The following is a 55,540-nucleotide window of genomic DNA, read 5'->3' as shown; positions in this document are numbered from 1 at the left end:
GGTCGTACCAGGCCAGCAGCAGGCCCTGCATCCCGCCGGGCTGGTCAGCGGCGGTGCGATCTGCTTTGATGGCGGCATCCCTGGAGACGCTCATGAACAACCCCGGTGGTTTCGGCCCGCAACGGCTTGGACGGACATTGAACAGCATTGCCGGCAAGGCCCTGGGCAAGGACGGCATGGCGTTCGGCGCGCTGTTGACCGACTGGGCCGCCATTGTCGGCGGGCGCCTGTCGGAACAGACGGCACCGCTGAAACTGGCCTTCCCCGCCGGGCGCCGGGAGAATGCCGTGCTGCATGTCCGGGTGTCCAGTGCGGCGGCGTTGCTGATCCAGCATGAGGAACCGCAGATCCTGGAACGGATCAATTCCTTCATGGGCTGGCGGGCCGTGGCGCGGCTGAAGCTGGTGCATGCCGGGCCGGTATTGCCGCAGAAAAGCTATGCCCTGAAACCGGTGAAGCGCCTGGACCCGGTCAAGGAAAAGGAACTGGCCGAAACGGTGGGCACCATCGAAAACGAGGAATTGCGCGCCGTGCTGGAGCGGCTGGGGCGAGCGGTTGTGGGGTGAAAACAAAACGCCCCGGCACCTTTACGGCACCGGGGCGTCTTTGCGCCTATCGTAGGTCAGGTCGAGCCGAAGGCGAGCCCTGACCTACGGAACAATGCCTTACGCGGCCAGCGCGTCCTCGGCGTCCAGGACGGTGGCGACGGCGTGGATGACGGCGGCGATGCGCACGACATCCTGCACGTTCTCCTTGGTCGCCCCCTTCTGGATCACTTCATGCTCGTGGGCGTCGATACACATGCCGCAGCCATTGACGGCGCTGGCGGCCAGCGACCACAGCTCGAAATCGACCTTGGAAGCGCCGGGATTGGCGATGATGTTCATGCGCAGACGCGCCGGCATCTTGGAATATTCCTTGTTATCGGCCAGATGCACGAAGCGGTAATAGATGTTGTTCATGCCCATGATGGCGCCGGCAGCCTTGGCGGCCGTCAGGTTCTGGGCATCCAGGTGGGCGCTGGCATCGGCGACGATGGCCTTGGTCACCTCGGCATTGCGGCTGGCGTAAGCCGCGGCGATGGCCGTGCCCCAGGCCTGCAGGGCTGAGAGCGATGAGGTGGTCAGCACCGAACCCAGGTTCAGCTTCAGATCCTTGGCATAGTCGGGCAGGCGCGACTTCAGCGCGTCGATGGACATGGTTTCATCTCCGGTCAGGGAAAAGGTCATGACGTCGGGCGCGGCGCGAAAGGCCGGTGCGCGGGACGGTCAGGTTTTCAAAAATGACGGCGCCTGCGCGAATGCGGCAGCCTATCGGGACGGCGCTGGGGGAAACGCCGGAATTGAGACCCTTCGCACGCCACGGCGAAGGGGGGTGATGGGCGCCCCAGGTGATCGGGGGGATCGGGGCGCCCATCGTCAAAGGTCAGCGATCGCGGGTGGATCAGCCGACCTTCAGCACGTCCTCGCCCTTCTGCCAATTGCAGGGGCAGAGTTCGTCGGTCTGCAGGGCGTCCAGGGTGCGCAGCACTTCCTGGACATTGCGGCCGACCGACAGGTCATGGACGGAGGCGAAGCGGATGATGCCCTCCGGATCGACGATGAAGGTGGCGCGCAGGGCAACGCCCTCGTTCTTGTCCAGAACGCCCAGCCCGGCGGACAGCTCACGCTTCACGTCGGCCAGCATCGGGAACGGCAGATCCTTCAGGTCGGCATGGTTCTGGCGCCAGGCCAGGTGCACGAACTCCGTGTCGATCGAGGCACCCAGCACCTGGGCGTCGCGGTCGGCGAAGTCGCCGTTCAGCTTGCCGAAGGCGGCGATCTCGGTCGGGCACACGAAGGTGAAGTCCTTCGGCCAGAAGAACACGACCAGCCACTTGCCCTTGTAGGTGTCGTTGTTGATCGTCGTGAAGGCCGACTTGATGTCGGTGGAAACGGTGGCCTTCAGGTCGAAAGCGGGGAACTTATCGCCAACGGTCAGCATAAGTGCAACTCCAGTTTATTTGGGTTGGTTAATGATGCGGTGCCAGAAACAGGCCCCGGCCGATACAGCTATCGGCCTGAGGCGTCGCAGATATGTGGCTATCGCACCGCAAAATCCAATCGCATCTTCCGACTGCCGTCATAGGATGAACCAATGAACCCGGCGAACATCACCCTTCGGCAGTTGCGTTATCTGGTGGCCCTGGCCGACACGCTCCATTTCGGACGCGCGGCGTCAGCCTGCCATGTTTCCCAGCCTTCCTTGTCCGCGCAGATACAGCAGCTGGAGGAAATGCTGGGCTCCACCCTGGTGGAACGCACCAAGCACCGGGTGCTGCTGACGCCGGCCGGGGAGGATGCGGTGGAGCGTGCCCGCGCCATCCTGGGCCAGGTGGACGATCTGTCGCAGGCCGTCCGCGCGTCGGGCCGGCCCCTGTCGGGCGCCCTGCGCATGGGTGTCATCCCCACCAGCGGGCCCTATCTGCTGCCGCGTGTACTGCCGGCCCTGCGCGCGGCATATCCCGAGCTGAAGCTCTATCTGCGCGAGGACCTGACCGAACGCCTGCTGGACCGGCTGCGGGCCGGCGACCTGGACGTCGGCCTGCTGGCCCTGCCGGTGACGGAGCCGGGGGTGGAGATGCTGCCGGTCTATACGGAGCCCTTCCTGGTCGCCTTGCCGCGTGGCCACCGGCTGGACAATGCCGATGCGGTGGAGGAAGGCGAGCTGGCGGACGAGAAGCTGCTGCTGCTGGAGGATGGGCACTGCTTTCGCGACCAGGCGCTGGATGTCTGTGCGCTGTCGGGGGCCCAGGCCGGCGACGGATTCGCCGGCACCTCGCTGGCCACCCTGGTCGAGATGGTGGCGGGCGGGCTGGGCCTGACCCTGTTGCCGGCATTGGCCGCCCCGTCGCTGGCCGCCAACGATCAGATCGGCTTGCGGCGATTCGCCGAACCGGCGCCGACACGCACCATGGCGCTGGTCTGGCGGCGTGGCAGCCCGCGCAGCGGCGACATCCGCCGCCTGGCCGATGTCATTATCAAGCACCTGCCCGAAGGCGCACAGGCGGTTCGTTAACCGACACTTGCCGTTCGGCACGCCAACGCCCATTCTAGGAAGAAGTGCCCCGATCGTCGGGGCAGCCGCCACGGAAGCGACGCGTGACCATCGACCGGTTGCTTGTCCTGTTGCTGAGCCTGTCATTCCTGCTGCTGGCACCGCCCGCAGCCGCGCATGATATTGGCCAGCCGGCGGCCCCGGCCATCCTGTCCGAACAGAAAGGGGAGAAACCCTCCCCCGGCCCGGTCCCTTCCCCCGACGATACCGCCCTTTTCCTGCTGACCGCCGTACCGGAGGCACCATCCCCGGCCGGCACCGACGATAGCGGCGGCCATGACGGCTTGGCCCTGCCGGCCGCCACCGCCCTGCCCTGCACGCTGCACGCCGATCATGAGGCGTCGTCCACGGGGCTGGCCGACACGCATTCGCACCGTGCCCGCCCCTGGGCCACCGGTCCGCCGCGCGCCTGACGGCACCTCGCCGCTCCGGCTGGGGCGGCTCAACCTGCTTAATTCTCCATACGCCCTCGCTTTCATTCATGACTTTGAATGAAAACGCTCCTCTATTGTCATTTATTAAGTAAAGAAAATCGCGATTATTTGTATTTCTTAAAATAATGTTTGACGAGACGCTCGAAATCACTCAATCTTCTTCCGTCCTGTCATCATTCATGCAGGATCCAACTGCCAAGACTTTAAAACCCGCCCTTGTTCATGCAAGGGCGGGCTTTTTTCGTTCCCCATCGCCAGCGACCCGGCCCCCGTGATAAGACACGGCGGAAATCGGGGCGAAGGGGTATTCGCAAATGGAAATGTTTTTCGAGGTCTCGTTCTGGAACGCCCTCTGGCAGGTGATCCTGATCGACATCGTGCTGGCCGGCGACAATGCCATCGTCGTGGGCCTGGCGGCCGCCGGCGTGGCCGCATCGCATCGCGCCAAGGTGATCTTCTGGGGCATCGCCGCGGCCGTCGTGCTGCGCATCATCTTCGCGCTGCTGACCACGCAGCTGTTGCAGATCGTCGGCTTGACGCTGGCCGGCGGCATCCTGCTGCTCTGGGTCTGCTGGAAGATGTGGCGTGAGATTCGCCAGCACAAACAGGAAGACCTGGGCGCCGAGGTCGCGGACGAGGCGGTGAACCCCGACGGGACCAATCCCGGCGCCGAAGCCCTGCCGTCCGGTGGCACCAAGACGGTGCGTCAGGCGATCATCCAGATCGTCATCGCCGACGTGTCCATGTCGCTGGATAATGTGCTGGCCGTCGCCGGTGCCGCGCATGAGCATCCGGAAGTGCTGATCCTGGGCCTGGCTTTGTCGGTGGCCTTCATGGGTGCGGCCGCCACGGCCATCGCCAAGCTGCTGGCCCGCTTCCACTGGATCGCCTATCTGGGCCTGGCCGTGATCTTCTATGTGGCCGTCAAGATGATCATCGATGGCTGGCACCAGGTGGAACCGCTTGTGGCCGCCCATCTCGGGTAAGGGTTGTCGGCATCCACGTCCCCGGCCTTTGCCGGGGACGTGGATGAATTCACTCCGCCGCCAGCACGCGCGGCAGCTTGAACACCACGTTCTCCGTGGCCGTCACCACTTCCTCCACCGTCACGGTGAAGCGCTCCCGCAGGGCGGCCAGCACCTCATCCACCAGCACTTCCGGGGCCGAGGCACCGGCGGTGATGCCCAGGATGCGGATTTTCTCCAACCGGCTCCAGTCGATCTGCGCCGCCCGCTGCACCAGCATGGCGCGGGTGCAGCCATGGGCACGCGCCACCTCCACCAGCCGCACGGAATTGGACGAATTGGGTGCGCCCAGCACCAGCAGCGCATCGGCCTTGGGGGCGATGGCCTTCACCGCCCCCTGGCGATTGGTGGTGGCGTAACAGATATCCTCCCGCTTCGGGCCGGAAATGGCCGGGAACCGCTCGCGCAGGGCATCGACGATGGCGCCGGTATCATCCACGGACAGGGTCGTCTGGGTGGCAAAGGCCAGATTGTCGGGATCGGCGACCTGCAGCGTCGCCACATCCTCCACCGTTTCCACCAGCTTCACCGTCCCTTCCGGCAACTGGCCGATGGTGCCCACCACCTCCGGGTGGCCGGCATGGCCGATCAGCAGGACGGTGCGCCCGGCCTCGTGATGATGTTCGGCCTCGCGATGCACCTTGGAGACCAGGGGGCAGGTGGCGTCGACATAGATCATGTTGCGGCGCTGCGCTTCGGCCGGGATGGCCTTGGGCACACCATGGGCGGAGAAGACGACGGGCCGGTCGTCCGGTACCTCGTCCAGTTCCTTGACGAACACCGCGCCCTTGGCCTCCAGGCTTTCCACCACGAAGCGGTTATGCACGATCTCATGCCGGACATAGACCGGGGCGCCGAACTTTTTCAGGGCCACTTCCACGATCTGGATGGCACGGTCCACCCCGGCGCAGAAGCCGCGCGGGGCCGCCAGCAGGACGTTCAGCGGCGGCAGGGGGGTGGAGACGGCGTTATTCTCGGACATGATGCTGGAAGTGTCCCTGTCGATACGTGTCAGGCTCGGGGGCCACGCTTGCGCGGCCGGATGCCCACCTATATTGTCGCAACCCGGCGTGTGGGAAGGTGCTGCCATTCTTAAGACATGGTCACCGCCCATTCAGTCCCGGTAATGGAAGTGAACGGACCTTTGATGACCAGCCCCTTGATGAGCACCCGGCCCGACCATAGCCCGGTTTCCCCGGCCAGGAAAGCCGCCCGCCGTTGGACCCTGGCCGCTGCTGCCGGCATGGGCATGCTGGCGCTGGCCGGATGCGCCGAGAATGACGCGATGGTCGCGGGCTGCCCCAATGTCGGCGTCCTGCGCGATGCCGGTACGCTGCGCAGCGACCAGGGTGTGGCCATCCTGTCGGGCATCCTGGCCAATTGCGGCTATGATGACAGCTCCGTCACCATCGCCGCCAACCTGATGATCACCGGCCGTGCGGCCGAAGGGGCCAGCGGCGGATCGATCCCCGTCACCTATTTCGTGGCGGTCACCGATCCCAACCGCAACATCATCTCCAAGAAGAGCTTCACCACCAGCGTCCCGGTGGGCAGCGACATCCAGGAGAGCCTGACCCAGGTCATCCCGGTGCCCAAGACCATGGATGCGCGCTGGTTCGAGGTGCTGGTCGGCTTCCAGCTGACGCCGGAGCAGGTGGCGGCCAACCGCACCAATAATGAAGGGCGCTGACCCTCACGACTATCCATTGACACGGGCGCCGCAAAGCGTAGGTTGACGCCCGCAAAGCCGATGACCCCATGCGGGAGAGACCGGTGCCCTGGTGACAGGGTGACCGGCGCCGAAGGAGCAACCGCCCCCGGAAACTCTCAGGCAAAAGGACCGCGAAGGGTAGGCGCATCTGGAAAGCAGGCGGGTCCGGCAACGGGCCGACAGCCCACCGACGGAGTAAGCGGACGCCGAATGGCGACGCGAATCTCTCAGGGGCCAGGACAGAGGGGGGCAGCCGCCGCGGGGAGGGTCCCCGTGACGGGTGAACTCTGTCTTATGGGAGTGCCCCGCCTTGGGTGACACCAGCCTGCTGCGTACCCCGCTTTATGACCTTCACGTCGAACTGGGCGCTCGGATGGTGCCGTTCGCGGGCTATGACATGCCCGTGCAGTATCCGCTAGGCGTGCTGAAGGAACATCTTCACACCCGTGCCAGGGCCGGCCTGTTCGACGTGTCGCATATGGGTCAGGTCCGCCTGCGCGGGCCCGGCATCGACGCGGTCATCCAGGCGCTGGAAGCTCTGGTGCCGGGCGATATCGCCGCACTGGCGCCGGGCCGCATCCGCTACACCATGTTCACCAACGATGCCGGCGGCATCCTGGACGATCTGATGGTGACGCGGTTCGAGGATCACCTCTATGTCGTCATCAATGCCGGCTGCAAGACCGAGGATCTGGCGCATCTGAAGGCGAACCTGCCTGCCGATGTGATCATCGACTATCTGGGCGACGATGCCGGCCTGCTGGCCCTGCAGGGCCCGGAAGCGGCGACCGTCATGGCCCGCCTGCTGCCGGAAGCCGCGACCATGGGCTTCATGAGCGCGCGGGCTGCCGTGATCCAGGGCATTCCGGTGCAGATCAGCCGCTCCGGCTATACCGGTGAGGATGGGTACGAGATCAGCGTCGGTGCCACCGATGCCTCAACGCTGGCCCGCCTGCTGCTGGCGCAGGAGGAGGTGGAGGCCATCGGTCTGGGTGCGCGCGATTCGCTGCGCCTGGAAGCCGGGCTGTGCCTCTATGGCCATGACATCGACACGGGCACCAACCCGGTCGAGGCCGCCTTGACCTGGACCATCTCCAAGCGCCGCAAGGCCGATGGCGGGTTCCCCGGCGCCGCAATCGTACAGGCACAGCTGGCGTCCGGCCCGGCCCGCAAGCGCGTGGGCATCCAGCCCGACGGCAAGGCCCCGGCGCGCGAGCACACCGAAATCCAGGACCTGTCCGGCAACCGCATCGGCGAGATCACCAGCGGCGGCTTCGGCCCCACGGCCGGTGCCCCCGTCGCCATGGGCTATGTCGATGCCGGCTTCGCCGCCGTGGGCACCGATGTCCAGCTGATCGTGCGTGGCAAGGCGCTGCCGGCCAAGGTCGCTTCCATGCCGTTCGCCCCGCATCGTTATTTCAAGGGCTGAAGCCCACCGTCACCCCCCAAAAGAAAGAGCCGACCCATGACCATCCGTTTCACCAAGGACCATGAGTGGATCAGCCTGGATGGCGACGTCGCCACCGTCGGCATCACCGATTACGCCCAGAGCGCCCTGGGCGACGTGGTGTTCGTCGAGGTGCCGGATGCCGGCAAGGCCCTGACCCAGGGCTCCGAGGCCGCCGTCGTGGAATCGGTGAAGGCCGCTTCGGAAATCTACGCCCCGGTCGATGGCACCGTCGTGGAGGGCAATGCCGCCCTGGCCGATGAGCCCGCCCTGGCCAATACCGACCCGCAGGGTGCCGGCTGGTTCTTCAAGATGACGATCGCCAACCAGGCCCAGTTCGACGCCCTGATGGACCAGGACGCCTACAACACCTTCATCCAGGGTCTGTGATGCGCTACCTGCCCCTGACCGATGCCGACCGCAGCGCCATGCTGACCACCATCGGGGTGGACAGCGTGGATGCCCTGTTCCGCGACGTACCCGACCATGCCCGGTTGCCCGGCAAGATCGCCAGCCTGCCCGACCATAAGGGCGAGCTGGAGGTCGAGCGTCATTTGTCCCGTCTGGCCGCCAAGAACGTGTCGGCCGGGTCCGTGCCGTTCTTCGTGGGTGCCGGTGCCTACAAGCACCATGTGCCGGCGTCGGTGGACCAGATCCTGCTGCGTGGCGAGTTCCTGACCAGCTACACGCCGTACCAGCCGGAAGTGACCCAGGGCACGCTCCAGTACCTGTTCGAATTCCAGTCGCAGGTGGCCCTGCTGACCGGCATGGATGTGGCCAACGCGTCGATGTATGACGGCGCCACGGGCACGGCCGAGGCCGTGCTGATGGCGGCGCGCATCAACAAGCGCGACAAGGTCATTCTGTCCGGCGGCCTGCACCCGCATTACCGCGAGGTGGTGGAAACCACCTGCGGCGTCATGGGCATGGATATCCGCGCCCAGGCGCCGGACTGGAAGAACGCCGAGGATCTGGCCGCATTGCTGGACAGTGAGACGGCCTGCGTCGTCGTCCAGACCCCGTCTTTGTTCGGCCATCTGCGCGACTTCACCGCCCTGTGCGAGGCGGCCCACGCCAAGGGCGTGCTGGTCATCGTGGTGGTCACGGAAGTGGTCAGCCTGGGCCTGCTGCCGTCCCCCGGTTCCATGGGGGCCGATATCGTGGTCTGCGAGGGCCAGTCGATCGGCAACGGCCTGAATTTCGGCGGGCCTTACGTGGGCCTGTTCGCCACGCGTGACAAGTTCGTGCGCCAGATGCCGGGCCGCCTCTGCGGCGAGACGGTGGATGCCGATGGCAAGCGCGGCTTCGTGCTGACCCTGTCGACCCGCGAGCAGCATATCCGCCGCGAAAAGGCGACGTCGAACATCTGCACCAATTCCGGCCTGTGCGCGCTGGCCTTCACCATCCACCTGTCGCTGTTGGGCGAACAGGGGCTGACCCAGCTGGCCGCCATCAACCACGCCAACGCCGTGACGCTGGCCGACAAGCTGTCGGCCATCAAGGGCGTGACCGTGGTCAATGACGGGTTCTTCAACGAATTCACGGTCAAGCTGCCCAAGAAGGCAGCGAAGATCGTGTCCAAGCTGGCCAAGGAGAACATCCTGGCTGGCGTGCCGGTCAGCCGCCTGTACCCGGATGTGGAAGGGCTGGAAGACCTGCTGCTGGTCGCCGTGACGGAGACGGGCAGCGTGGAAGACATGGACGCGCTGGTGCGCGGCCTGGAGGAGGTTCTCTGATGGCCATGAACAATCAGGGTCGCGACACTAAGCCTCACGCTGTCGCCGCAAGCGGCGACGGGCCCCACGCCGTGGAAGTCACCAGCGAGTTGGTCACCTTCACCGGCAACAAGGCGCTTCAGCAGGAAGAGGCGCTGATCTTCGAACTGGATAATCCCGGTGCGGTCGGCGTCGATCTGCCGGAACCGGTGACGGCCACCACCCGCCTGGGCGGCCTGACCGCCCGGGGTGCCATCGGCCTGCCGTCCCTGGCGGAGCCGGACGTGGTGCGCCATTACACCCGCCTCAGCCAGAAGAACTTCGCCATCGACACGACCCTCTATCCGCTGGGGTCCTGCACGATGAAGCACAATCCGCGCCTGAACGAGAAGATGGCCCGGCTGCCGGGCTTCAGCGACGTCCACCCGCTCCAGCCGGTGGAAACCGTCCAGGGTGCGCTGGAACTGATCGACCAGTTGGCGCATTGGTTGAAGACCCTGACCGGCATGCCGGCCGTCGCCATGTCGCCGGGTGCCGGCGCGCATGGGGAGCTGTGCGGCCTGATGGCCATCCATGCGGCGCTGGATGCGCGGGGCGAGAGCCATCGCCGCCGCGTGCTGGTGCCCGAGTCCGCCCATGGCACCAACCCGGCCACCGCCGCCTTTTGCGGCTTCACCGTCGATACGATCCCGGCGGAGGAGAATGGCCGCGTCAGCGTGGAGGCCGTGAAGGCCAAGCTGGGCGATGATGTCGCCTGCATCATGCTGACCAATCCCAACACCTGCGGCCTGTTCGAACCGCAGATCAGGGAGATCGCCGACGCCGTGCATGCGGCCGGCGGCTATTTCTACTGCGACGGCGCCAATTACAACGCCATTGTCGGCCGGGTCCGCCCCGCCGACCTGGGCGTCGATGCCATGCATATCAACCTGCACAAGACCTTCTCCACCCCCCATGGCGGCGGCGGTCCCGGTTCCGGCCCGGTGGTCTTGTCCGACGCGCTGGCCCCCTTCGCACCCCTGCCCTTCGTGGTGCACGGCAAGGACGGGTTCACGCTGGTCGAGCATGCCGGTGACGCCGGGGAGGCCAAGCCGTTCGGTCGCCTGAAGGGCTTCCATGGCCAGATGGGCATGTTCGTGCGGGCACTCGCCTACATGCTGTCCCATGGGTCGGACGGGTTGCGGCAGGTGTCGTCGGATGCCGTGCTGAACGCCAACTACATCCTGGCCAGCCTGAAGGACGTGATGTCGGCGTCCTTCGACGGGCCTTGCATGCATGAGGCGCTGTTCGATGATCGCTTCCTGAAGGGCACGGGCGTCACCCCGCTGGACTTCGCCAAGGCGATGATCGACGAGGGCTATCACCCCATGACCATGTATTTCCCGCTGGTCGTGCATGGGGCGCTGTTGATCGAGCCGACGGAGACGGAGAGCAAGCGCACGCTCGACACGTTCATCGGCACCATGCGCCACCTGGCGGAAAAGGCGAAAGCCGGCGATCTGGCGCATTTCCAGGCCGCCCCCCGCCTGACGCCGCGCAAGCGCCTGGACGAAACCCAGGCGGCCCGCAAGCCGGTGCTGCGCTGGGTGAAGCCGGCCGCACCGGTGGCCCAGGCGGCGGAATAATCATACGAATGGCGGCTGGCGAAGGCCATTCCAGGTCTTCACCAGCCGTTTTTGCATTACATTTGTTTCCAGCATACGAAGTCATCGCGTGATTTGTGCGGCGGTGCGGGGTATATTCCGCACCCATGCGCTTTTCCTTGCCGCGCCTGACGCGCTCCCTGCCGGTCCTTGCCGCCTTCCTGGTTTTTTCCGCCGGGTTCAACGGAGTGTGCGCCCGCGAACTCACGCCGGCCGAACGCACCCGCCCCATCGTCATCGCATCCGATCCCTGGTGCCCCTATGCCTGCGATCCCGACGCGGATGGGCGCGAAGGCTATATGGTCGACCTGACCCGCGAGATTTTCGAAGGGCTTGGCTTCAAGGTCGAATATCGCATCGTCAATTTCGCCACGATGAAGCGCATGGCCAAGGATGGCAGCGCCACCGCCCTGCCCGGCATGGGTTCCACCATGGATGGCGCGGTCGTGCTGCCGGCATTGGCCCAGGGCAATTCGGCCAATGCCGTGGCCATGTCACGCGCACAAAGCTTCACCTATGCCAAACCACAGGACCTGGAGCGGTTCCGCCTGGGCGTGATCAAGGATTACGACTATGGCGGCATGTTACAGGAGTATGTTGACCAGAATATCCAGAATCCGGACCGGATTATCGTTTTGAGCGGTTTCGGCTATTCGCATCTGGTGCAGGGGCTGCGGATGCTGACGGCGGGCCGGCTGGACATGCTGATGGACGATCACAACGTCCTGCGCTGGCAGGTCCGCCGCCTGGGGCTGGACCAGCAGGTGGTGGCGGTATCGCTGAAGGATGATGCCGACCTGTTCGTCGGCTTTTCCCAGAACGATCCCCGTTCCGCGGAACTGGCCCGGATCATGGCGGAAGGCACGCGCCGCCTGCGCGACAATGGCAGGCTGGCCGCCATCATGCGCAATTACGGGCTGGAGGAACTGGCCTTTCTGCTCAGCAACTGATTTTCGTCGCCAAAGCGGGCCGGTTTTCTCTACCCTTGCGGCCACACCCGGATGGTCGGGCGGCGGGAAAGGGTTTGGCGATGAGCGACGAATTGCCGGTGGTTCTGCATGTCGGCTGCGGCGTGGCGGACCCCGCCAAACTGCCGGACCAGTTCTTCACCCCCGGCCAGTGGCGCGAACTGCGCTATGACATCGACCCCGACGTGGCGCCCGACATCATCGGCACCATCACCGACATGACCAACATTCCCACGGCATCGGTCGATGCCATCTGGTCCTCGCACAATGTCGAACATCTCTATCCGCACGAAGTGCCGTTGGCGCTGGCGGAATTCCGCCGCGTGCTGAAGCCCGGCGCCTTCGCCCTGATCACTCTGCCGGATTTGCAATCCGTCGCCGAACTGGTGGCGGCGGGCAAGCTGGAGGAACCGGCATATTACTCCTCCGCCGGCCCCATCGCCCCCATCGACATCCTGTATGGCTGGCGCCTGCCGATCGCCAATGGCAACCACTACATGGCCCACAAGACCGGCTTCGTGCAGAGCAGCCTGCAGCGGGCCATGGAGGAGGCGGGCTTCGTGGGCACGCAGGTCATCCGCGACGGGAGCTTCGCCCTGTGGGCCAAGGGTTTCGCACCGCTGCCGTGAACCGGAAATCACCATGAAATCGGGCAATTCCATCCTTTCATCCTACGGCACCACCATTTTCGAGGTGATGTCGCGCCTGGCCGACCAGCACAAGGCCGTGAACCTGGGCCAGGGATTTCCCGACGGCAATGGCCCGCCCGATGTGGTGGAAGCGGCCGCCCGGTATCTGGCCGACGGCTGGAACCAGTATCCGCCCATGCCCGGCCTGCCGTCATTGCGCCAAGCCCTGGCCACCCATAATGCCCGCTTCTATGGGCTGGAGGTGGATTGGGCGACGCAGACGCTGGTGACCAGCGGCGCCACGGAGGCGCTGGCCGCCTGCCTGTTCGGCCTGCTGGAACCGGGCGACGAGGTGGTGCTGTTCCAGCCGCTTTATGACAGCTACGTCCCCATCATCCGCCGCGCCGGCGCCATTCCCCGATTCGTCAGCCTGAAGGCACCGGACTGGTCGTTCACGGCCGCGGACCTGGATGCGGCCTTCAGCGACAGGACCAAGCTGGTCCTGATCAACAACCCGCAGAACCCGGCCGGCAAGGTCTGGGGCCGGGAAGAGCTGGAACTGCTGGCATCGCGCGTCATCGCCCATGACGCCATGGCGCTGTGCGACGAGGTCTATGAGCATCTGGTGTTCGACGGGCGAAAGCACATTGCGCTGATGTCGCTGCCCGGCATGGGGGAGCGGACGCTGCGAATCGGATCGGCGGGCAAGACCTTCTCGCTGACCGGCTGGAAGGTGGGCTATGTCACGGCACCGGCCGCCCTGCTGGGCCCGGTGATCAAGGCCCACCAGTACCTGACCTTCACCACGCCGCCCAACCTGCAGCATGCGGTGGCATTGGGCCTGTCCAAGGACGATGCCTATTTCGCGGGGCTGGCGGGCGATATGCAGGCGCGGCGCGACCGGCTGTCGGCGGGGCTGACGGCCGCCGGTTTGAAGGTCCTGCCCTGTGCCGGTACCTATTTCCTGACCGTCGATCTGGCGGCCAGCGGCATCGACGAGGATGACAAGGATTTCTGCCGCCGCCTGACCGAACAGGTGGGCGTGGCCGCCATCCCGATCAGCGCCTTTTTCGAGGTGGATGCGCCCACACATCTGGCCCGCTTCTGCTTCTGCAAGCGGGACGAGGTGCTGGACGAGGCGATCAGCAGGTTGGGTAAGTTGCGTAGGTCAGGTCGAGGCGGAGCCGAGCCCTGACGGTATAGTTTGCAATCCGTTTCTGTCAGGGCTCGCCTCCGGCTCGACCTGACCTACGCCAATTCCTCCACCCCATCGGCCGACAGCCGGAACACCTTGTCCTGCGGCACGGGCAGGCAGCAGGCGGTTTCCTGGTCCTGGGCCGCATAATAGGCGCGCAGGATGCGCCCGCTCATGCCATGGGAAATGGCGATGGTTGGCCTGTCCACATCCGCCACGAAACCCAGCAGCCGTTCCTGCACCCCCTCGTAACGCTCTCCGTTGGGCGCGTGGAACTGCCAGCCATAGGGGCCGTGCGCCGCCAGCCAGGGATTGGCCGCCTCCACCTCGCGTCGCGTCATGCCTTCCCAGTCGCCGAACGATACCTCGGCCAGGCGCGCGTCAAGACTGACGGGCAGGTCCAGGTGGCGGTTGATGATCCGCGTCGTCTCCTGCGTGCGGCCCAGGGGGCTGGAGACCAGCCGCACCGCATCACGCCAGCCGGGAATGGCATCCACCAGCCGCAGCAGGATGCGGCCCACCTGATCGGCCTGCGCCCGGCCCAGGTCGGTCAGGTCGCTGTCCATCTGGCCCTGGCAGCGGGCCTCCACATTCCAATGGGTCTGACCGTGGCGCACCAGCAGGATGGGGTGGCCAGCGATGATCCGGCGTTCAAGCATCATGTCCATGGGTCAGGACCATTTCACTTCGGGCGGCAGGCTCATCAGGATAGCCTCGATATTCCCGCCGGTCTTCAGGCCGAACAGGGTGCCGCGGTCATGCAGCAGGTTGAATTCGACATAGCGGCCGCGGCGGACCAGTTGATGCTCGCGCTGTGCCTCGTTCCAGAACTGATGCATGCGGCGGGCGACGATCCGGGGATAGACATCCAGGAACGCCTCCCCCACCGCCTGGGTGAAGGCGAAATCGGCCGCCCAGTCGCCGCTGTCCAACTGGTCATAGAAGATGCCGCCCACACCGCGCGGCTCGTTCCGGTGCGGCAGGAAGAAGTAGCGGTCGCACCATTCCTTGAACCGCGCGTAATAGTCGGCGCAATGCGCGTCGCAGGCGGCCTTCAGGGCCGCGTGGAACTCCGCCTTGTCCTGTTCGGTTTCCAGCCCTTCCAGGAACATCGGCGTCAGGTCGGCCCCGCCGCCGAACCAGTTCTGGCTGGTCACCAGCATGCGGGTATTCATATGGACGGCGGGCACCAGGGGGCTGCGCATATGGGCCACCAGGCTGATGCCGCTGGCCCAGAAACGGCCATCGCCGGCGGCCCCGGTGATGGAACCGCGGAATTCCGGGGAGAAGGTGCCATGGACGGTGGAGACACTCACCCCCACCTTCTCGAACACCCGTCCCTTCATGATGCCCATGACGCCGCCACCGCCCTCGGCCCCGTCATGATTGGGCCGGTCCCACGCCTTGCGCTCGAACCGGCCCGGCGGCAGGCCGGCATGCGGGCCGGAAGCCAGATCATCCTCCAGCGTCTCGAACGCCGCACAGATGCGGTCGCGCAGCGATTCGAACCAGGCGCGGGCCTGGGCTTTGCGGTCGGCCAGGGTCTCGGGGGAAGGCAAGGGGGTGGGCATGGGCGAATCCAGCGTGCGACGATACTGGATCAGGGTTTAACCCGTGACGCCCGCACTTGGAATGGCTGTTTCGGCCACACCGGTTCCCACCTGCCGCAGGACCTCGCCCAGCACCATGGCGGCGGCGATGGCGACATTCAGCGAACGGGTACCCGGCCGCATGGGGATCAGCACCCGCAGGTCGGCCGCCCCATGCACCTCGTCCGGCACGCCCGCACTCTCCCGGCCCAGCAGCAGGATGTCGTCGGGGTGATAGGTGATGTCCGTATAGGGCACGGCCCCGCGCGTGGTCAGCAGGACCAGACGGCCGCGGCACTGGGCCTGGAAGGCATTCCAGCTGACATGGCGGGTGACGTCGGCATGGTCGGCATAATCCATGACGGAGCGCTTCATGCGCTTGTCATCCAGGATGAAGCCGCAGGGTTCGATGATGTCCAGTCCGACGCCGGTGCAGGCGCCAAGGCGCATCAAGGTGCCGGCATTCTGCGGAATGTCAGGCTGGTAAAGGGCAAGACGGGGCAAGATGTTACGTCAGCACGTCCAGGAACATGCCACGGCGGTAGCGGGCGGGCAGACGCAGCATGCCATCCACGATCAACGCCGCCAGTTCCTTGGCATTGGGCCAGCGGTTGCCGGGCCGGCCCATCTGGATGGGGCGCCCGCCGGGACCGGTGACGGCCAGGACGCTGCGCCGACCGCCACCTTCGACGGCGGAGCCGCCCAGACCCGTGGGCCCGGCGGAGGTGGGGTTCATGCGCGTATCGACCATGGCGTGCCTGCTGCGTTTGCACTGGAATAACGGGAATCGAGTCTATAGGGAATGGGGCCCGGGGAAAAGTATGCATGCGTATGGGCGCATGGCGGATTTGCCGGTGCTTTCAGGCCCCCACGGGCTTGACTCTGCACCACCCCTCGTTTATCAACGCGGCTTCGTTGGCCGGGGACCGCCCTGGCCGGCAAGGTCAGTTTCGTCTCAAGGCCGGCCCCGGGCCCTTTTCCGTGGCCGCCAGCAGCATAGAGAATAGGTGTTCCATGTCCCGCAAGTGCGCCGTGACCGGCAAGGGTGTGCAGACCGGTAACAACGTGTCCCACGCCAACAACAAGTCCCGTCGGCGCTTCCTGCCGAATCTGCAGGAAACCTCGCTGATGTCCGACGCGCTGGGTCGCATGGTCCGTCTGCGCCTGTCGACCAACGGCATCCGCACGATCGAGCACAAGGGTGGCCTGGATGCAGCATTGCTGGACATCGCCGACGCCAAGCTGGATGTCGATGCCCGCAAGGTGAAGAAGCAGATCCAGAAGGTGCTGGCCGCCAAGACCGCCGCCTGATCGGCGTCTTCTGGTTCCAGTATCGCTGCTGACGGTATCGTCGGCCCCGCGAGACACCCGTACGGGTCGTTTCGCGGGGCCGCTGCCGTTTGCGGCTGTTCTCTTTTCGCTAGAGACCGCCCCAATGTCACTGTCCCCCGCCGATCTGATCGCCTTCCTGAACGGCGTGCCGCCGGAGGCGCTGCTACTGTTCCAGGCCCTGTTCTGTTTCGGCGTGATTCTGCTGATGACCCGGCTGTTCGGGGCGGCAGGCTTATACCTCTACATCGCCACGGCGGTCATCGCGGCCAATGTCGAGGTGCTGAAGGCGGTGCAGTTCGGCTTCTACGACCATCCGGTCGCCATGGGCACGGTGCTGTTCGGATCGACATATCTGGCGACCGACATCCTGACCGAACATTACGGGCGGGAAGCGGCGCGCAAGGCGGTGTTCCTGGGCTTTGCCGCCTATCTGCTGTTCACGATCTTCATGATCCTGACGCTGGGCTTCCGCCCGATGACGGTCGAGCAGGCGGGAACCGACATGGCGTGGGCCCTGCCCATGCAGGACCATATCGCCGCCTTGTTCACCCCCGCCCCGGCGCTGTTTGCAGCCGGCATGACGGCGTACCTGACCAGCCAGCTGTTCGATGTCTGGGTCTATCAGCGCATCCGGGGGGTGACCGGCGACCGGCACCTGTGGCTGCGCAACAATGGCAGCACCATGCTGTCGGCCCTGGTCGACAATGTCATCTTCTCCGTCCTGGCCTGGGTGGTGTTCGCCCCAGACCCGGTGGGTTGGGAAGCACTGCTGCACACCTATATATTGGGCACCTACGGCATGCGCGTCGTGCTGTCGCTGCTGGACACGCCCTTCATGTACCTGTCGCGGCGCATGGTGCGGCGGGTCGGCGGGCTGCCGGTGTGATTGAGCGGGGCGTGGCCCGCTGTTAGGATCGGGTACATGGACAATGCCTTTCCCTCTCCACCGGAGCCGGTAACCGCCGAACGTGTCGCCCGCGTGCAAGCACGCCTAGAGCGGATAAGTCAGTTTCCCATAGTAGATTCCCGCTCTCCATGGGAAATCCTAGATACAATGTACGACGTGGACGGCTTACCAACGTAGGAATCCACGAATCCTTACCTATATCCTCGGAAAGCTTTTAACTCAGGCCAGTGGGAGGAATTAATGCGAGTAATAATCACCGACAGTTCTGGAAAATTGATCGAAGAATGTGAAATAGAAACCAATAGTGAGATTGATATTATAATAGAAGCAAAGCGATCAATTATAGAAGATGGAGTCGCAACCCGTGAGGAAGCAGAAAATTTCTCCTACAAGATATTAAGATAGCATCCCTTATCCGAGCGTCACGCAACCCGATACAAGCTTTGTGAAGCTAGGTTCGCCACCCCTCAGTGGGCGACTGTGCCAGTTACGCGCTGGCTTCCAGCCATTCGCTGCCGCTTCTGTACAAAGGGGCGGATTTCGCCAATACCGATGCGGCAAACGCGCTGCCCGCCTGACCATCAGACCTGAAAGTCCCCGTTCCCCATGTCCAGCACCTACCCCGGCTTCTCCTTCGACATCACCCACCGCGACCCTGCCGGCTCCAAGGCCCGCATCGGCAATCTCTCCACCCCGCACGGGTCGATCCAGACGCCGAATTTCATCTTCTGCGGCACCAAGGCGGCCATCAAGGGTCTGACCACGGAACAGATGCGGGAGGAGAAGACCGATATCATCCTGGCCAACACCTATCATCTGATGATCCAGCCCGGCGCCGATCTGGTGGCCAAGCTGGGCGGCCTGCACAAGATGATGAACTGGCACGGGCCGATGCTGACCGACAGCGGCGGGTATCAGATCTTCGCCATGGGCCATGGGTCGGTGGCGGACGAGGTGAAGGGGCGGCGGACGACGACGCGGGAAAAGACGCTGCTGAAGATCACCGAGGAAGGGGCCACCTTCCGCAGCTATACCAACGGCGAAAAGCTGTTCCTGACGCCGGAAAAGTCGATCGATATCCAGCGCAAGCTGGGCCCCGACTTCGTGGTGCAGTTGGATGAATGCACGCCGTTCCATGTGGACCGGAAATACACCGCCCGGTCGATGAAGATGTCGCATCGCTGGGGCGACCGGTCGCTGGCCGCCTTCCGGGAGTTCGGTGGCATCTCCGCCAACGGCCTGCCGCAGGCCATGTATGGCATCGTGCAGGGCGGCGTCTATCCCGACCTGCGCAAGGACAGTGCGGAGATCGTGGCCAATCAGGATTTCTTCGCCACCGCCGTGGGTGGCTGCCTGGGGGCGACGCGGGAACAGATGCATGAGGTGGTGGGCATGGCCATGGCGCATGTCCATCCCACACGGCCCGTGCACCTGCTGGGCATCGGCGGCATCGTCGACATCTTCGAAGGCGTGGCCCTGGGCATCGACACGTTCGACTGCGTCAGCCCCACCCGCATCGCCCGCCATGGCTGGGCCCTGGCGCCCGGCGTGAAAGGTGAGCGGCTGAACATGCGCAATGCCCGCTTCAAGGATGATGACGGCCCGATCGACGCCGAGTGCGGTTGCTTCGCCTGCCGCACGGCCAGCCGGGGGTACATCCACCATCTGCTTAAGGCGGAAGAGATGTTGGGCATGCAGCTGCTGACCCTGCACAATGTCCACACCATGAACCGCCTGATGCGCGACGTCCGTGCCGCCATCCAGACGGGCACGCTGGCCGAGGCGCGGCGCAAGTGGGTGTGGCAGCCAGGGGATCAAGCCCAGGGGGGGCAGGAATGAGCCAGCCGGCCAGCGGCAGCAATGCGGCATCCGCCATCGTGGCCGGCCTGTCGGTCGTGGTGGACGAGCATCTGCGCTGGCTGACGCAATGGCACAAGGCCGCCCTGTTCCCCCGCGACAATGGCCAAACCGGGCCGGACGCGGCCCCGGAGCCATCCGGGTTCGCCACCTGGGTGACACGGGTGAAGAAGGGCAGCGTGGCGCATCAGCCCGCCTTTGACCGGCTGGTGCAGTTGCATGACCAGTTGCACCGCATGGGCCGCCTGACCCTGATGCGGGCGGCGGATGGCGACCTGCCGGATTACGGCACCTACAACGCCGTGCTGGAGCGGTTCGAGGAATTCATCCAGCAATGCCGGCGCATCGAACGGGCCCTGTCCGTGGCCGGCAGCGGTATCGACCCGCTGACAGGCCTGCGCAACCGTACCGGCCTGGCCGATGAGGTGGCGCGCGAACTGGCGCGTTTCGCCCGCACGGGCCAGCCCTTCTGCGTGGCGCTGTGTGACCTGGACAAGTTCAAGTCCGTCAACGACACGTACGGCCATGAGGCCGGCGACCGCGTGCTGGTGGCGGCATCCGGTTGCCTGACCCGCGGCATCCGTGCCATCGACGAGGCCTTCCGCATGGGCGGGGAGGAAATCCTGATCCTGCTGAAGGAAACGACGCTGGCGGAGTCGCTGCTGGTTCTGGACCGGCTGCGCGCCGATCTGGCGGCCACGCCGGTGCAGCTGGCCGACGGGCAGGTGCTGCGCGTCACAGCCAGCTTCGGTGCGGCGGAAGCGGTGTCGGGCCTGGGCGTGGATGCGCTGGTCGACCGGGCCGACCAGGCGCTCTATGCCGCCAAGCATGGCGGGCGGAACCGGGTGGAGGCGTGGGCGCCCCTACCCCTGCCCTGATTACTTCCCCTGCACCACATTACCCTGGTCGATGAGAATCGCCGGGAACATGTTGGTGCGGATGCTCTTGTCCAGTTCCACATCCATGTCGCCGGCCAGATCGCGGACCAGCTCCAGCATGGTCTTTTCCCGCTGGGCCAGGGTCACATCCTCCGCCACCGTGGTGGCACGGGAGACAGCGGCGGAGACGGCACCGGTGACACCGCGCGAGGTGTCTTCCACCGAGATTTCGACCTGGATCTTGCCTTCATATTTCTGCGACTGGTCCTTGGTGAACCAGCCCTTGATGCCCTTGGTCGTCTTCAGGTCAAGTTCCACGATGGAGGCATCGCGGATGATGACACGGGCCTTGCCCTGCGACCCGCCGGCCTTCAGGCGCGAACTGGCCCACAGGCGGACGGCATCGGACGGGGTCACGGGGATTTCGTGATCGACATTGGGCGGCTGCATCGGCGGGGAATAGCGGCTTTCCACCTCGATGCTGGCGACATCCAGCACGATGGGATCACGGTTGGAGAAATCCACACCAGCCGACTGGGCGGCGGCAGGCAGAACGGCCAGCAGCGGGGCGGCCAGGGCGATCGTCAGCAGCGAACGGCGCAGCATGGTGGTTTCCTGTTATCATTGTGAATGGCACATTAGGGCAGCATCGCCCCGCGCCATGGCGGATTCATGGCGCGCATCCTGCCTGTCGATTGGGCAATCGGCAAGGGTGCGGCGCAAAAAGCACTATGCCTTAGGCCAATGTGTCGATGGCGCTGCGTTCCATTTCATCCTGGGTACGGATGACGGCCAGATTGGCCTGGAAGGCGCGCAGGGAACCGATCTGGTCCACCCGTTCGGCCGCCGGATCGACATTGGGGGCCGCCACCAGCCCGTCGGCGTTCGCATCCGGGCTGTCAGGCTGATATTCGGGGATATAGGCAGGCGTCGTCGGCCGGGCCACGACGCGGGTTCCCTGCCCCTGGCCATTGGCACCGGCCACGGCGGTCTGACCGAAGCTCTGCGCCTGATAGGCCTGGGTCTGTCCGGGCTGCACAGTACCGTCCGCGGCCGGGATCGCACCCGTGCTGCGCTGGTTGGCTACATTATTGGCACTGCCGGCCAGACGCTGCGTCTGAGCCAGGGCGCCGGACAGGGCTGTAGCGGTGCTGCCGATGGACATGCTGTCCCCTTCCAACGAAGGTCCTATCATTGCGCCAACAGGCGGAACGGGCAAGTGCGGGAAAGGATAATGGCCGGCGCCCGGCGCCTGAGGGAACAAGTATAAACCCATAAAAGCAACAGCCGGCCCCTGTTTGGGGGCCGGCTGTGCCTGGACCACTTGGACTTTCCAGAGGAAGGGCGGGATAAGGCCCGCCCGGCCCCTTTATCAGAACGCGTAGGTCAGCGTGGCGACGAAACGGCCATCGCCCAGCGGAGCGGCGCCCTTGACGTCGGTGTCGGTGTACTTCAGGTCGACCGTGAACGGCTCCAGCTTGATGGCAACGCCGGCCTGATAGTCCTGATAGTCGCCGCCGCCGCTCAGCTCGTTGAAGCCGATGGCGCCGTAGACGGAGACATTATCCGTCACAGCCACCGAGGCGCCGCCCGCGAAGTACCAGGCATCGGTGCTGACGCCATAGAATTCCGGCGAGTAGTAAGCCTTACCGGTCAGCGTGACCTTGTCGATGGCATAGGCCAGATCCAGGCCGAACTCGAAATAATCCAGGTCGGCGGAGCCGTCGGCGCCCGGATAGGTGTAGTAGTAGCCACCGACCGTATAGGTCAGGTTATCGACGCTGTTCGTGTAGCCGGCGATCAGGTCGACTTCGATATCGGCGTCGAAGCCGACATCGACGTTCGAGCCCCAGGCGGACACGAAGAAGCCGCTCTCATGGCTGGCGGTCAGGCCGGCCTGGAAGGCGGGGTCGCTGTCGGTCTGGCTGTAGCCGCGGAAGACATAGTCGTTCGTGATCGCAGCGGTGCCGGAGAAGCTGAACGGCGACGACGAGGCAGCGCCGGCGGAGCCAGAAGCTTCCTGGGCCTGCGCGGCGCCAGCGGCGCCCAGCATGGTGAGTGCGATCGCGGTGGAAGCGAGCAACCGGGAGAAACGCATGAACCACTCCTTATGAGGCATTTATGGTTGGGGTCCGCACACCTTTGAGCAATTCTGATGCCACGAAGGTGCCGAACGCGCTTTCCCCCGGATTATGGGGGTTTCCAACCGGATCGCCTATAAGCCGCGCATGCTGCTGTGCAACATTCCCCCGGACTGTTGCAAAAAAAATACGCAGTGGCGCGAATGGTGCACAAAATTCCATCAACTGGCCACAAAAATGCCACAAGCCGCCTTTTTGGGGCGGCTTGTGGGTAACGCTTGCGACGATCTCAAAGTTACCAGCGGTCATTTCCATGACCGCTGGAGGCCGGCAGCCGCCGGCCCGCCGCTCGTGAGCGGTGACCCAAGCCCACGGATGTGGGCGCCCAGCACCTGAGGGAACAAACGAATTAGGCCGGCGACCGCCGGCCCGCCGCACGTGCGGTGTGAGCCAAGCCCGCGGATGCGGGCGCCCGGCGCCTGAGGGAACAAACGAATTAGGCCGGCGACCGCCGGCCCGCCGCACGTGCGGCGTGAGCCAAGCCCGCGGATGCGGGCGCCCGGCGCCTGAGGGAACACTAAATATAATAAGCATGCAGCGGCGAGAAGCCGTTGAAGTTCACCGCCGAATAGGTGGTGGTGTAGGCGCCGGTGGCCATGATCGTCACCTTGTCGCCGATCTTCAGCGAGGTCGGCAGGCGGTAATCCGCCTTTTCATACAGCACATCGGCGCTGTCGCAGGTCGGGCCGGCCAGAATCACCGGTTCGGCCGGCTCACCGTCGCGCTCGGTCTGGATCGGGTACTGGATGGCCTCGTCCATGGTCTCGGCCAGACCGCCGAACTTGCCGATATCCAGATAGACCCAGCGCTTGTCGTCATTGGCCGACTTGCGGGAGATCAGCACGACCTCCGACTGGATGATGCCGGCATTGCCCACCATGCCGCGGCCGGGCTCGATGATCGTTTCCGGCAGGCGGTTGCCGAAATGGCGACGTAAGGACTCGTTGATCGCCTCGCCATAGGCCTGGCTGGTCGGCACGTCCTTCAGGTAACGGGTGGGGAAACCGCCGCCCATATTGACCATGGACAGGACCACGCCCTGCTCCTCGCAACCGCGGAAAATGGCGGCGGCGGTGGACAGCGCGATGTCCCACTGCTTCAGGTCGCGCTGCTGGCTGCCGACATGGAACGACACGCCATAGGGCACGACATTCATCTTCGACGCCTGGATCAGCAGGTCGCGGGCCATGTCCGGCTCGCAGCCGAACTTGCGCGACAGCGGCCAGTCGGCACCTTCACCCGACGTCAGGATGCGGCAGAAGACGCGGGCACCGGGGGCGCACTCGGCGATCTTCTCCAGTTCCTCGATGCTGTCGAAGGCGAACAGGTCGATGCCCAGGCCGTGGGCGGTGCGGATATCTGCGGCCTTCTTGATCGTGTTGCCGAAGGAGATGCGGTCCGGCGTGGCGCCGGCTTCCAGGCAATACTGGATCTCCGGGACGGACGCCGTATCGAAGCAGGAGCCGTTCTCCACCAGCAGGCGCAGGATCGCCGGGGCCGGATTGGCCTTCACCGCGTAGAAGATGCGGCTGTCGGGCATGGCCGTGGCCAGCTTGCCGTAATTGTCGCGAACGACGTCCAGGTCCACGACCAGGCACGGGGTGGCGGGGGTCTGTTCAGCGAAGAATCGGGCGATCTTCTCGGTCATCTTGGACTCCGAGGCGGCATGATGCGGATAATGTGGGGGTGAAAGGCTCTGTGCCGGACCCAAATCGGGGTCCGGTTCCGCCCAAGCGTGCCGTAAACGCGGCCGGCCCAGGCGGGTCAGATACTGGTCATGACGCCAGGAAGGATCGCCGCCCCATGGCAAAGGGCGCGATCGGACGAAAAGGACAGGGAGGATGCAAGCCGCCCCCCGACAACAACAACAACCATCGTAGCCTCCAATTCGCCGCCTTGTTTAAGGGACGGACGAGGATACGCGTTACGTCGTTGCATAACCCCACCGGGTTGACGGCTCCGCCCAGTCTTGAAAACGACCATCGGGCGGGTGTGGGGGCCATAGGCACGTGCGCTGCGATAAGCGGCTATATAGGGCCGACAGCCCTGCGGCGAAAGCGGTTTTTTATGTCGGGATGGTGAAATTGCGCATAGGTCGGCTGCCGTCTGCTCAAATCACATTTTCGCCACTTTCAGGTCCGACTTTGGTCATGCGGGAGTTCCATCTTGCACCTGGGAAACGCCAAGACGTTTGAGACACCCCGTCTCGGCGGACCTTCCAGGCCCCATAATGGAATGTCCGCCCGCACCAGTCGGTCCTGCCCCGGACCGACGCCATTTACGGCCACCGCAAAAGCCCCCCGCGGTGGCCGTTTCTTTATCTGGAATTTATAGCCATTCCGCCGCCGTTTCTGGCATTTTGGCCGCCATCCGCATTCCGCCACGCCAGGAGCCGTCCCCCGTGACCCAGGGCCAGATCAGTCCCGCAGCATCGGGCCTTGCCGCCCATCGCCTGACCTGCCTGCGCGGGGAGCGGGTGGTGTTCAGCGACCTGGATTTCACCCTGTCGCCGGGCGGTGCCCTGGTCCTGCTGGGCCCCAATGGCAGCGGTAAGTCCAGCCTGCTGCGCCTGCTGGCCGGATTGTCGCATCCGTTTTCCGGTGCCCTGACCTGGAACGGTGCCGACATCGCCCAGGACCCGGATGCCCACCGCGCCCGCCTGCGCTATGCCGGGCACCAGGATGCGGTGAAGCCCACCCTGACCGCGCTGGAAAACCTGTCGACCTGGGCCGGGCTGGACGGGTTGCCGGACCCGGAGGACCGGGCGGAAAAGGCGCTGGAAGCGCTGGCCATGGACCATGTCGCCGACATGCCGGGCCGTTACCTGTCGGCCGGGCAGAAGAAGCGCGTCAATCTGGCCCGCCTTGCCCTGGCGCCCGCCAGGCAGGCGCCGCTCTGGCTGCTGGACGAGCCCGCGACCGCGCTGGACCGCGATTCGATCGACCGGCTGGCCGGCCTGATCGCCACCCACCGCAAACAAGGCGGCATGGTCGTGCTGTCCACCCACAGCGACCTGGATATCACGGGCGCCATCACCGTGAACCTGGCCGATTTCGGCGCCACCGCCGATGACGACACCGAGGAAGAGGAAGCGGGAGCCCCGGCATGAGGGGATTCCTGCGGCTGTTGCGCCGCGATCTGCGCCTGGCCCTGCGCCAGGGGGCGGATGCGGCCATGGCGGTACTGTTCTTCGTGCTCTGCGTCATCATGTTCCCCTTCGGTATCGGCCCGGAACCCGGCGTGCTGTCGCGCATCGCGCCGGGCGTCATCCTGGTGGCGGCATTGCTGGCATCGCTCCTGTCGCTGGACCGGCTGTTCCAGGCCGATCACGAGGATGGGTCGCTGGAGCTGCTGTCGCTGGCGTCGCTGCCGCTGGAGGCGGTCGCCGCGGCCAAGATCCTGGCCCATTGGCTGGTCACCGGTCTGCCGCTGATCCTGGCCGCCCCGCTGCTGGCGCTGTTCCTGAACCTGTCCGCCGACGGGTTTCCCATCCTGCTGGGCACGCTGCTGCTGGTCACCCCGCTATTGAGCCTGATCGGCGGCATCGGGGCGGGATTGACGCTGGGGGCACGCAGGGGCGGGGTTCTTCTGCCTTTACTTGTGCTTCCCCTTTACATCCCGGCGCTGATCTTCGCGGCGGCTTCCATCGATTCGGTGTTGACGGGGCAATCGGCGCGTCCGCACCTGCTGTTACTGTCCGGTCTTCTGGCCGCTGCCCTGCCCCTGGCCCCCTGGGCGGCGGCCGCATCGCTGCGCGCGACCCTGGAATAGACCGAACGGAAAGGCAGGCGCCCCCTGCCTTTCCGTTCGGCCGGTTGCACATCCGTTTGGCCTACATCGTTCGCGAATCATGACTTGCCCGAAAGATGGGCATCCCTTAAATTCCCCCCACCGGCGCCCAGTGCCGGCCAGGCGAACGCAAATGTTCGCCCAAGTCAAAACCGATCCCGGTTCCGGCAATGCCGGAGGGGGCCAAGGGATCGGCGGCACGGCATTTGACAGCACGGCATGGTGACGGGGGGCGGCTTGCTGGGTTTCTTCATGCGCAGTGAACGGGTCATCATCGTCGATGATGACAAGATCCGGTCGGTCACCATCGGCCCCGGTCAACGCCTGCGCCCGGCCCTGCTGGCCGCGGCCGCCCTGTCCGGCATGTTGATCGCCAGTGCCGGCTGGATGGCCACCGCCTTTGCGTTGCGTGACAGCCGCGACAATATCTTCCAGGTGGACCAGGGCGCCCAGAATCTGGCCACGCAGCTGGCCGACAGCCGTGAACAGCTTTCCCGCGTGGCCGGCGACCTGGACCGGGCGCGGGACGCGCTCGATGCCGCCCTGGCGGAGGAGGCGCAGTCCCGCGCCCGTATCGACGCCGCCATGGCCGTGCTGACCAATGCCGAAAAGGACGGGTCGAAGACGCCGCGCCAGCTGCTGGCCGCCGTGCGCAATGAACTGGCGCCGCTGCGCATCGGACCGGACGAGGGGAGCAGCCATCTGCGTGCCGCGCAGGAATCGCTCCAGTTGGTCACCGATGTCAGCCAGCAGGCCGCCTCGCGCCGTGCCCAGGCGGCTATCGCGGCCCTGTCGCTGGCGCTGGAGGAGGCGGAATCGCTGCCCGGCCAGGCGCAGCCCACCCTGACGCTGGCCACCGATGGTCTGGCCCGCGCCCTGGCCGAAAGCCAGGCCCAGGCACACCGCGCCCAGGCGGAGGCGGAAACGGCCTGGACCGAACGCAACGAGATGGCGGCCCAGCTGGCCAGCAATGAACAGCGGATGACCGAACTTGCGGCGGGTCAGGTGGCCCTGCTGACCCGGCTCAGCGACCATGCCGACCTGCGCATCGGTGCCATCGAAGGCGAGCTGAAGAATACCGGCCTGAACCTGGACAAGGTGCTGCGCGCCCTGGACCAGCCGCAGCGCGGCATGGGCGGCCCGCTGATCGGCCTGTCGGAACTGCCGGCGGGCGGCCTGCCGCCATCAGCGCAGGCGGCGCTGAACCAGCTCGAGTCGCGGCTGGATCGGCAGGCCCGGCTACGGTCGCTGTCCAATTACCTGCCCTTGACCCCGCCCGTGGATAATTTCTACGTCTCCAGCGGCTTCGGTGGCCGGCGCGATCCCTTCACCAACCAATGGGCCGCCCATGAGGGGCTGGATCTGGTGGCGAAGGAAGGATCGCCTGTCACCCTGCCCGCCGCCGGCCGCGTCGTCGCCATCTCCTATGACGAGGGCTATGGCCACATGGTGGAGGTGGATCACGGCCTGGGCATCCGCACCCGCTATGCCCACATGAAGAAAATCGTGGTTAAGGAAGGCGAAATGCTGGACCCTGGCCGCCAGGTTGGCACGCTGGGCGACAGCGGCCGCAGTTCCGGCCCGCACCTGCATTACGAGGTGCTGCTGGAAGGCAAGCCGGTGGATCCGTTGCGCTTCATGGAGAGGGGGCGGCATGTTTGCGAAGGTTAAGGAACGTATCGACAGCTCCACCGCCCGCCCCGCCGGCGGCGGCGGCAATGGCGGCGGGTCCGACCGTCCCATGCCCTCCATCGTCAGCCGCGACATGCGCGTGACGGGCAATCTGGACACGCCGGGCGAGGTGCATGTGGAAGGCACCGTCGATGGCGATATCAGCTGTTCCAAGCTGATCATCGGTGCCACCGGCACCGTGAACGGCCATATCCTGGCCGGGACGGTGCGCGTGCATGGCCGCGTGCAGGGGGAGATCAACGCCGAGGAGGTGTTCATCCTCAACGGCTCCACCGTGCAGGGCGATGTCGTGCAGCAATTGCTGGAGATCGCGCCCGGCGCCAGCTTCGAAGGCGCCATCCGCCGTCGGGCGACGGTCGTGGCGCCCGCCATGCTGGCCCCGCCCGTGCCGGAACCGACCGATACGGCGGCGGAGGCCGAGCCCCTGCTGCTGGCCACGGAATCCGTGGAGACGGATGAGGCGGAGGAACTGTCCGCTGCCGCATCGGCCGAACCGCTCCAAGCCGCCAATAGCGGTGATGATCTGGCGGAAAAGAAGGCCGGCTGAGGCGCGGCCAGGCACGCTCCCCTCCCCTTCCCATCGCTCTGACACGATTGGGCCTACCCCCTCCCGCTTTACGGGGGAGGGGGTAGGCCTGTCCTTACCTGCCGCCCTCCCCCGGCGGAGGCGGCGGTGGGGCCGCCATCGGCGCGCGGTCGGCATCAAGCGGGATGCCACCCGGCGGCGGGGGCATCCGCCGTTCCATCATGCGCGGGGCACGGATATCGGCCAGCCGGCGGCGGCCTTCCGGCGACAGCTTGCCCAGCACCTCGACAATGGCATCCGTCTGGGCCTTTTCCATCCCTTCACGCTCTTCGGCGGCACTGTCCAGTTCCGTCCGCAGGGCGGCGGCATCGAACGGATCGGCGCGCATCAGGTCGCGCAGGCGATCAATACGATCACGGAATGATCGTGCCTTGTCCTGGAACTTCTCCATGTCGGAACCGAAATGATCCTTCAAAATCTTGGCATCGGATTCCGGCAGATCGTCCAGCATCCGGCGCATGGCGAAGAACGGGGCACCGGGCCCGATGGGCCCACCAGGCCCTTCCGGCCCGGCCATGATGATCTTGTCGGCATGGGGCGGCTTCGGCCCCAGCCAGCGTGGAACCATGGTGCCCAGCAGGAACAGGTTCAGGCCGACCGACGCCAGCAGCGCGGTCCGGATCAGGCGGTCGCGGTTCATTGGAACAGGCTTTCCAGGGCGGAAGGGGTCAGAAGGGCGGTGGGCAGGTCATTGGCGGTTGCCGCCGCGACCGTACCTTCCGCACCAGTGCCGCCGGCCGCCGTGGAAGTGACGGGCGTAAAGGCGCCGACCAGGATGCCAGCCGCCGTACAAGCCGCCAGACCCGCCGCGCGCGGCCATGCCAGGGCCAGGGGCGCCAGCAAATCCGCGACGCGCCGCGGAAAAGGGACACGGGCGCGCACCATTCCCGGCACGGCCAAGTCGGCCAGCGCGCCGGCCACGACACGGGCCACGCGGGCATCGCTGACGGCAGGCGCCTCCAGCCGGTCCAGCAGCGCATCCAACGTCGCCGCCCGGTGCTGTTCGGCCCGCGCTTCCACGGACAGGGCCAGCAAGGACTCTGCCGATGCGCGCAGATCGTCGGGCCAGCGCCGCGGCTCCGCCCCATATTGTTCCAGCAGTGCCTGGAAGGCGGCCATCCCCATGGCCTCCTTCCCGCCTGCGATCAGTTTCGGTTCCCTCATTCTTCATCCTCCCCCACGCCCGTGATCCCCAGGGCGGTCAGCCGGCCACGCAACGCGCGCCGGGCACGGGCCAGCAGCGATTCTACCGCCGGCACCGAAAGGTCCAACATCCGCCCGGCCTCGGCGGCGCTCATTTCCTCGTAATAGCAAAGGGAGACGGCCACCCTTTGCCGTTCGGGCAGTTCGGCCAGAACCACCGCTATGGTCTCCGACATCTGCCGGCGCGCGATCAGCGTGCCGGCTGCCGGTGCCGGATCGGGCATATCGGGCGCATCGTCCAGCGCCTCGAACCCTTTCCGGCGGCGACGGTCGATGCAGAGATTGACCACGACCCGGTGCAGCCAAGTGGGAAAACGGGCGCTGCCGCCCGCCTCCCACTGGCCGGCCTTGGTCCAGACCTTGACCCAGGCCTCCTGCACCACCTCGTCCGCTTCCGCCGCGTTGTTGAGAACGCGTTGGGCCACGGACAGGGCACGGGCGCTGTGACGGGTGGCCAGAAGCGTGAACGCACCCCTGTCCCCGTCGGCGATCCGCGCCAGCAGGCTGTCATCATCATCCCTGGAATCCGCAAGAGCCATACCGGTCACGGTCACCTGCGCATCCTTGTATCGATCCCGCCCGGCCGCACCGGACTGCCGGGCGTCACGCCCCGGCAGGTCCAGCGGTGACGGAAGCCGCTTCGTCGCCAGCATGCCCCTTCCACGGGCCGGGGCGCAAACCCCTGTCGGCTGCGGGAACCGGCTGTCGTCGGTGATGGTGAAATTTTTTCGGGGCTTGGCGACAGGAACCATTTGCCTGTGGCGTAAAAGCAATATCGCAGCCGATGTCTCAATCCCACCCGAGACATCGGTCCGTGCCGCGGAAACCTGGACGCCCCATCCACCGCCGGCCCGCGATGCTGGGAAGCCCGTCCCCCGGTCTTCCGGTCCCGCCAGCCCGCCCCTTCAACGGCGGCCCCGGGGCCGGGGGCGGCACCCGAAACTTGAGTAGTTTAGTTCCTCTCTCCAGAGTAACTACCCCCGTCGCCCCTGCCTGGGCGGCGGGGGTATTTTTGTTCTGCACCCTCAGATGCCGGATGGCGGTCAGGAAAGACTGCTGCCGTCACGCCCGCGCCGGCACCACATGGCTGGCCAGGAACAGGATGGCCGCCGCCGCCACGATCGCCGGCCCGGTGGGCACATCGGCCTGAAGCGACGCGGCAAGGCCCGCCGCCACCGACCCCGCCCCGATCAGGGCCGCCAGCAGCGCCATCCCTTCCGGCCCCCGCGCGAAACGGCGGGCGGCGGCGGCGGGGATGATCAGCAGGGCGGTGACCAGCAGGATGCCCACCACCTTCATCGCCAGGGCAATGGTGACGGCGATCAGCAGGGTGAAGCCCAGGCGCACGCGGCGCACGGGCACGCCTTCCACCCTTGCCAGATCCTCATCCACGATCAGCGCCAGCAGCGGGCGCCAGATCCAGGCCAGCAAGGCCAGCACCAGCGCTCCGCCGCCCCAGATGGCATAAAGATCGTCCACGCCCACGGCCAATATATCGCCGAACAGATAGGAGAGCAGGTCCACCCGCACGCTGCCCAGCACGGCCAGCGCGATCATGCCCAGGCTGAGCGTGGAATGGGAGATGATGCCCAGCAGCGTGTCGCTGCCCAGCCGGCGCTGTTCCTGCAAAAAGGTCAGGGCCACGGCGATGGACAGGCAGACCAGGACGATGCCGGCCTGGCTGCCGATCCCGGCCAGGAAGCCCAGCGCCACGCCCAGCAGGGCCGAATGCGACAGGGTGTCGCCGAAATAGGCCATGCGCCGCCAGACGACGACGCAGCCCAGGGGACCTGTCACCAGCGCCAGCCCGATCCCGGCCGCCAGACCACGCAGCAGGAAATCATCCATGGCGATGCCCCTCGTGATGCCCATGGCCATGGTGGTGATGGTCGTGGCCGCAACCATGATGATCGCTATGGGCCGTGTGTTCCTGTCCCACCGGCACGACGCAGCCATCATCGGCATGGGAATGGTCATGACTGTGATGATAGATGGCAAGCGCTTCAGCATGTCGACCGAACAGCGCGACATATTCGGGATGGCGCGACACATCCTCCGGCTTGCCCTGGCAGCAGACATGCCGGTTCAGACAGATCACTGTGTCGGTGCGGGCCATCACCAGATGCAGATCGTGGCTGACCAGCAGCACGCCGCAGCCGCGCCGGTTGCGGATGGACCCGATCAGTTCGAACAGCTCGATCTGCCCGTGCACATCCACGGCCTGTACCGGTTCATCCAGCACCAGCAGGTCGGGCTGGCGCAACAGGGCGCGGGCCAGCAGCACACGCTGCAATTCCCCGCCCGACAGGGTCTGTACCGCCCGGTCGATGGCATGGGCCGCCCCGACCTCCGTCAGCACCTCCAGCATCTGGGCGCGCGTCGGTCGCGACCAGAGCGACAGGAAGCGGGAGACGGGCATAGGCAGCGTGGCATCCACGGTCAGGCGCTGCGGCATGTACCCGATGGACAGGCCCGGCCGGCGGGTGACACGGCCGGCATCCGGCTGCACCAGGCCCAGGCACAGTTTCACCAGACTGGTCTTGCCCGCGCCATTGGGGCCGATCAGAGTGACGATCTCCCCCTCCCCCACCCGCAGGGAGACATTGTCCAGCACGGCGCGGTCGCCGCGCGACAGGCTGAGACCCTCTGCGCTCAAAAGCGGGGTGGACAAGGGACGGCGACTCCTCCAGCGGCGGTGGGCTGAGCTGCCCTGCGCCTGTCGCAGGGTTTACGCCATGGCCGGCGCCTTGACAAACGTTACAATATAACAAATCTGCAGGTCTGTCCTTCCGTACCCCTTACAGTCCGAGTCTGCGATGTTCCGTGCCCTGTCCCTGACCCTGCTGCTGGCCACGCTCGCGATGCCGGTTCACGCCGCACCGGCGCCTGATGTCGTGGTGTCGGTGAAGCCGCTGCATTCGCTGGTGGCGGGCGTGATGAAGGGGGTGGGCGATCCTTACCTGCTGGTGCGCGGGGCCGCCAATCCCCATGCCTTCGCCCTGCGCCCATCGGATGCCAAGGCCCTGGCCGGGGCCGAACTGGTGGTCTGGGCCGGGCATCCGGTGGAAACCTTCCTGGAAAAGCCGCTGACCACCCTGGCCAAGGATGCCCAGGTACTGACCCTGGTGCGGGAGCCGTCGGTGCGGCTGCTGCCGGTGCGCACGGGCGGGGCGTGGGAAGCGCACGATCATGACCATGCGCATGAGGACCGGCCCGGCGGCGACCTGGACAGCGACGGCCATGTCTGGCTGGACCCGCTGAACGCCAAGGCCATCACCGACCTGATCGCCACCCGTCTGGCGATGCTGGACCCGGAGCGGGCGGCCACATACCGGGCCAATGCCGACAGCCAGAAGCGGGCCCTGAATGCGCTGGATGCGGAGATGAAGGCCGCCCTGGCCCCGGTGAAGGACAAGCCCTTCATCGTGTTCCATGACGCCTATCATTATCTGGAGGACCGGTATGGCTTGGCGGCGGCCGGCGCCATCACCGTGTCGCCGGATCAGCCGCCGGGGGCGGCCCGCCTGTCGGCGCTGCGCGACCGGATCAACAAGGCCGGTGCCGTCTGCGTCTTCGCCGAACCGCAGTTCGAACCGGCCCTGGTCCGCACCCTGGCGCAAGGAACCAAGGCCCGTACCGGCGTGCTGGACCCGGAAGGGGCGGACATTCCCGACGGGCCGGACCTGTATGGCAAGCTGATGCGCTTCAACATGCGCTCACTGGTGGATTGCCTTTCCGGGGGCTGATCCCGGACGCCCGGCATGCTATCCGTCCTTCCGACGAAAGCTTGGAGGCAAGGTCATGCGTATCGGGATCGTGGGCGGTGGCGGCCGCATGGGGCAGATGCTGATCCGCGAGGTGCTGGGCACGAAAGGCGCCACCTTGTCGGGTGCGACGGAACGGGCCGGGTCGGCCAGCATCGGCCGCGACCTGGGCACGCTGGTCGGGGCCGACCCGGTGGGCGTCGTCATCACCGATGATGCGGCGGCGCTGTTCGCGGCATCCGATGCCGTGATCGACTTCACCGCCCCTGCCGCCACGGTGGCGCATGCGGCATTGGCTGCCGAACATGGCACCGCCCTGATCGTGGGCACCACCGGCCTGACGGCGGACGATCATGCCAGGCTGACCGAAGCGGGTGCCAAGGCGCCCCTGGTCGTTTCCGCCAATTTCAGCCTGGGCGTCACCCTGTTGGCCGGCCTGGTGCGCAAGGTCGCCGCCACCCTGGGGCCCGACTGGGATATCGAGGTGGTGGAAATGCACCATCGCCACAAGGTCGATGCGCCCAGCGGCACCGCGCTGGCATTGGGCCGCGCCGCCGCCGCCGGACGCGGGGTCGACCTGATGGAGGTCAAGGACGCCGTGCGCGACGGGCACACGGGTGCGCGCAAGGTCGGCGATATCGGCTTTGCCACCCTGCGCGGTGGCGATGTGGTGGGCGAGCATACGGTGATGTTCGCGACCGAGGCGGAGCGGCTGGAACTGACTCACAAGGCCGGCAGCCGCACCATCTTCGCCCGCGGTGCCGTCCGCGCCGCCCTGTGGGCCGCCGGCAAGGCGCCGGGGGTCTATTCGATGGATGACGTGCTGGGGCTTTAAGGCATCCGGGGGCGCCGATCGGCGCCCCCAAAACCCCTTACTTCGTTACTTCCAGATACTGCGACAGGTTGAAATCCAGCGGGTTGGGCACCCAGCCCTTGACCCGCGGATCGACCAGCCGGCGCCGCGTATTGTGGGTCAGGGCCACGATGCTGTTGGCTGCCAGCGCCAGCGCCTCGGCCCGCTTCATCAGTTCGATGCGTCTGGCCGGATCGGTGCTGGCATTGGCCTCGTCCAGCAGCTTGTCATAGGAAGGGTCCTTGTACCCGGGCAGGTTCTGCTGTTCCACATCGCTGCGGAACAGTTGCAGGAAGGAATTGGCGTCCGGGTAATCGCCGATCCAGGCGTAATACATGATGTCCGGATAGCTCTTCTGGTTGCCGATGCTGGCCACCACCCGGAATTCCTGATTGTTCAGCCGCGTCTTCACGCCCAGTTTCTGCCGCCACATGGCGGCCACGGCGACCACGACCTTGCGGGCATTGTCGTTGGTGTAATGCAGGATCTCGATCTCCGGCAGCTCCTTGCCGCCCGGCCCGTAGCCCGCCTCCGCGAACAGCTTCTTGGCCATCTCGTCGCGCTGTGCCTGCGGCCAGGCGGCCCATTCCGGCTTGGGCGGTTCATAGCCGCCGACATTGCCCGGCGGGGTAAAGGTGAAAGCCGGCTTCTCGCCCCCGCCCACCACCTTGTCGGCGATGGTCTCCCGGTCCACGGCCAGCACCAGGGCGGCGCGCAGCTTGGCGTTGGATTTCCAGGGCTCGTTCTTCAGATTGAAGGACATGTAATAGGTGGAATAGGTCTGTCCGGCCGTATAGGCCGATGCCAGATTTTCCTTGGCGAAGTTGATCTGCGGGTTGGGCAGGTTTTCCGTGGACAGCAGCTCGCCCGCCCGGAATTTCTTAAATTCCGTGTCCTGATTGTCGATCGGGTAGGAGAGGACGGTGTCGATCTTCACATTCGCGGCATCGTGATAGAACGGGTTCTTCACCGTCTTGATGTGCGACTGCGGCACATATTCCACCAGCTTGTAGGCGCCGTTGGAGACCATGTTGCCGGGGCTGGTGAAATTCTCCCCGAACTTCTCGACATTCGCCTTATTCACCGGGGCCATGGCCAGATGCTGGAGCGAGGCCAGGAAATAGCCGGTGGGCCGTTCCAGGGTGACCTTCAAGGTGCGGGCATCCAAAGCCTCCACCCCCAGCTTGTCCGTGGGCATCCTGCCCGCCGTCACCGCCGTGCCATTGACGATGGGCCAGACGAAATAGGCGTAGGGCGAGGCATGCTTAGGATCGGCCAGCCGGCGCCAGGAGAAGACGAAATCCGCCGCCGTCACCGCCGTACCGTCCGACCATTTGGCATCGGCGCGGAGCGTGAAGGTATAGACGCGGCCATCGGCACTGACGCTATGGCCCTCCGCCACGCCCTTGCGGGCCTGGCCCCTGGCGTCCAGGGAATAAAGCCCCTCGAACAGATCGTAGATGATGCGCGCGGCCGGCTGCAATTCCGACTTGGTGGGGTCCAGCGTGTCGGGCGAGGCGCCGGAACCGCGGGTATAGACCATTTCGGCCTGGGCAGGGATTGACAGGGGCGCCAGGGCGAAGGCGGCCAGCAAGGGCAGAAGGCGGGTGGTTTTCATCTGTCTTCCAAATGCGTAGGTCAGGTCGAGCCAAAGGCGAGCCCTGACAAGCGACGGTGCCAAAGGATGTCAGGGCTCGGGCTTGCGCCCTCGACCTGACCTACGGGAGGGTCAGCCCTTCACATCCAGGAACCGGGACGGATTCTGGTCCAGCGGCGTCCTGTTCCAGCCCACGACACGCGGGTTGACCAGGCGGCGGCGGGTATTGTGGAAGATCGGGATCAGCGGGAAGTCGGCCAGATACAGGTTCTCCGCCTGGCCCAGCAGGGACAGCCGTTCGGCCGGGTCCAGGCTGGCATTGGCGCGGTCCAGCAGCGCGTCATAAGCCTTGTTCTCATAGGCCGGATAGTTCTGCTGGGCCACATCGCTGCGCAGCAGCTTCAGGAAATTGATCGGATCGGGGAAATCGCCGATCCAGCCATAGAACAGCAGGTCCTTGTAGGTCTTCTGGTTGCCGATGGAGGAGACGACACGGAATTCCTGGTTGTTCAGGACCGTCTCCACGCCCAGCTTCTGCTTCCACATGGCGCTGACGGCGATCAGGGTGCGCTTGTTGTTCTCGTTCTGGGTCATCAGCACTTCCACGGGCGGCAGGGGCTTGCCCCCCGGCCCGTAGCCGGCTTCCACCAGCAGCTTCTTGGCCTGGGCGTCGCGCTCGGCGGCCGGCAGGTCGGCCCAGGCGGGGCGCGGCGGCTCGTACCCCGCCACCCGGCCCGGCGGGGTGAAGGTGTAGGCGGGGCGCAGATCGCCCTGCAGAACCTTGTTGACGATGACGTCGCGGTCGATGGCCATGGACAGGGCGGCGCGCAGCTTGGGGTTCGACTTCCAGGGCTCATGCGTCAGATTGGCGGCCAGGAAGAAGGTGGAATAGGTGGGGGTGGGCGTGTAATCCGCCCCCGCCTCCTTGCGGGCCCAGTCCACGGCAGTGATGGGCAAGGTGTAGGTGACGTCCAGTTCCCCGGCGCGATAACGCTTCAGTTCGGTATCCACATTCTCCGTCACGTAATGCATGACGGTGTCGATCTTCACGTTCGCCGCGTCGCGGAAGTTCGGGTTCTTGACCAGCTTCAGATGCGTCTGCGGGATCGATTCAGCCAGCTTGTAGGCGCCGTTGCCCACCACCTGACCGGCCGGCACGCCTTCCTTCACCGGCGACATCGACTGGTGCGCGATCTGGCCCAGGAAATAGGCGGCGGGTTCCACCAGCTTGACCCGGAAGATCAGGTCGCCCACGGCCTCCACCCCCAGCTCTGTGGGCGGCTTGGTGCCGGCCGTCACCTCCTTGCCGTTGACGATGGGCCAGACATAGTAGGCATAGGGAGAGGCCTGCACCGGGCTAGCCAGACGGCGCCAGGCATAGACGAAGTCCTTGGCCGTCACCTTCGTCCCGTCCGACCAACGGCCCTCGGGGCGCAGGTGGAACGTGTAGGTGCGGCCATCGGGACTGACCTCCCAGCTGCCGGCGGCACCGGCGATGGGCTTGCCTTCCGGCCCGGGGGTCAGCAGCCCTTCATAGAGATCGTAGATGACGATGGATTCGGGGTGCAGGTCGGCCTTGCCGGGATCGATGGTGCCGGGGGCCGACCCGATGCCGCGCCGGAGCACCGTCTCCGCCCCCGCCTCCATCGGTGCCATCAGCGGCAGCAGGGCCAGGGAGGAGAGGAGCAGCGTACGGGCCAGACGGCGCATGGGCATGGTTCCTTTTGTGTCCGATTTGCCGGTCACGCTATGCCCGATGGGCCGGCCCCGCAAGAGCCACCGAAGGCGGCTTGTGCGGCGGCAAATGGTCCCAATATGGTGCTATTCTTAATGAACCATTTCCATTGGCAGGTGGAATACATGTTTGAATGGCTATCCGACCCTCATGCCTGGGCCAGTCTGGCGACCTTGACGGCGCTAGAGATCGTGCTGGGCATCGACAACATCATCTTCATATCGATCATGGCCAACCGGTTGCCCGAGGCGCAGCGCGCCAAGGCGCGGCAGCTTGGCCTGGCGCTGGCGCTGATCATGCGTCTGGGCCTTCTGGCGTCCATCGCCTGGATCGTGTCGCTGACGACGCCCCTGTTCAGTGCCTTCGGCCTGGACATCTCGGCCCGCGACCTGATCCTGCTGGGCGGTGGCCTGTTCCTGTTATGGAAGGGCACACAGGAGATCCACCACACGATGGAAGGCCAGCACGAGGAGGAGGGCAAGTCCCGCGTGGTGGCCACCTTCGGCGGTGTCATCGCCCAGATCCTGGTGCTCGACATCGTCTTCTCGCTGGACAGCGTCATCACGGCCGTGGGCATGGCCAATGACCTGCCGGTGATGATCACGGCCGTCATCATCGCCGTCCTGGTCATGCTGTTCGCGGCCGGCCCGACGTCGCGCTTCGTGCAGGACCATCCGACGGTGAAGATGCTGGCGCTGGCCTTCCTGATCCTGGTGGGCGTGGCGTTGATCGCCGACGGGCTGCATTTCCATATCCCCAAGGCCTATCTCTACTTCGCCATCGCCTTCTCGGTGGGGGTGGAGAGCCTGAACCTGCTGGCCGCCAAGAAGCGGCGGGCCAAGGCGGGTGCCGGCGGCCATTGACGCCGGGGGCTTTTAGCACCCAATTGTTGGGGCGGCCGGCAACGGCCGCCCCTTTTCATTCCCCCGGATGGACCCATGACCCGCCTGACCCTGCGCCTGGATTTCGCCAATGGCAGCCAGATCGGCCCCGGCAAGATCAAACTGCTGCAAGCGATCGAGGCTACGGGTTCCATCGCCGCGGCGGGCCGGTCCATGGGCATGTCCTATCGCCGGGCCTGGCTGCTGGTCGACCAGATCAACCGTGCCTTCACCCAACCGGCCGTAACCGGCCAGACCGGCGGCAGCGGCGGCGGCGGCACGGCCCTGACCGACTGGGGCCGGGAACTGGTTTCGCTCTACCGGCAGGTGGAGGCCGACAGCCTGCGCGCCAATGCCGAAGCGCTGACGCGGATGGAGGGGATGCTGGGGACGAAGGTGGAACCGGCGGAAGATGGGAAGCAGGAAGATGGCGCGGAAGCCTGAACGACGCTCATTGTCCGGTCCGCGTCCCGCAACCGCCTTGCCGCCGCCATGATCATCCCCCTATAGTCGTGCCAATATTTCCCCTGGTGGAGTTCCTACCCGTGAGCGGTTCCGACTTTTCCCGTCGTCAGCTTCTGGCCGCCGGTGCCGCCCTGTCGCTGGCCCCATCCTTGCCGGCCCTGGGCCAGGCCGCCCCTGTCATCGATGTGAAGGCCGCCACGGCCGACATCGTCTATGGCAACCCGAACGCCAAGGTGACGGTGGTCGAATACGCTTCGCTGGCCTGCTCGCACTGCGCGCATTTCGAGAAGGAGATGCTGCCGACCTTCAAGAAGGAATTCATCGACACGGGTGAAGTGAAGCTGATCTTCCGCGACTATCCGCTGAACGGCCCGGGCCTGCGTGCCCATATGCTGATGCGCTGCGCCGGCGGGGCTAAGACCCAGGCACTGAAGACCGCGATCTTCGGCAGCCAGGCCACGTGGCTGAACCAGAACTTCCTGGTCAACCTAGCCAATATCGGCAAGCTGGCCGGCGTGTCCCAGGCACAGTTCGATGCCTGCATGGCCACCAAGCCGCTGGAGGATTTCATCATCAAGAGCCAGTACACGGCGGCCCAGGAACATCAGGTCAATTCCACGCCGACCTTCATCGTGAATGGCGAATATGTCATCGCCGGCGCCTATCTGGACCAGCTGACCGACGCCGTGGTCAAGGCCGGCGCCAAGCGCAAGGCATCCTGACCGCAAGCGGGGCGGCGGCAGCCGGCTTGAGCCTTCATCGTTCCGCTTTCCCGGACCCGTCGCCCCGTGCAGTTCACCAAGCTCCGCCTTTCCGGTTTCAAATCCTTCGTCGATCAGACCGAGCTGCTGATCGAGCCGGGGCTGACGGGTGTCGTCGGCCCCAATGGCTGCGGCAAGTCCAACCTGCTGGAAGCGCTGCGCTGGGCCATGGGCGAAACCTCCGCCAAGCGCATGCGCGGCGAGGATATGGACGATGTCATCTTCGGCGGCACCGCGACCCGTCCGGCCCGCAATATCTGTGAAGTGACCATGGTGCTGGGCAACAATGCCCGGACAGCACCCCCGCCCTTCACCGACGCCGACGAGTTGGAGATCACTCGCCGGCTGGAGCGCGGGTCGGGATCGGATTACCGCATCAATGGCAAGCTGGTGCGCGCCCGCGACGTGCAGATCCTGTTCGCCGACCATTCATCGGGTGCCAACAGCCCGTCCATGGTCAGCCAGGGCCGCGTCGGCGCCCTGATCAATGCCAAGCCCGCCGACCGGCGGCAGCTGCTGGAGGAGGCGGCGGGGATCAGCGGCCTGCATGCCAGGCGGCATGAGGCCGAACTGCGCCTGCGTGCGGCAGAGACCAATCTGACGCGGCTGGAGGATGTGCTGGCCGCCATGGACGGGCAGTTGCAGGGCCTGCGCAAACAGGCCCGCCAGGCCCAGCGCTATCGTCAGTTGCAGGATCATATCCGCCGGGCCGAGGCGCAGTTGCTGCATCAGCGCTGGGTGGAGGCGAATCGGCTGCTGGACCGGGCCCGCGATGGGCATGCCGCCGCCGATCAGGCTGTGCGCGACCAGATGCTGGCCGTCACCAGCACCACCAATGCCCGCGACAATGCGGCAGACGCCGTGCCGCCGCTGCGTCAGGAGGATGCCGCCGCCGGGGCCGCCTTGCAGCGCCTGATCCTGGCACGCGAACAGCTGGACGCAGAAGAAGCGCGGGTCAAGGAGGCGCATGGCGCCACGCAGCGCCGGCTGGCGCAGTTGGCCACCGATCTTGCCCGCGAACGGTCGCTGGCCGCCGATGCCGACAGTGCGGCCGCCCGGCTGGCTGAGGAACGCGCCGGCCTGCTGGACGCGCAGGGCGAGGAGGCGATGGAACTGGAGGCGGCGGAAGAGGCGCTGCTGACGGCGCGGGATACGGTGGAGGCGGCGGAGCGCGACCTGTCCCGTGCGCTGGAGAAGGCCGCGTCGGAGGAAGCCGCCCGCACCGGCGCATCCAGCCGTCTGCGCGATGCGCAGGCACGGTTGACCACACTGGAGAAACGGCTGGCGGAGCAGGCCGGACAGCTGGCCGATCTGGATGCACGGGTCGGTGACGAGACGGTGCTGGAGGCGGCGGCCGAGGCGCTGGCCCTGGCCGAAGAACGGCAGGAACTGGCGCGCGCGGCGGCGGAAGAGGCGGAAGCCGCCAAGCAGGCGGCCGACAGCACCCTGGAACAGGTGCGCGCCGACGGGCAGGACGCCCTGGCCGAGGCGCGCGCCGGGCTGTCCAGTGCCGAGGCGCGGGGCACCCTGCTGCGGGCGGAGCGCGACGGGCTGCGCGCCCTGCTGAACCTGGAGGAGGAGGACCTGTTCCCGCCACTGATCGATGCGGTGACGGTGGCCGCCGGTTATGAGCAGGCTTTGGCGGCAGCCCTGGGGGATGATCTGACGGCACCACTGGACGAGGCGGCGGCGCGGCATTGGCGCAACCTGCCACCCCTGGCCACAATCGTCCCGCTGCCCGATGGGGTGGAGGCGCTGTCGGCCCATGTGCGGGGACCGGCGGAACTGACCCGCAGCCTGTCGCATATCGGGCTGGTGGGTGATGCCGCCACGGCGCGGCTTCTGGCCCCTGCCCTGTCGCCCGGCCAGGTGCTGGTCAGCCGTGATGGTGGCGCCTGGCGCTGGGACGGGCTGACCAGCACGCCGGGTGCCCCCACGGCGGCGGCCATCCGCCTGACCCAGCGCAACCGGCTGGCGGAGATCGAGGCGGAGCTGGAAGCGGCCGACGCGGCGACGGCCGAGGCGCGGCGCGCCCATGCGCAGGTGGCGGCCGATGCCGATGCCGCCATCCTGGCCGCCAGACGCGCGCAGGAAACCGCCATTGCCGGCGACCGGCAGGCGCGCGAGGCGGTGCGGTTGGCCTTCACCGCCGTCGATCAGGCCCGCGCCGCCCAGTCCCGCCTGACCGGGGAAGCCGCCGCCGCCCGGTCGAAGCGCGACGCCCTGGCCCAGGCGCTGGAGGTGCTGGGCGCCGACAAGGGGGAGGCCGCGCGCATGGCCGCCGAGGCACAAGCGGCACTGGACGAACTGCCCGACCCCACCCTGGCGCGCATGGACGTAGCCGACGCCCGTGGGATGGTGGCCGAACAGCGCGGGCACCTGACCGGCGCGCAAGGGGCCGTGGACCGGGTGCGGCGCGACGCCGAACAGCGCCGCCGCCGCCTGTCCGCACTGGAGGCGGAAGAAGCCTCCTGGAAGGCCCGCGTGGCGGGGGCGGCGGCGCGCCTGTCGGAACTGACGGAACGGGCCGAGGAGGGACAGGCCGAGTTGGAGATGCTGGCCGAACGGCCCATCGAGATCGAGGCGGAGCGCGAGGCGCTGCGCGGCCATATCGCCGCCGCCGAACGAAACCGCCGCCAGACCGGTGACGCGCTGGCCGAGGCGGAGACCGCCCTGTCCCAGAGCGACCAGGGCGTGCGCAAGGCGGAAGCCGCCCTGGCCGACGCCCGCGAAGCCCGCGCCCATGCCGAAGCCGCCGTTTCCCAGTCGCTGACCGCCCTGGCCGCACTGGTGGAGCGGGTGCGGGAGAAGCTGGATTGCGCGCCGGGTGAAGTTTTGTCCGTGGCCGGTGTCGATGCCGATGAGGAGATGCCGCCGCCCACCCAGCTGGAACAGCGTCTGGCGCGCCTGCTGGAGGACAGGGAACGTATCGGCCCGGTCAATCTGCGCGCCGAGGTCGAACTGGCGGAGATGGAGGAGCAGACAGCCAAGCTGACGGCCGAACGCGACGACCTGACCGCCGCCATCGCCCGCCTGCGCCAGGGCATCGGCGCCATCAACCGCGAGGCACGGGAAAAGCTGCTGGCCAGCTTCGAACTGGTGGACGGGCATTTCCAGCGACTGTTCACGCGGCTGTTCGGCGGCGGCACCGCGCATCTGAAGCTGACCGAATCGGAGGACCCGCTGGATGCGGGGCTGGAGATCTATGCCAGCCCGCCGGGCAAGAAATTGCAGGTCCTGTCGCTGCTGTCGGGCGGGGAACAGGCGCTGACGGCCCTGTCGCTGCTGTTCGCCGTGTTCCTGTGCAATCCGGCCCCTGTCTGCGTGCTGGACGAGGTGGATGCGCCCCTGGACGAGGCCAATGTCGGCCGTTTCTGCGATATGGTGGAGGAGATGGCCGCCGATGGCGCCACGCGCTTCCTGATCGTCACCCACCACCGGCTGACCATGGCCCGCATGCACCGGCTGTTCGGTGTCACCATGATGGAACGCGGCGTCAGCCAGCTTGTCTCCGTCGATCTGGCGCGGGCGGCAGAGATGGTGGACGCTTAGGTTTTCTTGTTCCCTCAGGCGCCGGGCGCCGCCATCCGGCGGCTTGGCTTGACAGCGCACGAGCGGCGCGGCGGCAGTCGCCGCCGTGACAATTCCAGATGAGGGATGTCGCCTACGCCAAAACGTCTCACGACATAGTACGCCGCCATGCTTGACGGCGACCGGGGCCTTGCACCCTACTGGCGGCACTTGCCCGCCCGACAGGAGAACAGGATGATCGACCATCACCGCGCCCTGATCTACGCCATGGTGCTGACCTCGGCATCGGACGGCAACATGACCGATGCGGAGCTTCACGCCATCGGCGAGAATATCCGCTTCCTGCCGGTCTTTGCCGATTTCGACCCGCACAAGCTGCCGCAGGTGGCCGGTGAATGCGGGGAACTGCTGGGAGCCACCGACGGGCTTGACGCGGCCATCACCATGATCAAGCGGTCGTTGCCCAAGAGCCTGCGCGAGACCGCCTATATGCTGGCCTGTGAAGTGGTGGCCGCCGACCGCACCGCCAGCCAGGAGGAACTGCGCCTGCTGGAACTGCTGCGCCACGGGCTGGAGGTGGACCGGCTGACGGCCGCCGCCTTGGAGCGCGGAGCCCGCGCCCGCTACACGGTCGCCTGAGATCATGGCGGTGCCGGGGCTGAAGCCGCCCGCCGTCGCCGGCTGGTGCCTCTATGACTGGGCCATGTCGGCCTTCAACACCGTCATCGGCACCTTCGTCTTCTCCGTCTATTTCACCAAGGGGGTGGCGGAGAACCCGGACCAGGGGTCGGCCGACTGGGCCTTCATGCTGGGCCTGTCGGGGCTGGCCATCGCGCTGCTGTCCCCCGTGCTGGGCGCCATCGCCGACCGGGGCGGGCGCATCAAGCCCTGGCTCGCCACCTGTACTGTCATTGCGGTGGCCGGATCGGCCCTGCTATGGCTGGTCAAGCCCGACCCGGCCTATGCCCTGCCGGCCCTGCTGCTGGTCGGTATCGCCAGCACGGCGTTCGAACTGTCGAACGTATTCTACAACGCGCTGCTGCCCGTCATCACCCCACGCAGCCATCTGGGCCGCGTGTCGGGCTGGGGCTGGGGCGTGGGCTATCTGGGCGGGCTGGTCTGTCTGGTCCTCTGCCTGGTCCTGCTGCTGCAGGCCGATCCGCCGCTGTTCGGCCTGATCGGCAAGGAGGAAGCGCAGCCGGTGCGCGCCACCTCCGTCCTAGTCGCCATCTGGTACGCGATCTTCGCCCTGCCTTTGTTCCTGCTGGTGCCCGACCGGACGCACGAGGCGGGGGTGACGGCGGCAAGGGCCGTGCGGGAAGGGCTGGCCGGGCTGGGCGCCACGCTGAAGGCGATGCCCAAGCATGCCAACACGCTGCGCTTCCTGATCGCCAGTGCCCTGTGGCGCGACGGGATCAACACCATCACGGCGTTTGGCGGCATCTATGCCGGCATCGTCTTCGGCATGGTGGAGGCGCAGCTGATCCTGTTCGCCATCGCGCTGAACGTGGCGGCCGGGCTGGGCGCCATCGGCTTCGCCTGGGCCGACGACAAGCTGGGGGCCAAGCCGACCCTGCTGGTCAGTCTGGTGGGGCTGATCATCACCGGCACCTGCATGGTGCTGGTGGGGACCTCCTGGTGGGGCTGGGCGCCGGTGCTGTCGCTGCCGCTGGATTTCACGCCGGACCAGCAATGGCTGCTGCTGCTGGGCATGGGGCTGGGCCTGTTCTTCGGGCCGGCGCAGGCCGCCGCACGGTCGATGATGGCCCGCATCTCCCCGCCGGGGCTGGAGACGGAATTCTTCGGCATCTACGCCCTGACCGGCCGGGCGGTGGGCGTGATCGGCCCGCTGGCCTATGGCGCGGCCGTCACGGGACTGGGTACGCAGCGCGCGGGCATGGCCACGGTGATCGTGCTGTTCCTGCTGGGCATCGCCCTGCTGTCGACGGTGACGGAACGGCGGTGATCATATGCATGCGCCCTCAGGCGCCGGGCCGGCAGGCGCCGGCCTCCAGCAGCATGAGCCAAAATCTCATGCTGCTGGCTTCACTTCATCACGTAGGGCTTGCCGGCCAGATCGTACATCACCGACCCTTGCGGGGCGGAATTCAGGTTGATGGTGCGTCGGCCGCCCATGCCGGGCTGGCCATCGTAATGCCAGAGATCGTCGCTGTTGACATAATAAACGGCACTGGTGCGGAAGGTGTAATAGCCTTCGCGCGCAATGGAAACGGTCAGGATCATCTCCGTATCCGTCTCCGGCGGCTTGGCGTTCAGCGCCTCAAGCCCCACGGCCGCCACGCCGGCGGAAATGCCCCAGGGGAACTTGGCCATGTCCCCCCCCGTCAGGCGCGAGGCCAGACCGACACCGGCGGCCAGAATGGTCAGGGGACCGGGGAACGGGTCGGCCGCCATGCGGGGGCCGCTGCTTTTAACCGTCAGCACATCGATGCCCACGGCCACCACGTCGGGCCGCGCATCGACGGAAACCAGATGCCCCTGCTGCACCAGCCTTGTGGTCACCGCCGACAGGAAGGCATCGGCGAACAAGGTATCGTCACGGCGCATCATATAGACCTGCACCGGCACCTTCCTGCCCATCTGGAACTCCAGGTGGGCGGAAATTGCCGAGGCCACGTCGTCCGCCACCACCTGCCACTGCCCGGCCGATTGCAACACCGGCTGCGGCTTCATCGGCATCGAAACCGCCAGCGGCCGCGCCGAACAGCCCGCCAGACCCAGGCAGAGCGTGCCCGCCAGCAGCGAGGCCATGGCTTTGCGGACTTTCTGGCGTTTGGCAGTGGCGGTGCGGTTCATGGCGTGGCGTCCGGTTCGATCGGTGGTTTGCCTCAATAGAAGCAACCAGCGTGCCAAGGACTTTATGCATGTTCCCTCAGACGCCGGGCGCCGCCATACGGCGGCTTGGCTCACGCGGCATGTGCCGCGCGGCGGCAGTCGCCGCCGAAGCGGCTTTCGGTACTTGAAAGCCGCTTTTAGGATGGCCGAGCCGTTGTTGCCCCCAGCACCCCCAGCAGGCGCCCGTCCGGTCCCCCTACCGGCAGGGCCAGCGCCTCCACCTCCAGCAGCCCGCCATCGGACATCACCGACTGTTCGGCGGCAAAGCGCATGGGAAGACCGGATGCCGCGACGGAACCCAGCACCCGCATGATGCGGGCGAAAACCGGCTGGCGGGCGAATTCACTGATCCGCCGGCCGGTAGGGTCGATGCCGTAATTCTCCATCGTGGTGCGGCCGAAGAAGCGGCCGATGAAGTCGGGCCGCTCCCCTTCCCCGATGATCTCCAGGTACCATAGATCGTCGGCCAATATGGTCTGGGCCAGCTGCAACAGCCGGTCGGCAACGGGCAACGGCTGTTCCGGCATCATCGACGCCACCCAGGCGTCATACAGCAGGCGCAGATGCGGGTGGCGCACCTGGTCGCGCCCCTCCACGGGATCAAGGGTGAAAGCATCGCTCATGGCCACCGAACTTCCGCCGCCGGCCAACCCAGGGTGGCGGGAAAGGGCGGGCGGCGCAAGAGTGAACGCGATCTATCCATTGCCGATGGGCAACAACTGGTCCGCCGCCACCCGGCGCACGGCACGGGTCAGGTCGGACAGGGTGGCACTGGCCATGCGGCTGCGCTGCCAGACCAGCGGCACGTCCAGCTCCGTGTCCGGCAGCAGCGGCACCAGCCGCCCCGCCGCCAGATGCGGTGCGGCCAGCAGCACGGGATTCATGCCCCAGCCGATGCCGGCCAGGGCCGCATCGATGAATGCCTGGGACGAGGGCAGCCAATGGGTGGGCGGTGACAGGGCGGCCCCTGCCGGCCCCAGCGCCTGGGCCCGCCACGCGGCCTGCAAGCCGTCCTTGGCATTGAAGGTCAGGCAGGGGGCGGCGGCCAGGGAACCGGCATCCACCCCGGCGGGGAAATGCCGGCGCATGAAGCCGGGGCTGGCCGTGGCCACATAGCGCAGCACGCCCAGCGGATGGCTGTCGCAGCCGGGCACCGTGCCGCCGCCGGCGGTGACGGCGGCCAGCACCTCCCCCTTGCGCAGCCAGTCGGCGCTATGATCCTGGTCGTCCAGCACCAGATCGAACAGGCTGTCGGGCAATGCGGCCATGGCCGCGACAAACCAGGTGGCCAGGCTGTCGGCATTGACGGCGATGCGCAGCGGCACCCTTGCCGGGGCCGGCCCCGGCAAGGCGGAGGACAGCTCGCTTTCCAGCAGCGCCACCTGTTCGGCATGCTGGCACAGGCGCAGGCCGGCGGGCGTGGCGGTGCAGGGCTGGCCCCGTATCACCAGCACGACCCCCATCCTTTCCTCCAGCAGCTTCACCCGCTGGGAAATGGCGGACGGGGTGACGTTCAGCTGCCGTGCCGCCCGGTCGAATCCGCCCGTGCGGATCACCGCGGCCAGCGCCTCCAGCAAGGAGTAATCCAGCATGGATGAAGCATCTCTTAATTAGGATTAGAAGGATTATCTACGCTAATTCCGCACAGGGTGATAGGCCGGAGATGTCCTTATCCCTTGCCAGCCGGTGCCGCCATGACCGCCCATATCCTGCCGGGCTTTCTCCTGGGTCTCAGCCTGATCGTCGCCATCGGGGCGCAGAACGCCTTCGTGCTGCGCCAGGGGCTGCGGGGGGAGCATGTCTGGGCGGTCAGCCTGTCCTGCGCCTTCTCCGACGCGCTGCTGATCCTGGCGGGGGTGGAGGGGCTGGCCAGGATACAGGCGGCGGTACCGGCGGTCGTGCCGGTGATGCGCTATGCCGGGGCGGCCTTCCTGTTGGCCTATGCGGTGCGCGCGCTGTGGTCGGCGCTACGGCCCGGCAAAGGCTTGTCACCGGCGGAAGGGGCGGGCAAGGGGCGGGCGGCGACGCTGGCCACCTGCCTGGCACTGACCTGGCTGAACCCGCATGTCTATCTGGACACGGTGCTGCTGATCGGGTCCATCGCGGCGGGGCATGGGGAGGATCGGCGCTGGTTCGCACTGGGCGCCATCGCCGCCTCCTTCAGTTTCTTCCTGGCCCTGGGCCATGGGGCGCGGCTGCTGCGCCCGCTGTTCGCCCGGCCGGGTACCTGGCGGGCGCTGGACGGGGTCATCGCCCTGACCATGGCGGGGCTGGGGCTGAAGCTGGTGGTGTGAGGCCAACGGTCATGCGGCGTAGCCACCGCCCACGGATGTGGGCGCCCGGCGATTGAGGCAGCATAAGTTTACGGCAGCTGTTGCTTCTGCGCCTCGCCCGCCCGGCGCACCAAGTCTGCAATGGATAGCAGCTGCTTGGATAGCGGGCTGGATTTGCGCCAGACCATGCCGATGGTGCGCGACGGTTCCGGGGCCTTGAACCGGGCGATGGAGACGGAGGCGGAGCGTGTTTCCACCGGCACCGCCATTTCCGGGATCAGGGTGACACCGATGCCCGACCCCACCATCTGCACCAGGGTGGACAAGGACGACCCGTCCAGCAGCTCCCGCGGCAGAGCGGAATGCATGTTGCAGAAGGACAAGGCCTGGTCGCGGAAGCAATGCCCTTCCTCCAGCAGCAGCAGGCGCATCTCGCGCAGCGCATCCGGGCCGGGAACGGGTTTGCCCTCCTCCTCCGCCGGGCGGACCAGCACGAAATTCTCCTCGAACAGGGCCACTTCGGTCAGCGATGGTTCCGACACGGGCAGGGCCACCACCGCCGTGTCCAGCCGCCCCTCCAGCAGCTCATGCAGCAGCCGGGGTGTCACCGTCTCGCGCACATGGATGTCCAGATCCGCATTCTGCCGGGTCAGATCGCCGATGATGGCGGGCAGCAGATAGGGTGCGACCGTCGGGATCACCCCGATGCGCAGCCGGCCGGCCAGCCGGTCGCGCGCCGCCCGGCCCAGGTCGCCCAGCTCGTCCACCGAACGCAGGATATCGCGCACGCGGGTGGCGAATTCCTCCCCGAAGCCGGTCAGCCAGATCTGCCGTGGCCCGCGTTCGAACAAAGGCGCCCCCAGCACCTCCTCCAGTTCCTTGATCTGCATCGACAGGGCGGGCTGGGAGATGGCGCAATCATCCGCCGCACGCCCGAAATGGCCCAGCCGGGCCAGGGCATCGAAATAGCGGAGCTGTTTCAGGGTCATGTTTGTCATAAGAGTATCTTATTACGACAATCAGAAAATCCAACTTAAACTTATTGCCTGATTTTGTTAGAACCATTCCAGCGAGGATGAGGAGCCCCCCATGTCCCAGCCGCGTCGCAGCACCCGCAAGGTTCGCATGCGTGTTCCGGACCCCCGGAACGTCAGGGGGTTCCGTGCGCCGGTCCCATTTCGGGACACCCCCGGCCGGCACGGTCTTTCACAAAGTCCATGTTCGAAGTCGTCCTGAGGGGCGATGGCGCCGCACGTGTGCGGTGTCGCCGTCCCTTGCAGTCCTGACAACCGCAGCCATGAATTGGAGATAAGAATGGACGGGAACAATATGGGGAGTGGCGCCAAGTGCCCTGTGCTGCATGGGATCCGCCCCAGCACCACCCACGGCGGCCGATCCAACCGTGACTGGTGGCCCAACCAGCTGAACCTGCGCATCCTGCACCAGAACACCGCCCTGTCCGATCCGTTCGGCGGCGCCTTCAGCTATGCCGAAGCCTTCAAGAAGCTGGATTATGCGGGGCTGAAGGCCGACCTGACCGCGCTGATGACCGACAGCCAGGATTGGTGGCCGGCCGATTACGGCCATTACGGCCCGCTGTTCATCCGCATGGCCTGGCACAGCGCTGGCACCTATCGCACGGCCGACGGGCGCGGCGGTGCGTCGTCGGGCACGCAGCGTTTCGCACCGCTGAATTCCTGGCCCGACAATGGCAACCTGGACAAGGCGCGCCGCCTGCTCTGGCCCATCAAGCAGAAATACGGCAACGCCATCTCCTGGGCCGACCTGATGATCCTGGCCGGCAATGTCGCCCTGGAATCCATGGGCTTCAAGACCTTCGGCTTCGGCGGCGGCCGTCCGGACGTGTGGGAGCCGGAAGAGGATATCTATTGGGGCAAGGAGGATACCTGGCTGGGCGACAAGCGCTATGAGGGCGACCGCCAGCTGGAAAGCCCGCTCGCCGCCGTGCAGATGGGCCTGATCTATGTGAACCCGGAAGGGCCCAACGGCAACCCGGACCCCGCCGCGTCCGGCCGAGACATCCGCGAAACCTTCGCCCGCATGGCGATGAATGATGAGGAAACGGTGGCCCTGACCGCCGGCGGCCACACATTCGGCAAGGCGCATGGCGCCGGCGATACCAAGCATGTGGGCGCGGAGCCTGAAGGCGGTGCCTTGGAGGCCATGGGCCTGGGCTGGCTATCCACCTTCGGCACCGGCAAGGGTGTCCATACCATCACCAGCGGTATCGAGGGTGCCTGGACGCCGACGCCGACCCAGTGGGACAATTCCTATTTCGACACGCTGCTGGGCTATGAATGGGAACTGACCAAGAGCCCGGCCGGCGCCCACCAGTGGAAGCCCAAGGACCCGGCGGCGGCCACCACCGTGCCCGACGCCCATGACCCCAGCCAGCGCCATGCGCCGATGATGACCACGGCCGACATGGCCATGCGTGTCGACCCGGCCTATCTGGAAATCTCCAAGCGCTTCCACGCCAATCCCGACCAGTTCGCCGATGCCTTCGCCCGGGCCTGGTTCAAGCTGACCCACCGCGACATGGGGCCCAAGGCGCGTTATCTGGGCCCGGAAGTCCCGGCGGAGGACCTGATCTGGCAGGACCCGCTGCCGGCCGTCGACCATGCGCTGATCGATGCGGCGGATGTGACGGCGCTGAAGGCCAGGGTGCTGGCATCCGGCCTGTCGGTGTCGGAACTGGTGGCCACGGCCTGGGCCTCGGCTTCCACCTTCCGCGGGTCGGACAAGCGCGGCGGGGCCAATGGCGCCCGCGTCCGTCTGGCCCCGCAGAAGGATTGGATCGTCAACCAGCCGGCGCAGCTGGCCAAGGTGCTGGCGGCGCTGGAGGGGATCCGGTCGGCGTTCAATGCCGATGCCGGGGGCGGCAAGAAGGTGTCGCTGGCCGACCTGATCGTGCTGGCCGGTTCCGCCGCGGTGGAAAAGGCCGCCCAGGATGCCGGTCACATCGTGACGGTACCCTTCACGCCCGGCCGTACCGATGCCAGCCAGGAGGAGACGGATGTGGAGTCGTTCGAGGTGATGGAACCCATCGCCGACGGCTTCCGCAACTATCTGAAGGCCGAATACAGCCTGCCGGCGGAAGAGCTGCTGGTCGACAAGGCACAGTTGCTGACCCTGTCGGCCCCAGAGATGACGGTGCTGGTGGGGGGCCTGCGTGCCCTGAACGCCAATACCGGCGGCTCCCAGCACGGGGTGTTCACCGGGCGGCCGGGCCAGCTGACGAACGATTTCTTCGTCAACCTGCTGGATGCCTCCACGGTCTGGAACCCCACCGACGGTACCCAGGGTGTGTTCGAAGGCCGTGACCGCACCAACGGGTCGGTGAAATGGACCGGTACCCGCGTCGATCTGGTCTTCGGCTCCAACTCCCAGCTGCGGGCCCTGGCCGAGGTCTATGGCAGCAGCGACGCGGCGGCGAAGTTCGCCTCCGACTTCGCGGCCGCCTGGACCAAGGTGATGAACCTGGACCGGTTCGACCTGGCGTGAGGTTCATGTTCCTTCGAGAAGCCGGGCGCTGCCATCCGGCGGCTTGGCTTACGCGCCCACGTGGGCGCGGGCCGGCCGTCGCCGGCCTATCATCTGAAATGAAGATGGCGGCCCGGAGCGATCCGGGCCGCCATTTGTTTATGTGCGTCGAAGATGCGTAGGTCGGGGTTCGCTTTCGCTCACCCCGACCTACGGCCCCTTCACGCCGCCCGCTTGTCCAGATCCGCCAGCAGATGCTCGACCGCATCGTGCGTCTCGTCATTCAGGCGGAATTGCAGGCGCAGGCTGGTGCCTTCCTGCTTGATGACGCGGCCGGGCAGCGCCTTGCCGACGACGCGCAGTTCCACCTCCGTCCCCGTCGGCAGCTCCGCCCCGGTCAGGGCACAGCCGCCCAGGCCCAGATCGATCAGGGTGACATCCGCCCGCTTCACCTGGCCGCGCGGCCCCTGCGTCACCAGTTCGGCCCGCAGGGTACAGGCCCGGCGTTCAAACTGCCGGCGCTCCCCGGCCGTCTGCATGGCAGACAAGAATTCCTCCACCTCGGCGCGCAGCCGCTCGGACTGGGACGACAATTCACCGGCGGCGGCCAGCAGCTGGGTGGACGCGACCTTGGTGAATTCCGCACTCTCGCGCACCGTGCCCAGGCTCTGCGTCACCTCGCGGGTGCGGTCGGCGGCTTCCGTGACGTTGCGGGCGATCTCGTCCGTGGCGGCACCCTGTTCGGTGACGGCGGACGCAATGGCACCGGAATTGCCATCCACCTCGGCGATGATCCGGGCGATGGTGGAGATGATGCCGACGGCATGGTCGGCCGCCTTCTTCACGGCATTGACCTTGTCCTGGATCTCGTCGGTAGCCTGGGCCGTCTGGCTGGCCAGATTCTTCACCTCCGACGCCACCACGGCGAAGCCCTTGCCGGCTTCACCGGCGCGCGCCGCCTCGATCGTAGCGTTCAGGGCCAGCAGGTTGGTCTGGGCCGCGATGGAATGGATGAAATCCACCACCGCGCCCACACCATCCACGACATGGCCCAGCTCATCCACCACGCCGCGCGCCTTGTCGGCCTCGGCCACGGCATCCTTGGTGGTGACGGCCGTGCGTTCGATCTGCGATCCGATCTCGGCACTGGAGGCGGCCAGTTCCTCCGTCGCGGCGGCAACGGTCTGGGCGTTCTGGGTGGCACGGTCGGCACTTTGCGAGGCGGTGGCCGTGCGGCCGCTGGTCTCGTCAGCCTGTTCCGACAGGCTGCGGGCCGTGGCCTCCAGCTCGGTCGATGCGCTGGCAAAGGTGCGCAGCTGGCCGCTGACCGCCATCTGGAAGTCGCGCACCAGTTCCTCCAATGCCGCCTGCCGGCGGGCCCGGGCCTGCTGCTCGCGCTGCTGCTCTTCCTCCAGCTCGCGGTTGCGCTGGGCATTGGCCTTGAACACGCCCATGGCGCGGGCCAACGCCCCCACCTCGTCCTTCTGGTCGGCGAAGGCCACCTCCACGGCCATGTCACCATCGGCCAGCCGACCCATGGACCGGGTCAGCGTGGCCAGCGGGGCGATGATATAGCGCAGCACCACCAGCAGCACCGTACCCGCCGCGATGGCGAACAGCAGGGCGGTGACCAGCAGGGAGATGATCTGTTCCTTGTGGAACTTGCCCACGCGCGTATCCAGCAGGCGCGACAGGTCGGCGGACCCGGCGGCATAGAGCGCATCGATGCGGGCCAGGGCGGCCCCCGTGGCCGCCGCGTCCAGCGCCTGGGTTTCCCCCTGGTCCAGCAGCGCCTTGAAGGAGGCCTGCACATCCGCGTCGGGCTTGGACAGGGCCTTGGCGACGCTGCCATCGGCACTGGCATCGATGGCGGATTTCACCGAGATGCCGGACCCGTCCGCGACGGCTTTCAGCCCGCCCAGGGAGACGTAAAGATCGACCTTCTCATCGGCATCGACACTGCCATCGGCATAGAGCTTGTGGGTCAGACTGTACATGGCACTGGTCTGGTCCAGCAGGTCCGGCAGCTTGATCAGCGTCAGGTCCATGACGTAATAGCTGTCCAGGTCGGGATCCAGGATCAGGTTGGATTTGTCGCCGACCCGCGTGATCAGGGCGCGCAGCGCCGTGCGGCTCTCGCCCGTGGGTTTGGCCCCACCCAGGGCCGTCAGCACGGCCTTGACCTGGGCCGCCGCCTCCATGCCATCGCCATATTGCGCGTCCAGCTTGCGCACCTGGTCGGCCAGGGCCTTGCCATCGACATTGCTGCCGGCGATCTCCGCCTTGGCCAGGGTCATCTGCACGGCGGCCAGACCGCGCAGATAATACGTGCCCTGCTGTTCTTTCTCGGAGAAGTCGATGACCTCCCCCTGCTTGGCGATCAGCGCCCAAAGCAGGAAGGCGACGGGCACGATGAACAGAAGGGAGGCGAGGCCAAGTTTCGGGGCAATACCCAGATCACGCAGCATCGTTCATGCACTCCGGATTGGCGGCGGCTGGTGGACGGAAGGCTGATGACGCCCTGCGGGAAGCGGGCGTTTGCTGATTGTCGTTTCAATGAAGGGTAGCGGGTAAAACGCGCTATCGGAATAAGGGAAATCAACGGCGTGGGCGAGAAGCACCAGCCTATCCGGAAGGACAATATGAGCGATCTAGGGCTCAGTGCCGATTGCGGCCAATGATGTCCGCAGCTTCCCGCCTGTCGCGGGGAAGCCATCGGGCCGTGGTTGATTTTCAAGGAAAATGGCGGAGGGGATGAGAGAAGATGCCATTTTCCCGCGCGCCCCAGATTTCCTGGAGAGCTGCCGTGGTGTGCCCCATTGGGATGCTCCGATTTTGTACCGATGATTGTACCACGTCGACCGGTCCCTGTCGTGATTCGTCGGCGTGAGACTGACTGTGAGACAGGGAGCACAAGTGTCACCCTTCGGTCAGCGAACATGGTTCGCCGAATCGTCGGTGGTTGACGGGAATCACCGATTCGTCCAGAATCGAGGAACAAAGGCGGCGGTGACCGCCTAGTTTCAAGTTCGCTCTGGCCTACTAATCCATAAAGCTGAACTGACCCTGTCCCGGAAGCGAGCGCCAATGAGAGCATACACTCTCATGGCGCCCGTGCCGGAACCGGTTATATGCACGGACACGCACGACCTTACGTCGGTTTGTCGCCTGCATAGCAACCTCCAATTTCCTGCCACATCAAATGTGGCCCGCCATGTCAGAGACGTGGCACCCCGGAACGCACCACGCGCCCGCCGCTAAAGGCGCGTCCATGGTCCTGGTAGAAAAGGAGGCGGTCACCGCCTACCGGTTAGAATTCCCAAGCCACGAGTGGGAGTCAAGTGTGTTGTACACACAATATCTTGTGCTCAAGCGCTCGCCAGAGATGATTGTTCTTGATTTGTCCCTTGCAATCGGGTGCCTTAGTTGTGAACCCACTTTGCTGTGATTTGTCTGGCGCTTAGTGAGCTGATCTGACGCCGC

54 protein-coding genes and 1 riboswitch (1 of these 55 cut by a window edge) are annotated in these 55,540 nt (G+C 66.2%); of the genes, 30 read left to right on the top strand and 24 right to left on the bottom strand.

What is annotated here, in order from left to right:
* Positions 1-31: the start of an A/G-specific adenine glycosylase gene (gene mutY / locus ACM9HJ_RS27525; protein WP_416575005.1), read on the bottom strand. The gene continues 1,010 nt to the left of window position 1, outside the view; 31 of the gene's 1,041 nt are visible here — the first part of the coding sequence; the start codon lies at positions 29-31; its stop codon lies off the left edge, out of view.
* Positions 32-92: 61 nt separating this feature from the next.
* Between mutY and ACM9HJ_RS27520 the strand changes: the two genes are divergently transcribed.
* Positions 93-566 (top strand): DUF721 domain-containing protein, encoded by a 474-nt coding sequence (locus ACM9HJ_RS27520; protein WP_416574997.1) that lies wholly within the window; start codon positions 93-95, stop codon positions 564-566.
* A 99-nt stretch (positions 567-665) separates the two neighbouring features.
* Here ACM9HJ_RS27520 and ACM9HJ_RS27515 read toward each other — a convergent pair whose 3' ends face one another.
* On the bottom strand, positions 666-1,199 hold the full coding sequence (locus tag ACM9HJ_RS27515) for a carboxymuconolactone decarboxylase family protein (protein ID WP_416574996.1): 534 nt from the start codon (positions 1,197-1,199) through the stop codon (positions 666-668).
* A 244-nt stretch (positions 1,200-1,443) separates the two neighbouring features.
* On the bottom strand, positions 1,444-1,983 hold the full coding sequence (locus ACM9HJ_RS27510) for a peroxiredoxin (protein WP_094454183.1): 540 nt from the start codon (positions 1,981-1,983) through the stop codon (positions 1,444-1,446).
* 153 nt (positions 1,984-2,136) lie between these two features.
* Between ACM9HJ_RS27510 and ACM9HJ_RS27505 the strand changes: the two genes are divergently transcribed.
* The 3 genes from ACM9HJ_RS27505 (at position 2,137) to ACM9HJ_RS27495 (ending at position 4,516) form a co-directional block, all read left to right on the top strand.
* On the top strand, positions 2,137-3,057 hold the full coding sequence (locus ACM9HJ_RS27505; protein ID WP_416574995.1) for a LysR substrate-binding domain-containing protein: 921 nt from the start codon (positions 2,137-2,139) through the stop codon (positions 3,055-3,057).
* Positions 3,058-3,140: 83 nt separating this feature from the next.
* Complete coding sequence (locus ACM9HJ_RS27500) at positions 3,141-3,509, top strand: hypothetical protein (RefSeq protein WP_416574994.1); 369 nt, start codon at positions 3,141-3,143, stop codon at positions 3,507-3,509.
* 335 nt (positions 3,510-3,844) lie between these two features.
* The gene (locus tag ACM9HJ_RS27495) at positions 3,845-4,516 is read left to right on the top strand and encodes a TerC family protein (RefSeq protein ID WP_416574993.1); all 672 of its coding nucleotides are present in this window, start codon (positions 3,845-3,847) and stop codon (positions 4,514-4,516) included.
* A 49-nt stretch (positions 4,517-4,565) separates the two neighbouring features.
* On the opposite strand, the gene ispH is transcribed toward ACM9HJ_RS27495, so the two are convergent.
* A complete protein-coding gene (gene ispH / locus ACM9HJ_RS27490; protein ID WP_416574992.1) occupies positions 4,566-5,537 on the bottom strand; it encodes a 4-hydroxy-3-methylbut-2-enyl diphosphate reductase in 972 nt (323 codons plus the stop codon).
* 165 nt (positions 5,538-5,702) lie between these two features.
* On the opposite strand from ispH, the gene ACM9HJ_RS27485 reads away from it, so the two are divergent.
* The 8 genes from ACM9HJ_RS27485 to ACM9HJ_RS27450 all read left to right on the top strand — a co-directional run bounded on the left by ACM9HJ_RS27485 (position 5,703) and on the right by ACM9HJ_RS27450 (position 13,863).
* Complete coding sequence (locus ACM9HJ_RS27485) at positions 5,703-6,245, top strand: hypothetical protein (RefSeq protein ID WP_416574991.1); 543 nt, start codon at positions 5,703-5,705, stop codon at positions 6,243-6,245.
* 61 nt (positions 6,246-6,306) lie between these two features.
* Positions 6,307-6,408: riboswitch (glycine riboswitch) on the top strand.
* 168 nt (positions 6,409-6,576) lie between these two features.
* Positions 6,577-7,695, top strand: coding sequence for a glycine cleavage system aminomethyltransferase GcvT (gcvT, locus tag ACM9HJ_RS27480; RefSeq protein WP_416574990.1), 1,119 nt, complete (start codon positions 6,577-6,579; stop codon positions 7,693-7,695).
* A 36-nt stretch (positions 7,696-7,731) separates the two neighbouring features.
* On the top strand, positions 7,732-8,103 hold the full coding sequence (gene gcvH / locus ACM9HJ_RS27475; protein WP_416574989.1) for a glycine cleavage system protein GcvH: 372 nt from the start codon (positions 7,732-7,734) through the stop codon (positions 8,101-8,103).
* Entirely contained in the window at positions 8,103-9,449 is a 1,347-nt protein-coding gene (gene gcvPA, locus ACM9HJ_RS27470) for an aminomethyl-transferring glycine dehydrogenase subunit GcvPA (RefSeq protein ID WP_416574988.1), read from the top strand. Before gcvH ends, gcvPA begins: the two co-directional genes overlap by 1 nt.
* Positions 9,449-11,053, top strand: coding sequence for an aminomethyl-transferring glycine dehydrogenase subunit GcvPB (gcvPB, locus tag ACM9HJ_RS27465; protein WP_416574987.1), 1,605 nt, complete (start codon positions 9,449-9,451; stop codon positions 11,051-11,053). The genes gcvPA and gcvPB overlap by 1 nt, the downstream gene beginning before the upstream one ends.
* Positions 11,054-11,178: 125 nt before the next feature.
* Positions 11,179-12,021 carry a substrate-binding periplasmic protein gene (locus ACM9HJ_RS27460; RefSeq protein WP_416574986.1) on the top strand — a complete coding sequence of 281 codons (843 nt, stop codon included), beginning with the start codon at positions 11,179-11,181 and terminating at the stop codon, positions 12,019-12,021.
* A gap of 80 nt (positions 12,022-12,101) precedes the next feature.
* Positions 12,102-12,668: a class I SAM-dependent methyltransferase gene (locus ACM9HJ_RS27455; protein ID WP_416574985.1), complete on the top strand. Its 567-nt coding sequence runs from the start codon at positions 12,102-12,104 to the stop codon at positions 12,666-12,668.
* A gap of 13 nt (positions 12,669-12,681) precedes the next feature.
* Positions 12,682-13,863, top strand: a complete 1,182-nt coding sequence (locus ACM9HJ_RS27450) for an aminotransferase (protein WP_416574984.1) — start codon at positions 12,682-12,684, stop codon at positions 13,861-13,863.
* A gap of 53 nt (positions 13,864-13,916) precedes the next feature.
* Here the strand turns inward: ACM9HJ_RS27450 and ACM9HJ_RS27445 are convergent, their stop codons facing one another.
* From ACM9HJ_RS27445 to ACM9HJ_RS27430, 4 genes are read right to left on the bottom strand one after another with little or no spacing between them, the layout of a single operon-like run.
* Positions 13,917-14,531 carry a histidine phosphatase family protein gene (locus ACM9HJ_RS27445; RefSeq protein ID WP_416574983.1) on the bottom strand — a complete coding sequence of 205 codons (615 nt, stop codon included), beginning with the start codon at positions 14,529-14,531 and terminating at the stop codon, positions 13,917-13,919.
* Between the two features lie 3 nt (positions 14,532-14,534).
* Positions 14,535-15,434 carry an oxygen-dependent coproporphyrinogen oxidase gene (gene hemF / locus ACM9HJ_RS27440; protein WP_416574982.1) on the bottom strand — a complete coding sequence of 300 codons (900 nt, stop codon included), beginning with the start codon at positions 15,432-15,434 and terminating at the stop codon, positions 14,535-14,537.
* Between the two features lie 36 nt (positions 15,435-15,470).
* Positions 15,471-15,956 carry a tRNA (cytidine(34)-2'-O)-methyltransferase gene (locus ACM9HJ_RS27435; RefSeq protein ID WP_416574981.1) on the bottom strand — a complete coding sequence of 162 codons (486 nt, stop codon included), beginning with the start codon at positions 15,954-15,956 and terminating at the stop codon, positions 15,471-15,473.
* A 4-nt stretch (positions 15,957-15,960) separates the two neighbouring features.
* Positions 15,961-16,203 (bottom strand): hypothetical protein, encoded by a 243-nt coding sequence (locus tag ACM9HJ_RS27430; protein WP_416574980.1) that lies wholly within the window; start codon positions 16,201-16,203, stop codon positions 15,961-15,963.
* 263 nt (positions 16,204-16,466) lie between these two features.
* Between ACM9HJ_RS27430 and rpmB the strand changes: the two genes are divergently transcribed.
* From rpmB to ACM9HJ_RS27410, 4 genes are all read left to right on the top strand, one after another.
* Positions 16,467-16,763 (top strand): 50S ribosomal protein L28, encoded by a 297-nt coding sequence (gene rpmB / locus ACM9HJ_RS27425; protein ID WP_054166970.1) that lies wholly within the window; start codon positions 16,467-16,469, stop codon positions 16,761-16,763.
* A gap of 124 nt (positions 16,764-16,887) precedes the next feature.
* Positions 16,888-17,670 carry a queuosine precursor transporter gene (locus ACM9HJ_RS27420; RefSeq protein WP_416574979.1) on the top strand — a complete coding sequence of 261 codons (783 nt, stop codon included), beginning with the start codon at positions 16,888-16,890 and terminating at the stop codon, positions 17,668-17,670.
* A 627-nt stretch (positions 17,671-18,297) separates the two neighbouring features.
* Positions 18,298-19,530, top strand: a complete 1,233-nt coding sequence (gene tgt, locus ACM9HJ_RS27415) for a tRNA guanosine(34) transglycosylase Tgt (RefSeq protein ID WP_416574978.1) — start codon at positions 18,298-18,300, stop codon at positions 19,528-19,530.
* Positions 19,527-20,426: a diguanylate cyclase gene (locus ACM9HJ_RS27410; protein WP_416574977.1), complete on the top strand. Its 900-nt coding sequence runs from the start codon at positions 19,527-19,529 to the stop codon at positions 20,424-20,426. The genes tgt and ACM9HJ_RS27410 overlap by 4 nt, the downstream gene beginning before the upstream one ends.
* Here the strand turns inward: ACM9HJ_RS27410 and ACM9HJ_RS27405 are convergent, their stop codons facing one another.
* The 4 genes from ACM9HJ_RS27405 to ACM9HJ_RS27390 form a co-directional block, all read right to left on the bottom strand.
* Positions 20,427-21,032, bottom strand: a complete 606-nt coding sequence (locus ACM9HJ_RS27405) for a hypothetical protein (protein ID WP_416574976.1) — start codon at positions 21,030-21,032, stop codon at positions 20,427-20,429.
* 130 nt (positions 21,033-21,162) lie between these two features.
* Entirely contained in the window at positions 21,163-21,591 is a 429-nt protein-coding gene (locus ACM9HJ_RS27400) for a flagellar basal body rod protein FlgC (protein WP_416574975.1), read from the bottom strand.
* 207 nt (positions 21,592-21,798) lie between these two features.
* The gene (locus tag ACM9HJ_RS27395) at positions 21,799-22,545 is read right to left on the bottom strand and encodes a TorF family putative porin (protein ID WP_416574974.1); all 747 of its coding nucleotides are present in this window, start codon (positions 22,543-22,545) and stop codon (positions 21,799-21,801) included.
* A 539-nt stretch (positions 22,546-23,084) separates the two neighbouring features.
* Positions 23,085-24,215 (bottom strand): type III PLP-dependent enzyme, encoded by a 1,131-nt coding sequence (locus ACM9HJ_RS27390; RefSeq protein ID WP_416574973.1) that lies wholly within the window; start codon positions 24,213-24,215, stop codon positions 23,085-23,087.
* Positions 24,216-24,968: 753 nt separating this feature from the next.
* Here ACM9HJ_RS27390 and ccmA point away from each other — a divergent pair.
* The 4 genes from ccmA (at position 24,969) to ACM9HJ_RS27370 (ending at position 28,595) form a co-directional block, all read left to right on the top strand.
* On the top strand, positions 24,969-25,676 hold the full coding sequence (ccmA, locus tag ACM9HJ_RS27385) for a heme ABC exporter ATP-binding protein CcmA (RefSeq protein WP_416574972.1): 708 nt from the start codon (positions 24,969-24,971) through the stop codon (positions 25,674-25,676).
* On the top strand, positions 25,673-26,338 hold the full coding sequence (gene ccmB, locus ACM9HJ_RS27380) for a heme exporter protein CcmB (protein ID WP_416574971.1): 666 nt from the start codon (positions 25,673-25,675) through the stop codon (positions 26,336-26,338). Before ccmA ends, ccmB begins: the two co-directional genes overlap by 4 nt.
* Positions 26,339-26,575: 237 nt before the next feature.
* Positions 26,576-28,027 carry a M23 family metallopeptidase gene (locus ACM9HJ_RS27375; protein WP_416574970.1) on the top strand — a complete coding sequence of 484 codons (1,452 nt, stop codon included), beginning with the start codon at positions 26,576-26,578 and terminating at the stop codon, positions 28,025-28,027.
* The gene (locus tag ACM9HJ_RS27370; protein WP_416574969.1) at positions 28,011-28,595 is read left to right on the top strand and encodes a bactofilin family protein; all 585 of its coding nucleotides are present in this window, start codon (positions 28,011-28,013) and stop codon (positions 28,593-28,595) included. Before ACM9HJ_RS27375 ends, ACM9HJ_RS27370 begins: the two co-directional genes overlap by 17 nt.
* Before the next feature lie 94 nt (positions 28,596-28,689).
* Here ACM9HJ_RS27370 and ACM9HJ_RS27365 read toward each other — a convergent pair whose 3' ends face one another.
* The 5 genes from ACM9HJ_RS27365 to znuC form a co-directional block, all read right to left on the bottom strand.
* Positions 28,690-29,274 carry a periplasmic heavy metal sensor gene (locus tag ACM9HJ_RS27365; RefSeq protein ID WP_416574968.1) on the bottom strand — a complete coding sequence of 195 codons (585 nt, stop codon included), beginning with the start codon at positions 29,272-29,274 and terminating at the stop codon, positions 28,690-28,692.
* On the bottom strand, positions 29,271-29,798 hold the full coding sequence (locus ACM9HJ_RS27360; RefSeq protein WP_416574967.1) for a hypothetical protein: 528 nt from the start codon (positions 29,796-29,798) through the stop codon (positions 29,271-29,273). The genes ACM9HJ_RS27365 and ACM9HJ_RS27360 overlap by 4 nt, the downstream gene beginning before the upstream one ends.
* A complete protein-coding gene (locus ACM9HJ_RS27355; RefSeq protein ID WP_416574966.1) occupies positions 29,795-30,490 on the bottom strand; it encodes an RNA polymerase sigma factor in 696 nt (231 codons plus the stop codon). The genes ACM9HJ_RS27360 and ACM9HJ_RS27355 overlap by 4 nt, the downstream gene beginning before the upstream one ends.
* Positions 30,491-30,899: 409 nt before the next feature.
* Positions 30,900-31,742: an iron chelate uptake ABC transporter family permease subunit gene (locus ACM9HJ_RS27350; protein WP_416574965.1), complete on the bottom strand. Its 843-nt coding sequence runs from the start codon at positions 31,740-31,742 to the stop codon at positions 30,900-30,902.
* Positions 31,678-32,508 carry a zinc ABC transporter ATP-binding protein ZnuC gene (gene znuC / locus ACM9HJ_RS27345; RefSeq protein ID WP_416574964.1) on the bottom strand — a complete coding sequence of 277 codons (831 nt, stop codon included), beginning with the start codon at positions 32,506-32,508 and terminating at the stop codon, positions 31,678-31,680. The genes ACM9HJ_RS27350 and znuC overlap by 65 nt, the downstream gene beginning before the upstream one ends.
* A 145-nt stretch (positions 32,509-32,653) precedes the next feature.
* On the opposite strand from znuC, the gene ACM9HJ_RS27340 reads away from it, so the two are divergent.
* Entirely contained in the window at positions 32,654-33,583 is a 930-nt protein-coding gene (locus ACM9HJ_RS27340) for a zinc ABC transporter substrate-binding protein (RefSeq protein WP_416574963.1), read from the top strand.
* A 55-nt stretch (positions 33,584-33,638) separates the two neighbouring features.
* A complete protein-coding gene (gene dapB, locus ACM9HJ_RS27335; RefSeq protein ID WP_416574962.1) occupies positions 33,639-34,436 on the top strand; it encodes a 4-hydroxy-tetrahydrodipicolinate reductase in 798 nt (265 codons plus the stop codon).
* 37 nt (positions 34,437-34,473) lie between these two features.
* Here the strand turns inward: dapB and ACM9HJ_RS27330 are convergent, their stop codons facing one another.
* Positions 34,474-36,072, bottom strand: a complete 1,599-nt coding sequence (locus ACM9HJ_RS27330) for a peptide ABC transporter substrate-binding protein (protein ID WP_416574961.1) — start codon at positions 36,070-36,072, stop codon at positions 34,474-34,476.
* Positions 36,073-36,183: 111 nt separating this feature from the next.
* Positions 36,184-37,761: a peptide ABC transporter substrate-binding protein gene (locus tag ACM9HJ_RS27325; RefSeq protein ID WP_416574960.1), complete on the bottom strand. Its 1,578-nt coding sequence runs from the start codon at positions 37,759-37,761 to the stop codon at positions 36,184-36,186.
* A 150-nt stretch (positions 37,762-37,911) separates the two neighbouring features.
* Between ACM9HJ_RS27325 and ACM9HJ_RS27320 the strand changes: the two genes are divergently transcribed.
* From ACM9HJ_RS27320 to ACM9HJ_RS27295, 6 genes are all read left to right on the top strand, one after another.
* A complete protein-coding gene (locus ACM9HJ_RS27320) occupies positions 37,912-38,649 on the top strand; it encodes a TerC family protein (protein WP_416575004.1) in 738 nt (245 codons plus the stop codon).
* Positions 38,650-38,724: 75 nt separating this feature from the next.
* Positions 38,725-39,111 carry a winged helix-turn-helix domain-containing protein gene (locus ACM9HJ_RS27315; RefSeq protein WP_416574959.1) on the top strand — a complete coding sequence of 129 codons (387 nt, stop codon included), beginning with the start codon at positions 38,725-38,727 and terminating at the stop codon, positions 39,109-39,111.
* Between the two features lie 101 nt (positions 39,112-39,212).
* Positions 39,213-39,854, top strand: coding sequence for a DsbA family protein (locus ACM9HJ_RS27310; RefSeq protein ID WP_416574958.1), 642 nt, complete (start codon positions 39,213-39,215; stop codon positions 39,852-39,854).
* A 66-nt stretch (positions 39,855-39,920) separates the two neighbouring features.
* Positions 39,921-43,445 carry a chromosome segregation protein SMC gene (smc, locus tag ACM9HJ_RS27305; protein WP_416574957.1) on the top strand — a complete coding sequence of 1,175 codons (3,525 nt, stop codon included), beginning with the start codon at positions 39,921-39,923 and terminating at the stop codon, positions 43,443-43,445.
* A gap of 213 nt (positions 43,446-43,658) precedes the next feature.
* Positions 43,659-44,063, top strand: coding sequence for a tellurite resistance TerB family protein (locus tag ACM9HJ_RS27300; protein ID WP_416574956.1), 405 nt, complete (start codon positions 43,659-43,661; stop codon positions 44,061-44,063).
* Positions 44,064-44,067: 4 nt separating this feature from the next.
* Complete coding sequence (locus ACM9HJ_RS27295; RefSeq protein WP_416574955.1) at positions 44,068-45,390, top strand: MFS transporter; 1,323 nt, start codon at positions 44,068-44,070, stop codon at positions 45,388-45,390.
* A gap of 80 nt (positions 45,391-45,470) precedes the next feature.
* On the opposite strand, the gene ACM9HJ_RS27290 is transcribed toward ACM9HJ_RS27295, so the two are convergent.
* The 3 genes from ACM9HJ_RS27290 to ACM9HJ_RS27280 all read right to left on the bottom strand — a co-directional run bounded on the left by ACM9HJ_RS27290 (position 45,471) and on the right by ACM9HJ_RS27280 (position 47,872).
* Positions 45,471-46,241 (bottom strand): hypothetical protein, encoded by a 771-nt coding sequence (locus tag ACM9HJ_RS27290; RefSeq protein WP_416574954.1) that lies wholly within the window; start codon positions 46,239-46,241, stop codon positions 45,471-45,473.
* Between the two features lie 176 nt (positions 46,242-46,417).
* On the bottom strand, positions 46,418-46,903 hold the full coding sequence (locus ACM9HJ_RS27285) for a hypothetical protein (RefSeq protein WP_416574953.1): 486 nt from the start codon (positions 46,901-46,903) through the stop codon (positions 46,418-46,420).
* A 72-nt stretch (positions 46,904-46,975) separates the two neighbouring features.
* A complete protein-coding gene (locus tag ACM9HJ_RS27280; RefSeq protein WP_416574952.1) occupies positions 46,976-47,872 on the bottom strand; it encodes a LysR family transcriptional regulator ArgP in 897 nt (298 codons plus the stop codon).
* Between the two features lie 102 nt (positions 47,873-47,974).
* Between ACM9HJ_RS27280 and ACM9HJ_RS27275 the strand changes: the two genes are divergently transcribed.
* Positions 47,975-48,574: a LysE/ArgO family amino acid transporter gene (locus tag ACM9HJ_RS27275; protein ID WP_416574951.1), complete on the top strand. Its 600-nt coding sequence runs from the start codon at positions 47,975-47,977 to the stop codon at positions 48,572-48,574.
* A 68-nt stretch (positions 48,575-48,642) separates the two neighbouring features.
* Here ACM9HJ_RS27275 and ACM9HJ_RS27270 read toward each other — a convergent pair whose 3' ends face one another.
* Complete coding sequence (locus tag ACM9HJ_RS27270) at positions 48,643-49,551, bottom strand: LysR substrate-binding domain-containing protein (protein WP_416574950.1); 909 nt, start codon at positions 49,549-49,551, stop codon at positions 48,643-48,645.
* Between the two features lie 316 nt (positions 49,552-49,867).
* Here ACM9HJ_RS27270 and katG point away from each other — a divergent pair, with 316 nt between their 5' ends.
* Complete coding sequence (gene katG, locus ACM9HJ_RS27265; protein WP_416574949.1) at positions 49,868-52,078, top strand: catalase/peroxidase HPI; 2,211 nt, start codon at positions 49,868-49,870, stop codon at positions 52,076-52,078.
* 200 nt (positions 52,079-52,278) lie between these two features.
* Here katG and ACM9HJ_RS27260 read toward each other — a convergent pair whose 3' ends face one another.
* On the bottom strand, positions 52,279-54,525 hold the full coding sequence (locus tag ACM9HJ_RS27260; protein WP_416574948.1) for a methyl-accepting chemotaxis protein: 2,247 nt from the start codon (positions 54,523-54,525) through the stop codon (positions 52,279-52,281).
* Positions 54,526-55,540 lie beyond the last annotated feature (1,015 nt).

The sequence above is a fragment of the Niveispirillum sp. KHB5.9 genome (assembly GCF_048066115.1).
GTDB lineage: Bacteria > Pseudomonadota > Alphaproteobacteria > Azospirillales > Azospirillaceae > Niveispirillum.
The sequence above is the reverse complement of the archived record's forward strand: the minus strand, read 5'-3'. Positions and strand labels throughout refer to the sequence as shown.

Bases quoted from the DNA above. Each gene is read 5' to 3' on its own strand.
- ACM9HJ_RS27290 (WP_416574954.1), bottom strand. From the start codon at position 46,241: ATGAACCGCACCGCCACTGCCAAACGCCAGAAAGTCCGCAAAGCCATG.
- ACM9HJ_RS27360 (WP_416574967.1), bottom strand. From the start codon at position 29,798: ATGAGGGAACCGAAACTGATCGCAGGCGGGAAGGAGGCCATGGGGATG.
- ispH (WP_416574992.1), bottom strand. From the start codon at position 5,537: ATGTCCGAGAATAACGCCGTCTCCACCCCCCTGCCGCCGCTGAACGTC.
- ACM9HJ_RS27355 (WP_416574966.1), bottom strand. From the start codon at position 30,490: ATGCTGGCGACGAAGCGGCTTCCGTCACCGCTGGACCTGCCGGGGCGT.
- ACM9HJ_RS27295 (WP_416574955.1), top strand. From the start codon at position 44,068: ATGGCGGTGCCGGGGCTGAAGCCGCCCGCCGTCGCCGGCTGGTGCCTC.
- ACM9HJ_RS27260 (WP_416574948.1), bottom strand. From the start codon at position 54,525: ATGCTGCGTGATCTGGGTATTGCCCCGAAACTTGGCCTCGCCTCCCTT.
- ACM9HJ_RS27390 (WP_416574973.1), bottom strand. From the start codon at position 24,215: ATGACCGAGAAGATCGCCCGATTCTTCGCTGAACAGACCCCCGCCACC.
- ACM9HJ_RS27420 (WP_416574979.1), top strand. From the start codon at position 16,888: ATGTCACTGTCCCCCGCCGATCTGATCGCCTTCCTGAACGGCGTGCCG.
- ACM9HJ_RS27510 (WP_094454183.1), bottom strand. From the start codon at position 1,983: ATGCTGACCGTTGGCGATAAGTTCCCCGCTTTCGACCTGAAGGCCACC.
- ACM9HJ_RS27300 (WP_416574956.1), top strand. From the start codon at position 43,659: ATGATCGACCATCACCGCGCCCTGATCTACGCCATGGTGCTGACCTCG.
- ACM9HJ_RS27285 (WP_416574953.1), bottom strand. From the start codon at position 46,903: ATGAGCGATGCTTTCACCCTTGATCCCGTGGAGGGGCGCGACCAGGTG.
- ccmB (WP_416574971.1), top strand. From the start codon at position 25,673: ATGAGGGGATTCCTGCGGCTGTTGCGCCGCGATCTGCGCCTGGCCCTG.
- ACM9HJ_RS27460 (WP_416574986.1), top strand. From the start codon at position 11,179: ATGCGCTTTTCCTTGCCGCGCCTGACGCGCTCCCTGCCGGTCCTTGCC.
- gcvH (WP_416574989.1), top strand. From the start codon at position 7,732: ATGACCATCCGTTTCACCAAGGACCATGAGTGGATCAGCCTGGATGGC.
- gcvPA (WP_416574988.1), top strand. From the start codon at position 8,103: ATGCGCTACCTGCCCCTGACCGATGCCGACCGCAGCGCCATGCTGACC.
- ACM9HJ_RS27405 (WP_416574976.1), bottom strand. From the start codon at position 21,032: ATGCTGCGCCGTTCGCTGCTGACGATCGCCCTGGCCGCCCCGCTGCTG.
- dapB (WP_416574962.1), top strand. From the start codon at position 33,639: ATGCGTATCGGGATCGTGGGCGGTGGCGGCCGCATGGGGCAGATGCTG.
- ACM9HJ_RS27315 (WP_416574959.1), top strand. From the start codon at position 38,725: ATGACCCGCCTGACCCTGCGCCTGGATTTCGCCAATGGCAGCCAGATC.
- ACM9HJ_RS27515 (WP_416574996.1), bottom strand. From the start codon at position 1,199: ATGTCCATCGACGCGCTGAAGTCGCGCCTGCCCGACTATGCCAAGGAT.
- ACM9HJ_RS27410 (WP_416574977.1), top strand. From the start codon at position 19,527: ATGAGCCAGCCGGCCAGCGGCAGCAATGCGGCATCCGCCATCGTGGCC.
- ACM9HJ_RS27340 (WP_416574963.1), top strand. From the start codon at position 32,654: ATGTTCCGTGCCCTGTCCCTGACCCTGCTGCTGGCCACGCTCGCGATG.
- ACM9HJ_RS27485 (WP_416574991.1), top strand. From the start codon at position 5,703: ATGACCAGCCCCTTGATGAGCACCCGGCCCGACCATAGCCCGGTTTCC.
- ACM9HJ_RS27320 (WP_416575004.1), top strand. From the start codon at position 37,912: ATGTTTGAATGGCTATCCGACCCTCATGCCTGGGCCAGTCTGGCGACC.
- ACM9HJ_RS27445 (WP_416574983.1), bottom strand. From the start codon at position 14,531: ATGGACATGATGCTTGAACGCCGGATCATCGCTGGCCACCCCATCCTG.
- ACM9HJ_RS27370 (WP_416574969.1), top strand. From the start codon at position 28,011: ATGTTTGCGAAGGTTAAGGAACGTATCGACAGCTCCACCGCCCGCCCC.
- ACM9HJ_RS27520 (WP_416574997.1), top strand. From the start codon at position 93: ATGAACAACCCCGGTGGTTTCGGCCCGCAACGGCTTGGACGGACATTG.
- ACM9HJ_RS27270 (WP_416574950.1), bottom strand. From the start codon at position 49,551: ATGACAAACATGACCCTGAAACAGCTCCGCTATTTCGATGCCCTGGCC.
- ACM9HJ_RS27505 (WP_416574995.1), top strand. From the start codon at position 2,137: ATGAACCCGGCGAACATCACCCTTCGGCAGTTGCGTTATCTGGTGGCC.
- ACM9HJ_RS27395 (WP_416574974.1), bottom strand. From the start codon at position 22,545: ATGCCTCATAAGGAGTGGTTCATGCGTTTCTCCCGGTTGCTCGCTTCC.
- ACM9HJ_RS27450 (WP_416574984.1), top strand. From the start codon at position 12,682: ATGAAATCGGGCAATTCCATCCTTTCATCCTACGGCACCACCATTTTC.
- ACM9HJ_RS27495 (WP_416574993.1), top strand. From the start codon at position 3,845: ATGGAAATGTTTTTCGAGGTCTCGTTCTGGAACGCCCTCTGGCAGGTG.
- ACM9HJ_RS27350 (WP_416574965.1), bottom strand. From the start codon at position 31,742: ATGGTTGCGGCCACGACCATCACCACCATGGCCATGGGCATCACGAGG.
- rpmB (WP_054166970.1), top strand. From the start codon at position 16,467: ATGTCCCGCAAGTGCGCCGTGACCGGCAAGGGTGTGCAGACCGGTAAC.
- ACM9HJ_RS27280 (WP_416574952.1), bottom strand. From the start codon at position 47,872: ATGCTGGATTACTCCTTGCTGGAGGCGCTGGCCGCGGTGATCCGCACG.
- ACM9HJ_RS27325 (WP_416574960.1), bottom strand. From the start codon at position 37,761: ATGCGCCGTCTGGCCCGTACGCTGCTCCTCTCCTCCCTGGCCCTGCTG.
- katG (WP_416574949.1), top strand. From the start codon at position 49,868: ATGGACGGGAACAATATGGGGAGTGGCGCCAAGTGCCCTGTGCTGCAT.
- gcvPB (WP_416574987.1), top strand. From the start codon at position 9,449: ATGGCCATGAACAATCAGGGTCGCGACACTAAGCCTCACGCTGTCGCC.
- ACM9HJ_RS27375 (WP_416574970.1), top strand. From the start codon at position 26,576: ATGGTGACGGGGGGCGGCTTGCTGGGTTTCTTCATGCGCAGTGAACGG.
- ACM9HJ_RS27365 (WP_416574968.1), bottom strand. From the start codon at position 29,274: ATGAACCGCGACCGCCTGATCCGGACCGCGCTGCTGGCGTCGGTCGGC.
- ACM9HJ_RS27455 (WP_416574985.1), top strand. From the start codon at position 12,102: ATGAGCGACGAATTGCCGGTGGTTCTGCATGTCGGCTGCGGCGTGGCG.
- ACM9HJ_RS27275 (WP_416574951.1), top strand. From the start codon at position 47,975: ATGACCGCCCATATCCTGCCGGGCTTTCTCCTGGGTCTCAGCCTGATC.
- ACM9HJ_RS27400 (WP_416574975.1), bottom strand. From the start codon at position 21,591: ATGTCCATCGGCAGCACCGCTACAGCCCTGTCCGGCGCCCTGGCTCAG.
- hemF (WP_416574982.1), bottom strand. From the start codon at position 15,434: ATGCCCACCCCCTTGCCTTCCCCCGAGACCCTGGCCGACCGCAAAGCC.
- ACM9HJ_RS27430 (WP_416574980.1), bottom strand. From the start codon at position 16,203: ATGGTCGATACGCGCATGAACCCCACCTCCGCCGGGCCCACGGGTCTG.
- ACM9HJ_RS27330 (WP_416574961.1), bottom strand. From the start codon at position 36,072: ATGAAAACCACCCGCCTTCTGCCCTTGCTGGCCGCCTTCGCCCTGGCG.
- tgt (WP_416574978.1), top strand. From the start codon at position 18,298: ATGTCCAGCACCTACCCCGGCTTCTCCTTCGACATCACCCACCGCGAC.